The organism is Pectobacterium zantedeschiae (assembly GCF_004137795.1).
Taxonomy (GTDB): Bacteria; Pseudomonadota; Gammaproteobacteria; order Enterobacterales; family Enterobacteriaceae; genus Pectobacterium; species Pectobacterium zantedeschiae.
The window spans coordinates 115,343-173,013 of record NZ_NWTM01000001.1 but is presented as its reverse complement, the minus strand read 5'-3'; the positions used below and the strand labels follow the sequence as shown (position 1 = coordinate 173,013).

The following is a 57,671-nucleotide window of genomic DNA, read 5'->3' as shown; positions in this document are numbered from 1 at the left end:
TGTCTTTTTTGATGAGGTGAATGATTGGGGTATCGCCGCGTTAGAAAGAGCGATTGAAGGACTGAAATGTGAAACGGCAGTACATATCTGCTACGGATATGGCATCAAAGCCAATACAGATTGGAAAAAGACGCTGGGGTCAGAGTGGCGGCAATATGAAGAAGCGTTTCCTAAACTGCAAACATCTAACATCGATATCATCTCGCTGGAGTGCCATAACTCGCATGTTCCAATGGACCTGCTTGAACTGATTCGCGGTAAAAAAGTGATGGTCGGAGCCATTGACGTGGCAACCAATGCCATTGAGACACCAGAGGAAGTCGCCAGTACGCTACGCAAAGCACTTCAGTTTGTTGATGCCGACAAGCTCTACCCTTCTACCAACTGTGGTATGGCTCCTTTATCTCGTCGGGTAGCTACAGGCAAACTCAATGCGTTAAGTGCAGGCGCAGAAATCGTTCGAAGAGAACTCTTGGCTAAATAACGCCAGGAACACGGGTCTAGTATAAGACTCTAGCTTCCAAACCCTATAAAAAAGCCCCCAGATAAACCTATCTGGGGGCTTTAAATCGTGCAAAATCGTCACCGTTTCAGACTTAGCCGCGGTTCTCTTCAATATAACGAGCCAGATCCGCTGGAGTCTTCAAAACGGTAGCCACTTCGGTTGGCGGAATCACACAGCCATAAACGTCCTGCACTTCCAGTACCAGATCGACTGCCAGAATAGAGTCGAGAATATCGGACTCAATCAGCTCATCGTTAAAGCCCACTTTACGGGATAAGATCTTTTCAAACAGCGCGAGTATTTCTTGTTCCATAATTTTTCCTGAGATAATTAAATCGTGCGGGCATGGGTGTCCAGCAGTTTACGGTCAATCTTGCCGTTGGGATTCAGCGGCAACGCATCTTTGATAATGATTTGGGAAGGCACCATGTAAGGTGGGATCACTTTAGAGAGAGACGTTTTAATCGCTTCTGGCGCTAAGTTCGTCACACAGAATGCCGCGATACGCAGAACACCACCGCCCGATTTCATCAGCGGCAGAACAACCGCCTCACTGATGTCGGATATCGCCAGCAGGCGGTTTTCAATCTCGTTGATTTCAATACGGTAGCCATTGAGTTTGATTTGGCTGTCATTTCTACCCTGGCAGTAAAGGAGCCCGTCCTCGTAGCCCAGGTCGCCAGTTCTGTAGCCTCGGAATGCTTCACTTTCCCGATGCAGCAATTTCTCAGCGTTCTCCTGTGCTAAACCGAGGTATCCACGCATCACGTTTTTGCCCCAAATAATCAGCTCACCCTCGGCGGTAATTTCCATCCTGGAATCCGGCATCATCGCACCGACTGGCAGCAGATCGTTTTCGCTGTGCAGGATGTCATCCGTGATTTCGATGACGGTGGTAGCGATGGTCGCTTCCGTTGGGCCATAGGAGTTGAGAATTTTGGCGTGTGGGAAGCGGCGGCGTAACTGTTTGACCAGCGCTTTGTTTAGCACTTCACCAATGAACACGAAGACGTTGAGCTCAGGTAAATATTCACTGTTGAACTGAGTGGAGAGCAGTCTCTGGTAAGCGAAAGATGGTGTTGAAACCCAGACGGAAACCTCGTTGTCTTTTAGGCGTTCGAGCCAATTTTCTGCCGCAATATCCTCTTTCGCATTCAGAACGATGTGTCCCCCCGTTGCCAGATTCGCCAGCAGCGGGATCAGGGAGAGATCGAAGCTGAACACCGCATGGTTCATGAGCACCGGCGCGTCTGGCAGAGAGAAATCCTCACGCACCCATTTCATGAAATGCCACAGGCTTTCACGCCCGATCTGCACACCTTTAGGTTTTCCCGTGCTGCCGGAGGTGAACATGATATAGGCGAGATTCTGCTCGACCAATGCCTGACCAGCCTCACCGGTAGCAATGAACTGCCGGGTCGCGACATCATAGTAGTAAGGGGCGTTCGCCAGGTGGCAAATTTCCCTGAGCCGCTCCTGTGGATAGATGCAGTCCACTGGGATATACGGAATGTTATGCAGCAGGCAGCTATAGATCGCCACGGCGAACTCCGCCTGCTGATGGCCATATAACACAACCGGCCGACCGGCAGGCTGCTGGCATTGCTGATAGCGATGTGACCAGTCAGTAACGGCGACGGATAGCTGTTGCCACGTCATTGCCTCATCGCTGCCGCTAATCGCCAACTGATTTGGGTTAGAAGGGTCAAGTAATGCCGCACGAAGGAAATCTTGCAGTTCCTGAAGCTCTGAGTGAAGGTTCATAGAGGAGACATTCCGCTAAAGATGTAGAGGGAGGCCGCGGCGCTTGCCAGCGTCAAAATTCGACCGATGAACACAATAACCGGATGATGTAGACAATTGTTCAAAGCCGGACTGCGTTTGGCAGACCACTGCAACATGTTGTGAGCAACCGAAATAGCGCCAAACAGCGCGCCGCTAATGACATAGTGTCGTTCTAGCCCGTTCCATGCCCCCATACAAAACAGAGTGCAGAAGATGCCAATATTCTGCGCCAGCGTTTTGTTCTGTCGGAAAAAGTCGAGCTTCATCAAATTCATATAAATCGGCATAAAGACCACGTCTCTCAGCCATTCAGACAGGCTGATGTGGAAACGACGCCAGAAATCCTGCGGGTTTTTAGCCAGAATGGGCATATTGAAGTTCGCCGGGATATTCAGGCCGAATAAGCGCCCTGCTCCAATAGCCATATTGCTGTAACCAGCAAAATCAAAGTAAAGATAGGCGCTGTAGGCCAACGACATCACCACACCAACGCTTAGCGTAAACGGACGGTGGCTCCACGACTCAATAACCAGATTATTGATCAGCATGGCGAACAAGAACTTCTGAATAATACCGGTAAAAATTTGCTCAATGGCCACTAAAAACTGCTCGCGGGTCATTGTGAAGACCGGTTTATTAATGTCATTAAGCCATGTCCGCCAGCGATACATCGGACCAGCCAGGATAATGAACGGCATAAAGAGGTAGCAGAAGTAATGCAGGAAATTCTGACCATCTTTTTTGCTGCGATAAAGCAGAACGTCAATCGCGCGGAAGGTCATAAAAGACAGGCCAATCATGCCCCAGTGGTTGTTGAGGTGTAACTTCACCAAAAACAGCGGAAGCAATGTCAGGCTGACTGCCTGCCAGGTTTTTAACCAACCTTTCTCTTTTAAGGTGACGAGAATATAAAAACTCAGGAAAACCGCGACAGGAACAACGTAATCCCCCTGGAAAATATATCCCCAGCCCAACACCGCCAATACGGAAAAGGCGGATAAATACGTCAGTCGATAACTGAATACGCGATTAATCAGCGCAAACACTACTGCTGATGAAAACAGAAGGAAAAAAAACATTCCAGAGCTGTACATCATTCATCCCTCAGAATTTTTGATATTCAAAATGCACTTTTAAACTCATGCTTTCATCAACAGAGGTCCATGCGACGATGGTTACCGCCAGAAAGAGATAAAGGAAAAAAAGGCGAATGGCGGTTTTCATCATTTAAAACTCTCAGCAATAAATTTATCCATCACGACCCAGGCTGGCTCGGTTGGGTGCAGACGATCCCAATTCCAGCCGTTCTGATAAGGCTGCGCATACATATCAAAATAAGGAACCTTGTTTTCCTCCAGCATCGACCTGATCTGACTATCAATTGGCTGAAATTTCTGGGAGTTATTAATCGCCCACGGATTAATCGGATCGACAATGACGACAAACTGGGCGTTACGTGCTTTCAGAAGCTTAATCGTCGCCCGTAATGCTTCCATTTGCGCAGGAACAATCGGCGCATCGTCCCACTCTTCTGGTGTTTTATCGTCGGCAAAAACAGTCTTATCCATCCACAGAGTGGCAGCACTTTGCTGACGAGATTTATTCAGCTCATGCGCCTGAGCCAGTTCGCGATCCCAGTCAGGCGTAACGTTAGTCGTTGACGGGTGAGGCCACGGTTGCGTAGGCTGCGGGACAATACGTAGCAGAGCCAGCCAGTAGTTTTTTATCAGCTCACAGAAATTAGCAAATTGATAACTCACTTCCTGCCAGATAATTTGTGGATCCCAGCCGTAGACTTTCATTTGGCCGAAAGTTAAATGGCTTATATCTTCTTTATCGATATGTTGTAAATAATTGACCAGAAAAGAGCGCGTCTGCTCATCCTTCATCAGCGGATTAAAAATAGACGCTGGAAAATTGTTAGCAAAAATTGCCGGGGGAGTACCATCCGAATAAAAGCTATCGGGTGCCAGCAGCAAAACAATTTTACTGTTAGCGCTAAGATCATTCTTAAAACGCGAAAGCAGTAAAAAATGCGTGACGCTATCGACATAACTATCGCCATAGGCCACTACTGGACGATGTAACTGGTTATTAAAGTAATTATATACTGCGTATTGTTCGTCTTCAGATGTCGAAACCTCGGATGCCCCGAGAAAGAAAATCGCATTTCCCTGTAAAGCATGAGAAATAGTGGCTATTTTTTCCTTTTGTTCTTTTGCCGTTCCTTCCATTGTGTTAATCAATGGCCGGAATGTTAGCGCCGGATCAACGCTCGTCACCAGCGGAGGAACGCTAAGAAATAAGATAGCGAGGATAGCCATCAGGATATGTAGGCAGAGAGTATTTTTGATTTTCATTATAAAGTAAGACTACATGATATTTATTGTTTGAAATTTGTGAATTTTTATCTTCACGGTAAATCGATCCCTGTGTTTTTTGGATTATATACCAGGGTTATCTTCGATGATGAGTGTTGCTGTGTAACGGTATGTACAGTGCGTATGTCCGTCACAATAATCTGGCTGTAGACCACGTAAAGACACGGTTTTTCATCATATCTTCTCGCTTACGCAGCCTGAATATGACGGAGTAAAGGTTCGGTGTCAGTAGACTCGTGAGTAACTACTTTCTGGTAATGCAGGAAGATTGGATTCAGGGAACCCTGAGGTGATCAATAAGTACGGTATAAAGCAATCCTTGCCCCTCTTTTTGGTTAATCTAACAAAACGCTATCTTAAGGTTAATTTAATAAACTCGCCGTTTTACGCACTCGGTATGCCACCACATGTTTATGAGACTCTTGTTGCGCACGGTGGATTCGATTCAGGAAAGTGCAGGATGACAGGATGCACAAACGACAAGCTATTAGGTCGTGAGCTGTGCTATTTGCATCTACCATTTCCATACCCCATGGAATTAAATAGCGATGCAGGGTAATGTATACAAAAAGCTAAGAGGAGAATGCATGAAATACTATCAGGCTACTATCCATCAGATATTGATCGCCTCGATAACCCTATTTGTTATTGCCTGTTCATCTGGTACAGAAAAATCCCCTACTGATGAAACGCCAGAGTGTATGAAATATCGTTCTATGATGACAGCACCCTTGCCGCCAGCGGAAATGATGAAGCTAGAAAACCAGTGTGCGCAGTCAAGACATTAACGTAACTAAGTATTCATCTCAGGTTTCGTGAATATTCCCTATTCTTCTATAGATCCTACAATTAACGAAATCTAATTAGTAAAGTGAAAAAAAATAACGGCCATCATTACATGGCCGTTATTTACATCAATCACCTATCCGTTCCAAATCGCCATAGAAAGAATACGGATAACCATTTTCCAACCACTCTGCATCGTCAATAACGCAGATATCGTCTTCTACGTAAATATCTGATGCCATGATTTTTATTGCGAAACTATTGGTGTTGTATTCTGAACGATAATTGTCATAGGTAATCGAACCTCTGCCGAAATAGTCACCGAGTTCTTCCCGCCATAATAGCTCGATCTCTGCATTAAATGGGCCGCTACCCATTTTCCCTTTCAGATTGGCAATAATCTTTTTCTTCTCAACAAAAAACCACCGAACGGCATCAAGCGTCCAGGCATCGTCGCTCACGCTAAATTCACCAGAAAAAACGTCTAAAGACGCTTTATTATTATCAGAACACATTTTATTCCCTTGAGTATTCAACATGAGCCGTTCCGCAACGTTCCCCACCAAACGTACTTTTTCTTTCCCAAATTTACCACATCACACGCCGCGATTCATGAATGAGATCGATAACGGCATCCTGCCAGCGGCCCTTAATCAACAGGTTATCTCTGCGTTACGCTTTACCCATGACAAATCACACGATAAGTAAGAGGTAGACATGCAGAAACGTAGACTCGGTACATTGGAGGTTTCCACACTTGGCTTAGGTTGCATGGGACTCAGCTATGGTTACGGCCCTGCGACCGATAAAAAAGAGGCGATTGCACTGATTAGGGCCGCCGTCGAATGCGGCGTGACCTTTTTTGATACCGCGGAAGTCTATGGGCCATTCACTAATGAGGAACTGGTTGGAGAAGCGCTGGAGCCAATACGCGATCGAGTGGTGATTGCGACAAAATTTGGCTTTACCTTCGGCAATGACGGCAAGCAACAGATCCTGAACAGCCGACCAGAGCACATCAAAGCCGTTGCTGATGCCTCGCTGAAGCGCCTGAGAACAGACACCATCGATCTGTTCTATCAGCACCGCGTCGATCCCGATGTGCCCATTGAAGAGGTTGCGGGTGCAGTACAGGATCTCATCAAGGCAGGTAAGGTGAAACACTTCGGCCTATCCGAAGCCAGTGCGCAGACCATCCGCCGAGCTCATGCAGTCCAGTCCGTCACCGCGTTGCAAAGTGAATATTCACTGTGGTGGCGTGAACCAGAGGAAGAAGTCCTTCCAACATTGGAGGAGTTAGGTATCGGTTTTGTGCCTTTCAGCCCGCTCGGTAAAGGCTTTCTGACAGGAGCGATCACCGCAGATAGTACATTCGGCAGCGACGATTTTCGCAGTATCGTACCGCGCTTTGCGCCGGAAGCGATCAGGGCGAATCAGGCATTGGTTGATCTACTGCATCAGTTAGCCGCACAGAAACAGGCCACGCCCGCACAAATCGCTCTTTCCTGGCTGCTAGCGCAGAAACCGTGGATTGTCCCTATCCCAGGCACCACCAAACGCCATCGTCTTGAAGAGAACTGCCACGCCGCAGACGTCACGCTAACGCAAGCAGAGCAGCAAGCGATCGAGCAAGCGCTGGCGACTATTAAACTGCACGGCGATCGCTATCCGGCACATTTACAGGCGCGTACGGGGCGCTAAAAAAACAGGCGAAATAATCTATGCCGCCTGACTAAAAGTACAACATCTCAGCCGCTAACGCGGGTAACGCAGCGCCTCCACAAACAGTGAAAAGGCGGTGGTATGCTGTTTGCGGCTGGGATAATACAAATAGTAACCAGGGAACGGCGGACACCATTCCGTCAGCACCTGAATCAGGCGACCGCTGGCAATATCCTCACGCACTGAATCTTCCGGTACATAGGCAAGTCCCAGTCCGATTTGTGCGGCGTCGATCCGCTGGCGCAGACTATTCATCGTCAGCTGTCCTTCAACGCGCAACTTGATTTCCCGACCGTTTTTTTCAAACTCCCATGCATAGATACCGCCCATCGTCGGCAGGCGCATGTTAATACAGCGGTGATGCTGCAAATCCTGCGGCGTTGCAGGGACCGGATTGCGCACGAAATAGTTAGGGGAACCGACTACAGCCATACTCATTTCCGGTGCAATACGCATGGCGACCATGTCTTTTGCCACCTGTTCACCCAGACGAATACCCGCATCAAAACGGCCGACAACGATATCCGTTAAAGCATTATCCACCGTAATTTCGACGTTAATATCGGGGTAATTCGCTAAAAATCGCTTTAATACCGGCCATAATATTGAATCAACCGCGTGCTCCCCCGCCGTGATCCGAATATTCCCCGCAGGACGCTCGCGCATGTCACCCAACGCAACCAGTTCGCTTTCAATATCCGCGAAACGCGGACCGAGGCTATGTGCCAACTTATCCCCTGCTTCCGTCGGTGCAACACTACGCGTGGTTCGGGTCAGCAACCGAACGCCAAGGCGCTCTTCAAGGCCGCGAATCGAATGGCTTAGCGCCGACTGGGAAAGCCCGAGCTTCGCCGCTGCTTTGGTAAAACTTCGTTCTCTTGCCACCACAAGGAACGAGATGAGGTCATTAAAATTTTCTTTTAACATCAGAGTGCCCAAATAGTGGTGTCATCAATTTTTTACCAATTATACAAACTCATGAATGATATTGTTCTGCCCCAAAACAGCAAAGCCACTCAGCGTCAGGCTGAATGGCTTTTCATTTGCTCAGCAATACGGTTAGCGCATGTGCATATTAACGCCAGATACCTCTTTCCTGAGTTCAATAATCTCTTCAGCAAGTTCACGGCACAGCATCGCATTCATCAGGTGATCCTGTGCGTGCACCACGATAAGCTCGAGATTGGTTTTTTCTTTACTCTGATAGCCAATAAATCCGGTCTGGATCAATTGCGCCCGACTCAGCGCCACCGCAGCCATTTTTAATAGTTCATCGACGTGATCCCATTCGCCCCGGCGAGCGGATCTCAGTGCTTCCATTGCGCAGGAACGTGTTTCGCCAGATTTAACGATAAGCTCAATCATCCGCGTTTCTACATCCATTTTTCCATCCCCCGAATATCAGTTGCTGTGTCACCCTTTGCCGCCAATTAACCTCAAATCGCAGACAAGCGAACGTGACACCGAGAAATACGGTGCATTTGTTGTATCGCTACTCACAGCCTGCACATTAAATATAGATGATGAACCGAGATTTGTTTCTGTAAATCATGACGTTATATCTCATTTCCGATGAAATAAATTTCACAGGCACAACAGCCTGTTTTTCAACCGGCGAATTTATCCCCTTTCACACCGTGACATGTGCTGAAATAAAGTCATGACCAAAACGTTACACTCACCAGAACCTTAATTTAACCTTAAGAAAGCGAAATAATAATAACTATCATTATTATTATCGATATGTAGAATTCTTTTTCGACTGCCACTGCATCTCGGCCTGTGTCGCTAAATAGCCTGGCTATCGTGAGCGACACGGGGGAACCCATGTAGGTCAGCAATACACAAACACGACAGGTATTGATAAGGGTAAATAATATGAAGCTTGGTTTTGGATTACTGAGTTCTGCCGTTTTATTAGCTTCCGGCCTGACTCTCAGCGCATCGGCAAATGCAGCAGAAAACGATGAAGGGATTGTGATTTACAATGCCCAACATGAAAACCTTGTGAAATCCTGGGTTGACGGTTTTACCAAAGAAACCGGCATTAAGGTAACGTTGCGTAACGGCAGCGATACCGAATTGGGCAACCAGCTCGTGCAGGAAGGCAAATCTTCCCCTGCCGATGTGTTCCTGACCGAAAACTCACCGTCGATGGTGCTGGTCGATAACGCCGATCTTTTTGCTCCGCTGGATAAAGCTACCCTCGCTCAGGTCGCGCCTGACTATCGTCCGTCCCACGGACGCTGGGTAGGCATTGCCGCACGTTCCACCGTATTTGTCTATAACCCGACCAAATTTACCGACGCGCAGTTGCCGAAATCCCTATCCGACCTGGCGAAACCAGAATGGAAAGGCCGCTGGGCCGCGTCGCCATCAGGTGCGGATTTTCAGGCCATCGTCAGCGCCTATTTAGAGCAAAAAGGTGAGAAAGCCACGCAAGAATGGCTGAAAGGCATGAAAGAGAACTTCACCGCCTACAAAGGTAACAGCACGGTAATGAAAGCGGTGAACGCAGGTCAGATTGATAGCGGCGTGATCTATCACTATTACCGTTTTGTCGATCAGGCTAAAACCGGTGAAAACAGCAACAACACCAAGCTGTACTACTTCAAACATAAAGATCCAGGCGCATTCGTCAGCATTTCCGGCGGCGGCGTGCTGGCATCCAGCAAACATGCGAAAGATGCTCAGGCCTTTATCAAATGGATCACGGGCAAATCCGGTCAGGAAATCTTGCGCACCAATGATGCGTTTGAATATGCGGTTGGCGTCAATGCGCTCTCAAACGACAAACTGGTTCCGCTGAAAGATCTGGACGCACCGAAAGTTGATGCCGCCAAGCTCAACAGTAAGAAAGTCGTGGATCTGATGACGCAGGCAGGCCTGCTGTAGCGAATAGATTGTAGCGAATAGATTGCAACGGATAGATCGTGACACGTAGATTGTAATAACACCGTTTTCGTCAGGGCATTTTCGCCCTGACGAATTATCATAAGAATGGCCGCTCCACGCGGCTTCATCGTCTAAGAATATCGTTCTGACGGGGCAGCAACAGGCAGCATGACAAACGTTAGCTACAGCGAAACCACAACCTCCACCGCCTCCTCTACGCCATTACGCAAGCCTGTCGCGTTGCTTGCGATCGTTGCGCTGGTGTTGTCCCTGCTGGGCTTTGTCCCGCTGGGCTTTGTGATTGGCGTAAGTATTGATACCGGCTGGGAAACCGCTCGTGCCCTGTTATTCCGCCCGCGCGTAGGCGAGCTCCTGACAAATACGGTACTGCTGGTTGCCCTGACGCTGCCGATTTGTACGGTTCTGGGTGTACTGTTGGCCTGGCTGACGGAACGAACCACCCTGCCAGCTCGACGCCTGTGGTCACTGTTGCTCACCGCGCCGCTGGCAATCCCTGCATTTGTACAAAGCTACGCCTGGATCAGTACCGTCCCTAGCCTGCATGGCTTACCCGCTGGCGTATTTTTATCCGTCGTCGCCTATTTACCGTTTCTTTATTTACCGTGTGCCGCGGCGCTACGGCGCCTTAATCCTGCACTGGAAGATGTCGCAGCCACGCTGGGCGTGCCGCCCATTACCGTATTTTTCCGTGTGGTGCTGCCGCAACTAAAGCTGGCCATCGGCGGCGGGTTGCTACTGATTGCCCTGCATTTGCTGGCGGAGTATGGCCTATTCGCTATGATCCGCTTCGATACCTTTACCACCGCAATTTTCGATCAGTTTCAGTCAACATTTAATGGCCCAGCGGCCAACATGTTGGCTGGTGTGCTGGCGCTGCTGTGTCTGTTTTTGCTGTGTGCCGATGCACGTGTACGTGGCGTCACGCGCTACGCGCATGTCGGTTCCGGCGCACCGCAGGTTGTCACACCGATACGCTTATCACCATTTTCTCTCGTGCTGGCACTGCTGTTACTGACAACGCTGGTGCTGCTGACGCTCGGCGTACCGTTTATTACACTGTTTCGCTGGCTAGGTTTTGGCGGCTGGGACGTGTGGCAACGCCGCGAACTACTTGATGCCTTTAGGCAAACGATGATGCTGGCACTGAGCGGTGCCGCACTGACGACGCTGGCAGCGATCCCGATGGCCTGGCTGACCATCCGCCACCCCAATCGCCTGTATCGGTTTCTGGAAGGGTGCAATTACATCACCAGTTCCCTGCCGGGTATCGTCGTCGCGCTGGCGCTGGTGACCACCACGATTCACGTTATCAGACCCCTCTATCAGACTGAATTCACCGTGCTGCTGGCTTATCTGTTGATGTTCATGCCACGGGCGTTGGTTAATCTACGTGCGGGGATCGCACAGGCCCCCGTAGAACTAGAACAGGTGGCTGCCAGCCTGGGACGTTCCCCTTTGCAGACGTTAATGACCGTGACCATCAGGCTGGCGGCACCCGGCGTCGCCACGGGGGCAACACTCGTTTTTCTGGCGATCATCAATGAGCTAACCGCTACGCTGCTGCTGGCTCCCAACGGTACCCGCACGCTGGCGACCGGATTTTGGGCGCTCACCAGTGAGATCGACTATCCCGCAGCAGCACCCTACGCGCTTATTCTGGTCTTACTGTCGCTGCCGTGGACCTGGTTTCTCTACACGCAATCACAAAAAATGGCGGGGCTGTAATCATGTTGGAACTCCATCGCGTCAGTAAAAGCTTTAACGGGCGCACCGTGCTGTCTGACATTCGTTTAACGTTAGAAAACAGCCGTCGCACGGCGATTGTCGGCCCATCCGGTTCAGGAAAAACCACCCTACTGCGCCTGATTGCCGGGTTCGAAAAACCGGATACAGGCGTCATTACGCTAAATGGCCAAACGCTCTGCGATAACGGGCTCTCCGTACCCGCCCATCAGCGAGGAATCGGCTATGTCCCACAGGATGGCGCGCTGTTTCCGCATCTCTGCATCGCGGACAACATCGCTTTTGGGCTAAAAGGCTCGAAGACGGAGAAACAAAAACGCGTGGATGAGCTGATGGCGCTGGTTTCCCTTCCCGCGCATTTACAGAAGCACTCGCCGCATGAAATTTCTGGCGGTCAGCAGCAGCGTGTCGCACTGGCTCGCGCCCTGGCACAACGCCCTGAGTTGATGCTGCTGGATGAACCGTTTTCTGCTCTGGACACTGGCCTGCGTGCCGCCACCCGTAAAGCGGTAATGGACGTATTGCAACAGGCTAACGTAGCTTCGATTCTAGTGACACACGATCAGGGGGAAGCGCTGTCTTTTGCCGATCGCGTGGTCGTCATGCGTGATGGTCAACTGTCGCAATCGGGTTCTCCGTGGGCGCTCTACCATCAGCCCAAGAGTGAAGACATCGCCACCTTCCTCGGTGAAACGCTGGTTCTCAATGCGCAGATTGACGGCGGTCAAGCTGACTGCCTGCTTGGGCGCATCGCAGTGGATCGCTCAACGGCAAGCGGTCGGGCAAGAATCATGCTCAGGCCGGAGCAGATAACGATTCAGGATATCAAGATAACGAGCACGGCACACACTCGCGCAACCATCCGCAACGTTGAGTTTTCCGGCTTCGTCTCAACACTGACGCTATGCATCAACAACGCGGAAGCCGATGTCATTGAACTGAAAACCGTCAGTCACGCCGCTTTCAGCGTCGGCCAACAGGTTAGCCTAAGTGTGAACGGGGTCGCACACGTTTTCAGTCAATAATTTCTCTCGCAGACACAGCAAGCACAGGCAGTTTACTTCGTTGCCTGTGCGTTGCGACTCACCAGCCAGACCCCGATAAGAATAATCAAAACGCCGAGGTTTTTACGCAGGCTCATCGGTTCGTTCAGCCACGGTAGAAAAACCGCAGCAAGATAGACCACCGCATAGCTCAGACTAATCAGCGGATAGGCTCGGCTTAGCGGCAGATAGCGTAGCACCATGAACCAGCACACCATCGATAGACCGTAACAGATAATCCCAACGAGCACCGCGACAATGGGCCAGCCTGCCATCAACATGCTGAGCGATGGCCAATGCGTCATGGAAATGCTCGGCAGCGCCAGCATCCCACTTTTCATTAATACCTGTGCGGCGCTGGCTAGCACGATACTGGCAAGCGCCCAGACATAACCTCTTTTCGCCATCATCCCCCCTGCATCAAATAGATACCGGTGACAATCAGCACGATGCCCCACCAGTGATGCCTATCCACGCGCTCGCCAAACCCATAGTGCGCCAGCAGCGTAACCAGAACAAAATTGATGCTCAGCAACGGGTACGCCACGCCGAGCGGGAGATGCTGTAACACCAAAAGCCACAGCAGCAGCCCAACGCCGAGCAACAACATCGCCAACATCAGCCACCCGAGCGTCACCTGTCGACGTTGATCCTCGGGCAAACACCGCCAGCATTCCGCCGCCTGTTTCTGGCACAATTGCCCTAAACTGGTCAGTAGGCAGACGATAGCAACCAATAAATAACTCATGGCGCGACCTGTTTATAAAACAGCAACACGTAACGGTGCGATTTTTTCAACTGATTGGGAACAGGCAGATTGCGATACTCGTCCTCACTGTCTCTGTCGATCTTCAGCACCAGCGCGACATTTCCGCTACGCCGTTTATCGGCAAGCCAGTCTGGGAAAGTGCTCTCGTCCACAAAGCGGTCAGCAGCATCCGCATAGTTCAACCCATAGTTCAGCTCCCCACGCGCTTTGAATAAGGTGATATCACTGCGTTTCAGTTCCCACGCCAGTCCGGCAGCCAGCCCAACCTCGTCGCTAAGCACATAGCGGCTGTCTTCCAACAACGGCTGCTGGCTACGAATAAAGGTTTGAGGGTTCTTGGAATCAACCACGCTTGCTGGAATACTCCCTCCAACAAGTAGCGCCAGAAAGAGCGGACAACCCGCCACCAGATAGCCCCACGTCCGCGATTTTCTCAAGCTGACAGCGGCAAAGGCGATCCAGCCGATAAAACAGAGGCCCCCCGATACAATGGTCAGCTCTTCTCCCGGTTGATAGAAATGCGGCATAACGATGCCAAGGCCGAGTGTGGTAACTGCAAGTGCCAGCACGCTGCCAAAAGCAATATTGAGCCAGCTATTGATGCGCAATAGGCGTTCACGTACCGCAGGTGCCAGCCCGGAAATCCACGCCGCCATCAGCAACGCAAGCGGTGCGAAGCACGGCAGAATGTAGGTCAACAACTTGCCCTTGGCGATACTGAAAAACAGCAGCGGCATTACCATCCAACACAGCAAGAAAAACCGCTCTGGGTTCACTTTTCGTTCGGTCCAACCACTGCGTAACGCACCCGGTAGCAACGCCAGCCAGGGGAATGTCCCGATAATCAGAACTGGCAGGTAATACCAGAACGGTGCCCTATGTTGCGCATCGTCTTCAGCAAAACGCTGGATATGTTCAATCCAAAAAAAGTAATGCCAGTAGTCGGCCTCGCGTTCGTGCACCGCCAGCGCCCATGGCGCACTCAGCAATATCGCGACGACTATTGCCAACGGGCCGAACAGTAGCAGTTCCTTGATACGTTTTTGCGCCAGCGCTACAGGCAGCACGCTAATCACCGGCAACGCCAGCGCCAGAAAGCCTTTGGTCATGAATCCCATACCGCAGGCTAGCCCCATCAATCCCCAGGCCAACAGCCGTTCACGTGTCAGTTTTGCGCGCAGAATCAGCGCATGGCTGAACAGCGCCGCCGTCATCCAGAGCGTCACCATCGGATCGAGCACGCTGTAAGTACCGATGCCATACACAAGCAGTGACGTAAGATAGATCGTCGCTGCCAGCAGCGCAGTGCGCTGGTTTTTCCACAGCAGCATCGCTAGCCAAAATACCAGCAGCGCACTCAGCGCGGTAGAAAATGCCGAGGCAAAGCGCACGGCAAAATTGGTATGACCCAGTAACCACTGGCTCATGTTGTTCAGCCAGTAGCCCGCGACGGGTTTCTCAAAATAGCGAATACCCAGTAAATGCGGCACAATCCAATCGCCACGCTGGAGCATCTCACGGCTGATTTCGGCATAGCGTGTTTCATCTGGCGACCACAACCAGCGGCCGTTAAGCGGCAGCAGATAGAGCAAAGCAAACAACACCATTATCACGGTACTTTTCAGCTTGAACATGCCTTTTTCCATGCTGTCTCCTGCTTTATTTATTCTTCCGTTTGTACGCCAAGCCACCCTTCCCGTCCGGGAAACGGCGCGCGCTCAATCCGCCCGACGGGCAGCGCAGCCGGATCGTCAGGCAGTAACGAGGAAAGTGGACAAAACTCGATGTGCTGCTGACGGGCGCGAAGCAGTAGCTGACGGAACAGCGCCAATTTCGCACCACCTTCAACCTCTGCGTGAATGGTATACACCGGCACGCCACGATCTTGCTGAATTGCATCGAGAATAAAGTCGTTGAATTCGCCTTCGCTCACCCGCTCACCAATAACCTCATCATAGGTCGGCAGCGTGACGGGAATTTGCGTAGTACCGAGTTCACCGCTTTTCAGGCGAGGCCGAAAAGGCTGGGTGCCACGACAGTCGCTGTTATAGTCCAGATTCCAGCGCTGCTTCATCTCGACAACGCGCGGATCGGCTCGCCAACCCGCCACCGCAGAACAGCGCACAGGCGATGGCAGAATCTGCGTTAGCGCATCCATACCTTCACGGAACTGCGCTGCCAGCTGCGCATCCGACCAACGGGCGACATTCGCCTGCCAGCCGTGATGATCCCAGGCATGTAACCCCACTTCATGCCCAGCATCGTGGGTCTGGCGGATTAACGAACCAAACCGGGCGCCGATAGGACGCCCCGGCCACGCCGTGCCAGCCAGCAAGATGTCCCAGCCGTAGAGCGAGGCCGCGTTGGAGCGCAGCATCTTCCATAAGAAGCGTGGACGTAGCAGGCGCCACAGGTGACGCCCCATGTTGTCCGGCCCGACGCTAAAAAAGAAACTCGCCTGAATATCAAACTCAGCCAGCACCTTCAGCAGCGCGGGCACGCCGTCACGCGTACCACGCCAGGTATCGACATCAATTCGCAGGCCAACACGCGTCATCCCTGCGCATCCGTGGCATCAGCACGGTGCGGGACGTCAACGGTACGCAGAAAATAGTCCAGCGTTTCCGCAACAGTTTGCTCCATCTTCACCGTCGGTTCCCATTCCAGCAGGCGTTTGGCGTTACGAATGCTCGGGGTGCGGTGCGCCACATCCTGATAGCCTTTGCCGTAATAGCTGCTGCTTTCCACGTCAATAAATCCGGCGAACGGCGGGAATTGGTCACGCAGCGGATGAGCATTAAAGCTGGTGAGCAGCATTTCACCCAGTTCGCGGATACTGGCTTCATTATGCGGGTTGCCAATGTTGACGATCTGCCCATCACACTGGCCGTTGCGGTTTTCAATAATGCGGAACAGCGCTTCAATACCGTCGTGAATGTCGGTAAAGCAGCGCTTCTGCGCCCCGCCGTCCACCAGCTTGATCGGCGACCCTTCCACCAGATTGAGTATCAGTTGAGTAATGGCACGAGAGCTGCCGATTCGGGCGGCATCCAACGTGTCCAGACGCGGCCCCATCCAGTTAAACGGACGGAACAGCGTGAATTTCAGGCCATTTTTCGCCCCGTACGCCCAAATCACCCGATCCAGTAGCTGCTTGGATACGGAGTAGATCCAGCGCTGCTTGTTGATCGGTCCAACAATCAAGCGTGAGGTGTCTTCATCAAACTCTTTGTCATCACACATGCCGTACACTTCTGAGGTGGACGGGAAAACGATGCGTTTGTTGTAACGTACGCAGTCGCGCACAATCTTCAGGTTCTCTTCGAAATCCAGCTCAAACACGCGCAGCGGGTTACGGGTGTATTCGATAGGTGTTGCAATCGCCACCAGCGGCAGAATGACATCGCATTTCTTGATGTGGTATTCGATCCATTCGTTATGGATGCTGATATCGCCCTCTACAAAATGGAAACGCGGATCGTCAAGAAAACGAGCGATAGCATCCGAACTGATATCCAACCCGTAAATTTCATAGCGATCGTCGCGCAGCAGGCGTTCAGTCAGGTGGTTACCGATAAAACCGTTCACGCCGAGGATCAGCACTCGCGTGCGGCGTCGTTGAACACGGCTGGCGAGGTTACCCAGCCGCGCCTGTGGCACCATGCCCATTTCCGCCGCCAGTCGGCTGCCCGACATATACAGCCCGGCTTCACTCTGTCCGCTGACGATCTCAAGCGCGTCTTCACCACAGGACACTACCAGCGGCGCTGTCGAAATAATCGAGCCCGGCTCAGGCTTCACACCATTGATCTTCACACTATCGTTTTTCAGCACGCGAGCGCGCCAGATAACGACTTTACGCTCGCCGAGAAACGTAAATGCCCCTGGGTACGGTTCCGTCACAGCGCGAATCAGGTTGTTGATCTCACTGGCGCTTTTTTGCCAGTCGATCAGACCATCTGCCGCCGTGCGGCGACCGAAATAGCTAGCCTGACGGTCATCCTGTGGCTTCAGAACAATCTCACGCGAGCGAATCAGCGGTAACTGCTGCGCCAGCAAAGCGGCAGCGGCGGTACGACATTTTCCATGCAGCGTCAGCGCGGTATCTTCATCATCAATTTCCACCACCGACTGCGCGACGATATCACCCGCATCAGCACGGGAAACCATCTTGTGCAGCGTAACGCCTGTTTGCGTTTCGCCGTTCACCAACACCCAGTTGACCGGTGCCCGCCCACGGTAGCGCGGCAGCAGTGAACCGTGCAGATTGAATGCACCAAACGACGGTAGTTGAAGAATGTCATCGCTTAATAACGTGCGGTAATAGAAGGAAAAAATAACATCGGGTGCCAGTTCCCGAATTCGGCTTACCCAGAGCGGGTGGTTAATGTCTTCCGGCGCAAACACCGGCACATCCATCTCGGCTGCTGCTTTCGCCACCGACGCATAGAAGTGGTTCTCGCCCGGTGCATCACTGTGCGTGAACACCGCCTGAATCTCATAGCCAGCGAGCTTTAACGCCTCAAGGCCAACGCAGCCAATATCATGGTAGGCAAATACGATCGCTTTCATTCTTCTTCATCCCGTAAGCTGGTAGTCAGTGGCGTTGCCGCACTCACTGTTTTTTGCACAAAATAGCGTGGCCGGGCCCGCACATCGGTATAGATACGGCCAATGTATTCCCCCAATAGCCCCATTCCGACGAACTGCGCACCGATAAACATGAACAGCACGGCAAACAGCGTGAACACCCCCTCTGCCGCCCATTCCGCCCCGAAGAACAGGCGCAGACCGATCAACAACAGCGCCAGCAGGAAACCCGATAACGCGACGACGCTGCCAATCAGGCTGAGTATGCGCAGCGGCGTTGTCGTCAGGCAGGTCAGTAGGTCGTACATCAGGTTAATCAGCTTCAGAAAGCTGTATTTGGACGTGCCAAACTCCCGTTCGGCGTGTAATACGTCAATCTCGATAGTTTTTCGTGCGAATGTGTTGGCAAGGATAGGAATAAAGGTGCTGCGTTCGTGGCAGCGCAGCATCGCGCTGACAATATGGCGACGGTAGGCGCGCAACATGCAGCCGTAATCCGCCATCGATTTCCCGGTTGAACGCCGAATCATCATATTGATGGTCTTCGAGGCCAGTTTGCGAAACAGCGAATCCTGTCGATTGGCCCGCACGGTGCCAACCACGTCATACCCTTGCGATGCGTATTCAACCAGACGAGGGATTTCCTCCGGCGGGTTCTGCAAATCCGCATCCAGCGTGATCACCACGTCGCCCACTGCCTGCTGGAATCCAGCCATAATTGCCGAGTGCTGGCCATAGTTGCGGTTCAACAGCACGGCAATAATGTGCTTGTCCGGGTCGCTTGCCGCCTCGGTCAGCAATTCCGCAGAGCGATCGCTGCTGCCGTCATCAACCAGAATAATTTCCCAGGGTTTACCGATCTTCCGACAGGCCGCCAGCGTGCGTTCAATCAGCACCGGCAGGCTCTCTTCTTCGTTATAAACGGGAATCACAACGGAAACATTTTTAATGTCATCAATCACGAACAGACTCCAGAATCGAGGTTAACGCCGCGACAACGCGATCGACATCGCTGTCTTGCATATCGGGGAACAGCGGCAGCGTCATGAGTGACGCCGAATTCCACTCCGTTTCCGGCAGGTGCAACTGAGGATAACGCTCACGATAATATTTCTGCGTATGCACCGCTCTGAAATGCAGCCCGGTGCCAATGCCGTGCGTTTGTAGCGCCGCCATCAGATCATCGCGTGAAATACCGCACTGCGCTTCGTCTACGCGCACCATAAACAGGTGCCAGGCGTGCAGATGAGGATAGGCAGGAACGGCCAGCGGCTGAAGCGGCAACGAACGCAACAGTGTGAGATAACGTGCAGCAAGCTGCTGACGGCGGGCGTTGATCGCCGGGAGTTTATCCAGTTGGACCAGCGCAATAGCGGCATTGATATCCGCCAGATTGTATTTAAACCCCGGCGTCACCACTTCGGCCTGCGGCTTGCGTCCCTGTAACTGCCTGTCGAACGCATCCACACCCAGCCCGTGAAATTTTAGGCTGCGTATACGCTCGGCAAGCGCTTCATCATCCGTCACCACCATGCCGCCTTCCGCACAGGTGATATTTTTAATCGCGTGAAATGAGAAAATGGCGGTTCCACACGCGCCGATCCACTCACCACGATATTGCGTACCGACGGCGTGTGCCGCATCCTCAATCAACGGGATACCATAGCGTTCGCTGAGTGCGCGAAGTGCATCCAAGTCGACAGGTGCACCGGCGTAATGCACGGGAATAATCGCTTTGGTCTTCGGCGTAATGGCGGCCTCAATATCTTGCGGTTGCACCATCAACGTATGCCGATCCACGTCCACCATTATCGGCTCAGCCCCCAACAGCGTGATGATATTGACGGTTGAAACCCAGGTCTGAGACGGCGTAATGACCTCATCACCAGGGCCAATGCCGAGCGCCATCAGCGTAACGTGCATCCCCCCCGTCGCAGAGCTAACGGCTATCGCCTGTCGCGCGCCGACCTGCTGGCAAAAAGCCTGCTCTAACTGCTGACATTTCGGCCCCGTGGTTATCCAACCAGAACGTAATACTTCCGCCACGGCAGCAATTTCCTCGTCGCCCATGGTCGGGCGGGAAAAAGGCAAAAAATCCGTCATAACGTATTCCCAAAATAAATAATGGCGACAAATCATCATTCAGCAGTCTAAATAATGAAGCCTTAAGCCAACCTTAATTTATTACGATAATCATAAAATCATCGATAAGCTGCACGAAATGATAAAACGGTAAAAAATATAGTTAACCAAAAAGAAAAATTGAACTTTTCACGAATAGTCTAATACTGAATTAAAATGTCGATTTTTTGATTTACGTCAAAAATCAATCTTCACCAAATAAGTCTCGCGTATAGACTTTCCCTATCACATCTTTTAATTCATCGGCATAACGATTGGTAATAATAATGTCACATTGCTGTTTGAAACTATCGAGTTGATGAACGATCGGAAAATCTAAAAAATCATCATCATCAATACCCGGCTCATAAATCACTACATTGATTCCTTTCGCTTTTATCCTTTTCATAATGCCCTGAATGGAGGAAAAGCGAAAATTATCTGATCCCGCTTTCATGATAAGGCGATGGACACCAACGGTTTTAGGATGGCGACGGATAATCGTGTCGGCAATGAAGTCTTTCCGCGTATGGTTCGCATCCACAATAGCCTTAATCAGGTTATTCGGTACAGTACGATAGTTGGCCAGAAGCTGTCGGGTATCTTTCGGTAAGCAGTAGCCGCCGTAGCCGAAAGAAGGGTTGTTGTAGTAATTACCGATGCGAGGATCAAGACACACGCCTTCAATAATCTGCCGGGTGTTTAATCCCAACGATTCAGCATAGCTGTCCAACTCATTAAAGTAGGCCACCCGCATCGCCAGAAAGGTATTAGCAAACAACTTTATCGCTTCTGCCTCTGTCGACTCGGTAAACAGTACGCGGATATCTTTTTTTAATGCACAATCTATCAATAAGTTAGCGAATAACCGAGCCCTTTCTGACCGTTCACCTACTACAATCCGCGACGGATAAAGATTGTCGTGCAGCGCCTTTCCTTCACGTAAAAACTCAGGCGAAAAAATGACGTTATCCGTATCCAACTGCTGACTGATTTTCTCGGTGAAGCCAACAGGCACCGTCGATTTAATCACCATAATGGCCTGCGGATTAATCGCCAGTACGTCACGAATGACCGCTTCTACCGATGAGGTATTGAAATAGTTGGTTTGTGGATCGTAATCCGTCGGCGTAGCAATAATCACAAACTGCGCATCGGTATACGCCTCATGCTTATCCAGTGTAGCCGAGAAACTCAGCGTTTCATGTTGTAAAAAACGTTCAATTTCAGCGTCATTAATCGGCGACTTTCTTTGATTTAACAGCGCCACTTTTTCAGCCACAATATCCAACGCCACAACCTGATGCTGTTGTGCTAATAATAATCCATTAGATAAACCAACATATCCCGTTCCGCTAATCGCTATTTTCATGAAAGGCTCTTTATTTCATAATTGGCTAAAAACCCTATTCTTTCGCAGTATCATTTTTATTTTTCCATCTGAATAGCGGTGTTACATTTCAATTTATTTCCAACCCCTTCCCTTCGATTAATGATTTCACCATTCATGAAGGCACCTCTTACTCATCATCTTACTCGTCAGTCGAAACGTTAGAAACACAGTAGCATTATCATTAGCAAACTCGATTAAACGCCAATTAAACATAGCGTATTTAATGATAAATAAAAAAAATTTTACACCCTGTCACGCTTTCAAATAATTAGCGTGAAAACAGGTTACGTATAAGCATAAGGCTGTGCACGGAATAACGCGTTGTCATTTACTTTTACCGTTAGATAAAACCGATCCTGCTTTTCACATCGTCTTTCATAACAAAAATGACTATTCAGCAGCAGAACGAAAAGTAAGATACAGAAAAAACATAAGCCGTTCTCATCAATAGCGGCGCAAATTTCAGGAACGTCTACACTTATCATCAGTCATTTCTTTGGCTAAGGATGAGAAGGATAATGAAGGCCTGCACGCGCGAAAAAGCCAGCCAATACACAATGCCACTCCAAAAATTGATGATTATTTTTATGCTATTTATCATCACCACGGTAGTCGCACTGAATGGATGGGCAGTATTCAATTCTCACCAACAGCTTATCGATTCCACAGAGCGAAACGCCAAAAATCTGTCGCTATCGCTGGCGCGTCATGCCGAAGATACTTTTTTACAAGTTGATATATTGTTGCAAGATTTACAAGAACGTATCGAGCAAGATGGTCAGTCGCCCGCACAGTTAAATCGATTGGGTGATATTTTAAGGAGCCGTAAAGCAACGCTGCCACAGTTACATGGCATCTTCATTTATGACGATAAAGGCGAATGGCTGGTAAACTCAGGGATAGCAAAACCGGCAAATGCGAATAACGCCGACAGAGAGTACTTCAAGTACCACCAGAACAACGTCAGCCAGACCATGCATATCGGCAGCGTGATTCAGAGCCGTTCTACTGGCGATCTGATCATTCCCGTTTCTATGCGTATCAATAAACCAGACGGCAGCTTTCATGGCGTGCTGCTTGCCACGCTCTCGTTGAACTATTTCAAACAGTATTATGGCTACTACTCCATGGGAAATATGGACGTGCTCGCCATTCTGCTTTCCGACGGACGGATTCTGTACGGCCGCCCTTACGACGACTCTTATATCAACCGAAATGTGTCAAGCGGCCCACTCTTTTCGGAACACCTGAAACAGTCGGAAAGCGGAACGGCAACGTTTGTCTCTACGCTCGATCACATCGAACGCATCTACGGCTACACAAAATTAAAGCGTTACCCCATCGTCATCGCCGCGGGTTTTGATCTTGGATTGGTTCTCGGTAAATGGAAATCTGACAGCCTGGTTTACGGTGTCATTACCTTAATTCTGCTGTTCACAATTATCCTGCTTGGCCTCATCGTGCTGAGGCAGATCCGTATGAATTTAAAAAATCAGGTCGATTTAACCATCGTGCGTGACGAACTCACGTCGGTTAACCACACTTTGCAAACGCTGGCGCTGTTTGATGGCCTGACAGGCTTAGCTAACCGCCGCCAGTTTGATATTTTCCTGCAACAAACCCTATTACGGGTTGCAGAAACGCGACAGTGTATAGCTCTGATCATGATCGACGTCGATGCCTTCAAAAAATATAACGATCATTATGGACATGTCGCTGGCGATGAATGCCTGAGAAAAATTGGTAACATCCTGAGCAGAATGCCGAAGCGTAAAGAAGACTTGGTCGCCCGCTACGGCGGTGAGGAGTTCGCCATCATCATCACGGATACCGATAAGCAAGGTGCCTCCACGCTCGCTCAGCGGGCGCTGGATTCAGTTCGTGAGGAAAAGATCGCGCATGAAATGACGCTGTTTCCAGAGAAAATCGTCACCATCAGCGCCGGTGTCTATGTGTTCTGCGTCGATACCCCACTACCCACAGCAGCATCCATTATTGATATTGCCGATGCCGCGCTATATCGCGCCAAAAATAGTGGTAAAAATCGGTTCGAGGTCAGCGAATAGCGAGATCAATTGGAATTAATGTTGATGCAATGCCTGACAGCACGCGCAGCTTCTGACAAAATAGCGGCCATCTCCCCCCTATTTCAAATTGATGGGTCTCATCTCAGATGGCAGCAAAGATTATTGATGGTAAAACGATTGCGCAGCAGGTCAAAGACGAAGTTGTCGCACGAGTCACGCAGCGTTTAGCTGAAGGAAAACGCGCGCCAGGTCTGGCTGTTGTGCTGGTCGGCGAGAATCCAGCGTCACAGATTTATGTCGCCAGCAAGCGCAAGGTATGTGAAGAAGTTGGCTTTATCTCCCGTTCTTATGATTTACCCATCACGACGACGGAATCAGAGCTATTGGCGCTTATCGACCAACTCAACGCCGACCAGACGATTGACGGTATTCTGGTTCAACTTCCGCTGCCGGAAGGCATTGATAACACCAAAGTGATCGAACGTATCGCCCCAGATAAAGATGTTGATGGCTTCCACCCTTATAACGTGGGTCGCCTGTGCCAACGTGCTCCACTGCTGCGCGCTTGTACACCACGTGGCATCATCACGCTGTTGGAACGTTATAATATCGGCACCTTCGGACTGAATGCCGTTGTTGTCGGCGCATCCAATATTGTTGGCCGCCCGATGAGTCTGGAACTGCTGCTGGCTGGCTGTACCACCACCGTCACGCACCGCTTCACCAAAAATCTGCGTCACCATGTTGAAAACGCTGACCTGCTGGTTGTCGCGGTAGGTAAGCCGGGCTTTATTCCTGGCGAATGGATTAAACCGGGTGCAATCGTGCTGGACGTGGGGATCAACCGTCTGGAAAGCGGCAAAGTTGTCGGTGATGTGGAATTTGAAACCGCGCAGGAAAGAGCGTCTTACATCAGCCCTGTGCCGGGCGGCGTCGGCCCAATGACCGTTGCCACACTGATTCAAAACACGCTGCAGGCGTGCGAAGAGTACCACGACCACGCCGAATAATTGGCGATACACGTCATACTTCAAGTTGCTTGTACGTTGACTGCCCTTACTCACCCCAGTCACTTACTTATGTAAGCTTCTGGGGACTCGTGCGGTTGTCGCGTTACAAGGCCATAAATGGGCCTTGCCCTAAAGGGTCAACGCAGAGCGTTGTTCAAAACGTTAACGTTTTGTCACGCAACTCGAATTATTCAGGATATATTAGGTCAAACACCGATAAGCAGGAATTTATGGCAACTTTTAATCTTGAAAAACATCCGCACGTTGAACTGTGCGATCTCTTGAAATTGCTGGGCTGGAGTGAAAGCGGCGCGACGGCTAAACTGGCTATCGCCGCAGGCGACGTAACCGTTGACGGCCAGACGGAAACGCGCAAGCGCTGCAAGATCGTCGCGGGGCAAACCGTTCAGTTCAACGGCGAGACGGTAAAAATCGCCGAGTAATCCTTACAGCATCGATAATGCCGAAAAAAAGCCCGCAATGATTCTTGCGGGCTTTTTATTAGCTGAAAATCTGTTTACTGAAAGAAACGAGTCTTAACTACTTACGACGCCAGATCGTTCCCTGTGGGCCATCTTCCAGCACGATCCCCATTTCATTCAGCCGATCGCGAGCCTGATCCGCCAACGCCCAGTCTTTCGAGGCTCGCGCATCTTTACGTTGCTGGATTAACGCTTCGATTTCTTTCACTTCGTCGTTATCCACCTGTGCACCATTTTGCAGGAACTGCTCAGGATCCTGTTCCAGCAGGCCGAGCACGCCGGACAATTTACGCAGTGCTGATGCTAGCTGATTCGCCGCCTGCCCATCTTCCGCCTTCAGGCGATTGACCTCACGCGCCATATCAAACAGCACAGAATAGGCTTCCGGCGTGTTGAAATCGTCATCCATCGCTTCACGGAAACGGGCTTCAAACTCACCACCGCCGTGCGCCTCAACGTTGAGATCCGTTCCGCGCAGTGCGGTATACAGACGTTCTAACGCTGCACGCGCCTGTTTCAGATTATCTTCACTGTAGTTCAACTGGCTACGGTAGTGGCCAGACATCAGGAAATAGCGCACAGTTTCAGGGTCGTAATACGCCAGCACGTCACGCACGGTGAAAAAATTGTTGAGCGATTTTGACATCTTTTCGCGGTCAACCATCACCATGCCGGAATGCATCCAGTAATTCACATACGGGCCATCGTGCGCACAGCTGGACTGCGCGATCTCATTTTCGTGGTGCGGGAACATCAAATCTGAACCGCCACCGTGAATATCAAAGTGTTCGCCCAGCTGTTTGCAGTTCATAGCAGAACATTCGATATGCCAACCGGGGCGCCCTTCACCCCACGGAGAAGACCAGTGTGGCTCACCCGGTTTAGACATTTTCCACAGCACGAAGTCCATCGGGTTACGCTTCACTTCTGTAATTTCAACGCGCGCACCGGCTTGCAGCTGATCCAGATCCTGACGAGACAGCACACCATAGCCGGGTGCGGTATCTACGGAGAACATCACATCGCCATTGCTCGCCACATAAGCGTGGCGACGGGCAATCAGCGCTTCCACCATTTCGATGATGTCAGCAATATGGTGCGTCGCACGCGGTTCGGCATCCGGGCGCAGAATATTCAAGGCATCAAAATCAGCATGCATCTCTGCAATCATACGGGTTGTCAGTTGGTCACTGGTTTCCCCATTTTCGTTCGCACGTTTAATAATTTTGTCGTCAATATCGGTGACATTGCGCACATATTTCAGTGAATATCCCAGATACCGCAAATACCGCGCCACCACATCAAACGCCACGAAAGTACGTCCGTGACCGATATGACACAGGTCATAAACGGTGATGCCACACACATACATTCCCACCTGACCGGCGTGGATGGGTTTAAATTCCTCTTTTTGGCGACTCAGCGTATTAAAAATCTTTAGCATCAGGGCGTTCCAGTGTTTTTATAAAAAATGGTTTTCACAAAAAAATGGTTTTCACAAAAGCACAGTGTTCAAAAAGCACCGTGTGTTCAAAAACAGAATGTGTTCAAAGACAGAGTGTTCAAAGAAACAGCGTGTTCACACGATAGGTCACTTACTGTCGCAGTTAGCGTCAGTAACATCAATACATTCAGGGTTTATACCCTAACGGCGTATTGAAACCTGAACCCTATTGTATTGCAAGGTTAAGAAGAGGGAATAAGCGAGAAAGGATAAAAATGAAATGGCCCGGATTTTCCGGGCCATTTCACTCAATCAGCGTGAGTGATGAAAAAACAATCTGCTGACAAAAACAATCAGCGCCAGCGTGGATTCGACATCACTGAATATTTTCCGCTACCGAGTAACGCGATGGCGATACCCGCAAAGAAGAACACCGCCGTGCCTTCAACGCCCCAGGCACCCGTTTTTTCCAACGTGATGAATCCTCCTGGGTGAACCAGTAACGTCGCGACAACCATAGTGAAGGAGAAAATCAGCGCGGAAGGACGTGTAAAAATCCCGAGAATCATCAGAATCGGAGTGATAACCTCTCCGACATAAACACCGTAACCAATAAAAGCAGGAAGTCCTGCCGAGGTCAGCATGCCTTCAATCGCGCCAATTCCGCCATGCACCTTGTGCCAGCCATGAAACAGCATCAAAACACTGAAAGACACACGCAGAAACAGCTTGCCAAAGTCCGGTTTGTCTAACAGACGATTAACACCATCCAGAATACCCAGCATAGATCACCTATCTCTTTAGAGTTATTTAAGAAGAATAAGAATTACTCTCAGATTAATCTGAGCGAAAAAAAAAGAACACGCTGATTACGCAAAACATTGATCTGGGGCAACAAAAATCTTATTCAAATTAATTAACTATAATTTAAATAATTAATCAATTTATTTGTTTTTAAAAGTCCACATTGCGTGATCAAGGTCTTATCAATACATATTTGACCGCAGCACTCTCTTCCCACGATTACCTAAATCAGAGTAGTAAACCTTTTTATACGACGTATCCATCATTCCAGTAGCCAACAAACGCACGGCAAGACCGAAATACTGACTCAATCGGCCAGTTATGCTATAACAGCGCTCTTGTTGTTCACCGTATTTTGTGAACTGCACTCTTATCACTAAGGCTATCTAGGGTTCATTATTATGATTACGCTTCATACCAACCACGGCGATATCGTTATTAACACGTTTGCAGACAAGGCGCCGGTTACTGTAGAAAACTTCCTGAACTACTGCCGCAGCGGTTTTTATGACAACACGATTTTTCACCGCGTGATTAATGGTTTTATGATTCAGGGCGGTGGCTTCGCACCAGGCATGGATCAAAAAGACACCAATGCGACAATCAAAAATGAAGCCAACAACGGCCTGAAAAACACTCGTGGCACACTGGCGATGGCTCGTACCAACGATCCGCATTCTGCTACTGCCCAGTTCTTTATCAACCTCGTTGATAACGATTTCCTGAACTTCCGTTCAGAGCGTGCCGACGGTTGGGGCTACTGCGTATTCGCTGAAGTAACCGAAGGCATGGACGTCGTTGATAAAATCAAAGGCGTAGCCACTGGCCGCAGCGGCATGCACCAGGACGTACCGAAAGAAGACGTGGTGATCACCCACGTAACAGTCAGCGAATAATCCGACCTGCATGGCAACGCTGTTTATTGCCGATCTGCATTTAAGTCTTCATGAACCGGCGATTACCGCCGGTTTTCTGCGTTTTTTACGCCATGAGGCAATTCATGCCGATGCGCTTTACATTCTTGGTGATCTATTCGATGCCTGGATTGGTGATGACGACCCGCAACCGCTGCATGCGACCATCGGCGCTGAACTGTATGCATTACATCAGCGCGGTATTCCCTGCTATTTCGTGCACGGAAACCGTGATTTCCTGATCGGTAAGCGTTTCGCCAGACAAAGCGGTATGACGCTGCTACCAACGGAAAGTGTCGTTGACCTCTACGGTCAAAAAATCCTCATTCTGCATGGCGACACCTTGTGTACTGACGATCTCGCCTATCAGAAATTTCGCCGTCGCGTGCACAACCCATTAACTCAACGGCTCTTCCTGCTATTACCTTTACCGCTGCGCCTGAAGATTGCCGCTAAGATGCGTGCCAGCAGCCAGAGGGCCAATCAGCAAAAATCACAGCTGATTATGGATGTGAATCCTGAGCAGGTGGTTGAGCGCTTACGGCATTATCAGGTAAAGGCGATGATCCACGGCCACACACACCGCCCGGCTATCCACCAAGTTGATCTCGGCGACTCTCATGGCCGTCGTGCTGTTCTCGGAGCCTGGCACGAAGAAGGGTCGATGATTAAGGTCACACCACAAAATATCGAACTGATTTCCTTCCCCTTTTAATGCGTTTCCTGCCATTGACTTAACAATCCCTCATCTAATGTCCCCAGTATTTCCGCATACGCAACCGTTTTCCTCGCCATAATGGCGTGATATGCTCTACGCCCTCAACGCCAGCCCCCCTCGTCTGGCCGACGCAAAATCGTCACGAACACGTACAATTACAGGAGTGTCATAGGCATGTCATCCAACGTTGCCCCGGCTAAAATTGCCATCGTCATGGGTTCAAAGAGTGACTGGGCCACTATGCAGTTTGCTGCGGAAATCCTCACCACGCTGAACATTCCTTTTCATACCGAAGTTGTTTCCGCACACCGAACGCCAGATAAGCTGTTCAGCTTCGCTGAGCAAGCGGCGCAAAATGGTTTTGATGTGATTATCGCTGGCGCAGGCGGCGCAGCACACCTGCCGGGTATGCTGGCAGCAAAAACGCTGGTTCCTGTGCTCGGTGTACCGGTACAAAGCTCGACGCTGAGCGGTGTAGACAGCCTGTATTCTATCGTTCAAATGCCTCGCGGTATCCCAGTCGGCACGTTGGCAATCGGCAAAGCAGGCGCAGCAAATGCGGCGCTGCTGGCCGCACAAATTCTCGCCCTGCATGATAATGGCATCTCTGCTCGACTGGCCGACTGGCGTCAGGCGCAAACTGATGATGTGCTGTCTCACCCCGATCCACGGGAGGAGGCATGAAACCGGTCTGCGTATTAGGCAATGGTCAGTTAGGCAGAATGCTCCGTCAGGCAGGCGAACCGTTAGGGATTGCGGTTTATCCCGTTGGGCTGGATGCCGAACCGGAGTCGGTTCCGTTTCATAACAGTGTGATTACCGCCGAGATCGAACGTTGGCCAGAAACCGCACTCACCCGCGAGCTGGCTGAACACACGGCATTTGCGAACCGGGATATTTTCCCACGTCTGGCCGATCGCCTGACGCAAAAGCAGCTGCTGGACTCACTGAATCTGGCAACCGCCCCCTGGCAATTACTGGCCAGCGCCGATGAATGGCCACACGTCTTCTCCTCATTAGGCGAACTCGCTATCGTTAAACGCCGCGTCGGCGGTTATGACGGCCGTGGGCAGTGGCGCTTACGTGACGGCGAGCAGCAGACGTTGCCTACTGACTGCTACGGCGAATGTATCGTTGAGCAAGGGATTAATTTTTCTGGCGAAGTTTCTCTGGTTGGCGCTCGCAATACGCACGGTAAATGTGTGTTCTACCCGCTAACCCACAATCTGCATCAAGATGGCATTTTGCGTACCAGCGTAGCTTTTCCTCAGCCTGATCCACAGTTGCAAAAGCAGGCAGAGCATATGCTGTCCGCAATTATGAATGCGCTGGGCTATGTTGGCGTGATGGCGATGGAATGCTTTATTGTCGGTGACCATCTGCTTATTAACGAGCTGGCTCCACGTGTACACAATAGCGGGCACTGGACGCAAAATGGCGCGTCGATCAGCCAGTTTGAACTTCACCTGCGGGCTATTCTGGATCTGCCACTGCCCGTACCCGTCGTCGAGACACCGTCGGTGATGGTTAACTTGATCGGAACCGATGTGAACATCGACTGGCTGGCGCTGCCGCTGGTGCATCTGCACTGGTACGAGAAAGAAGTTCGTCCTGGCCGCAAAGTTGGACACCTTAATCTGCCGTCGTCGGACACCGCACAGTTGCAACATACGCTGCAATCGCTGGCACCTCTATTACCAGAGGAATACCACAGCGGTTTAGCGTGGGCGGAAGAAAAACTCACGGCCTGACAGGTCACTGCTGTTACCCGGCAGGTTGTGCTCTGCCGGGTTCGTTAGATCACGACGCATCGGATCACAACGTGCTTGGGTGCAGCAGTAGGAACAACACCACCAATACGTCCCCTAAAAGAGAAAAACCATCATTACGCGTGACATCAGAAAAATTGCGTTTATTATTTCAGCTACCGTTTATTTTATTTATTGTTCACTTTTTATCACTCGAAAATAAAATAAAGTATCAATAACGAGCCGTTAAAAATATTTAAAATAAAGTATCAATATTGATATTTTAATTTGCACTGAAATTTATTAAAATATTTCCCGTCAATTCATTTCTGTGATCGCCTCAATATTATTCGCTGACCACCACGATATAGAATGCCGCCACAAAACAGTATTGACCTGTTGACATAATTAGCAATATGTCTTGTTCATTTTTCAAACTCTGTAACGGCAAGTTGCCGGTACTGTAATTTTTATACCCCAGCATGACGGGTATTAATGTGTTCACCGAGGAGAAACCAGTAAATGAGCACAATTCAAGATAGCAGCCACGTGTTAGAACAGGCTTCAGGATGGCGTAAAAGCGATACCGTCTGGATGCTGGGCCTCTATGGCACGGCCATCGGCGCTGGCGTGTTATTTTTACCTATCAACGCCGGTATTGGTGGTTTAATCCCGTTAATTATCATGGCACTGATTGCTTTTCCAATGACGTATTATTCTCACCGTGCACTATGCCGTTTTGTATTATCCGGCAAGAAAGGTGGTGAAGATATTACCGAAGTCGTTGAGGAACATTTCGGCGTTGGCGCAGGTAAATTAATCACATTGCTTTATTTTTTCGCTATTTATCCGATCCTATTAGTTTATAGCGTCGCTATCACCAATACGGTAGATAGCTTTATTACTCACCAATTGCATTTACCTTCTCCACCGCGTGCCGTGCTGTCATTAATATTGATCCTCGGATTGATGTTTATTGTTCGTTTCGGTGAAGCTATGATCGTTAAGGCAATGAGTGTTCTGGTTTACCCTTTTGTTGCCGTACTGATGTTGCTGGCGCTTTATTTAATTCCTAACTGGAATACCTCTGTTTTTGAAAACATTTCTCTGAGTTCCAGCGTAACGGGCAACGGTCTGTTGGCGACATTATGGCTGGCTATTCCGGTGATGGTTTTCTCCTTCAACCACTCGCCGATCATCTCCTCTTTTGCTGTTGCCAAACGCAAAGAATACGGTGATGACGCAGAGAAAAAATGCTCACGCATTCTGTCTTACAGCCATATCATGATGGTAATGACCGTCATGTTCTTCGTCTTCAGCTGCGTACTGAGCCTTTCTCCGGTTGAGTTGATGGAAGCGAAATCACAGAACATTTCCATTCTGTCCTATCTGGCGAATCACTTTAACAACCCGGTAATCGGCTATCTGGCTCCGGTCATTGCTACCATCGCGATCTCTAAATCCTTTCTGGGTCACTATCTCGGTGCGGGTGAAGGCTTTAACGGCATGATCGTAAAATCTCTGCGCAGCAGAGGCAAAACAATCTCCAACGCTAAACTGAACCGCATCACTGCGCTGTTCATGCTGATCACCACCTGGATCGTTGCGACACTGAACCCTAGCATTCTGGGCATGATCGAAACATTAGGCGGCCCGATTATCGCATGCCTGCTGTTCCTGATGCCGATGTACGCTATCCAGAAAGTCCCAGCGATGAAAAAATACAGCGGCCACATCAGCAACGTCTTTGTTACCCTGATGGGACTGATCGCTATTTCCGCCATTGTTTACAGCCTGCGCGATCTGCTGTAAGCACCACACTCTAATTTAACGCCGGCACGTTGTTTAACGACCGGCGTTTTTTTTCAAGGAAATCGCTATGGTCAGCGTATTTGATATCTTCAAAATCGGCATCGGCCCGTCCAGTTCTCATACTGTCGGCCCGATGAAAGCGGGCAAAATGTTCACCGACGATCTGGTGAATCGCGCCCTTATCTCATCGGTGACACGCATTGTCGTTGATATTTACGGCTCGCTTTCCCTGACGGGAAAAGGACACCATACCGATATCGCTATCATTATGGGGCTCGCGGGTAACCTGCCAGATAGCGTGAACATCGATAGCATCCCAGCCTTTATTCAACAGGTGAAAGATACCCAACGGCTACCGATACTTAACGGCCAATATGAGGTCAGCTTCCCGCTGGAGTCCTCCCTGCGTTTCCAGCCGGAGAACCTGCCTCTGCATGAAAACGGCATGACTATCCGCGCCTATAACGGACAAGAGTTGGTCTATAGCAAAACGTATTACTCTATCGGGGGCGGATTCGTCGTCGATCAGGAAAACTTCGGCAAACCCAATCTGGCAGAAGAAAGCGCGCCCTACCCGTTCTTCTCTGCCCAAAAGCTGCTGCAACATTGTCACGATCACTGCCTATCTTTATCCGCCATCGTCCTGAAAAACGAGATCGCGATGCATGGGCGGGAAGCGCTTGAACACTATTTTGCCGACGTGTGGAAAACCATGCAGGACTGTATGCATCGCGGTATGAATACCGAAGGTGTGTTGCCCGGCCCACTGCGCGTTCCTCGCCGTGCATCGGCACTACATCGCCTGCTGTTCATCAACGATCGTTTCTCTAACGACCCGATGGATGCCATGGACTGGGTTAACATGTTCGCAATGGCTGTATCAGAAGAGAATGCGGCAGGCGGACGTGTTGTCACCGCACCGACTAACGGCGCGTGCGGCATTATTCCCGCCGTGTTGGCCTATTACGATCGCTACGTTCAACCAGTCACCCCGGAATCTTATCTGCGTTATTTCCTGGCATCCGGTGCTATCGGTATGCTCTACAAAATGAATGCGTCTATTTCCGGGGCTGAAGTTGGCTGTCAGGGAGAAGTCGGCGTTGCCTGTTCGATGGCCGCAGCCGGTCTGGCTGAGCTACTTGGTGCTAACCCGGAACAAGTGTGCATCGCCGCAGAAATTGGTATGGAGCATAATTTGGGGCTGACGTGCGATCCGGTAGCGGGTCAGGTTCAGGTGCCGTGTATTGAACGCAATGCCATCGCCTCTGTGAAGGCGATCAACGCCGCAAGAATGGCAATGCGCCGTACCAGTGAACCACGCGTATCACTGGATAAGGTCATTGAAACCATGTATGAAACAGGCAAAGACATGAACGCCAAGTACCGTGAAACCTCTCGCGGCGGGTTGGCGATTAAAGTCGTGCTGTGCGAATGATCAAACTGGCCTTGTCGCGTTAAATGCCTGGCAGATTAACGCGGCAGTCGGGGGGGTTAATGCGAGTGATGTAGCATTAACCCTTTATTTTTTATCGCTTTCAGGCAGCGACCAGACAATATTGTTCTCAGCCGCGGCGATGTACCAATCAACGGTGCTGTTAGCTGGCTTCTTGATGTTTTCATGCTTGGTGAGCGCTTTAGCAGGAAACGTTGCGGCTTTCTTTCTGATACGCAGCGGTGTCTGTTTTTTCTCGCCGCTGATCTGCGCATGAAAGGACTCTACTTCGGCATCGAAGAGTACGCCTTCAATCTGATGAAGACGATTCAACCCACGCAGAATAGAAAGCAGGCTACTGAGCGTAATGGATTCGCCCATTTCAGCACGCTTGATCGTCGCAATCCCCAGCCCCGCCCGTTCGGCAAGATCGACCTGCGATAAACGCTGCTGGATTCTGGCGTCTTTTATTCTCCGACATAGCTCGGTAATAATTTCGCCTTCGTTCATGGTACTGAATTTCATCTTACCCGCCACTTGCCAGAGTCAAAAATTTGCGCGCATTTTATCATCAATTTTTCAAATGGCACGGATAATTGATGAACGGTATCCATAATTTTTCTGGGTCATTTGATGCGATGGGTTGATGAAAATTCACCCAAAACGTCCGGTGATATAGTCTTCTGTACGGCGCTGAGTTGGGGAGGTAAACAGATCGTCCGTGCGGTTGTACTCAATCAATTTACCCTGATTGATGAATGCAGTGTAATCAGACACACGAGCTGCCTGCTGCATGTTGTGCGTCACCAGCACCAGCGTAAAATGCTGCTTTAGCGTTCCCATCAATTCCTCAACAATCAGCGTCGAAATCGGATCGAGTGCAGAGGTCGGCTCATCCAACAGCAACACTTCTGGCTCAATGGCGATCGCTCGGGCAATCACCAAACGCTGCTGCTGCCCGCTAGATAGCGTGAGCGCATTATCGCTCAGCCTGTCCTTTACCTCATGCCACAGCGCCGCCGCTCGTAGCGCACGCTCAACGGCATCATCCAGTAAGCGACGATCGCGTAGCCCCTGCAATCTCAGGCCATAGATCACGTTTTCATAGATCGACTTGGGAAACGGATTCGGGCGTTGAAAAACCATACCAACCCGACGGCGTAACACAGCAACATCCAACTGCGGATCGTTAATTGGCATACCGTTCAGCCTGATATCACCTTCGGTACGACAGTCATCCACCAGATCGTTCATGCGATTAAAGCAGCGTAACAGCGTAGATTTGCCACAGCCTGACGGACCGATTAGCGCCGTGACCTGATTCCTCGGAATGCGAATCGAAATATCGTTCAAGGCCTGTTTATTGCCATAGTAAAGATTCAGATGTTCCACGGTTAACGTCGTCTGCTCATCACTCAGTTGATGAACATCAGGCAGCGGTGCCATCTCCTTTTGTGTCCTAAATCCCATAACTTCATCCTACTTTCAGAGTGATAACGAACGGTATTTCTCACGCAGAACATGGCGAATCCCAATCGCCGCAAGATTCAATCCGACAACAATCAACACCAACAGCAGCGCGGTGATGTAGACCAGCGGCCTTGCCGCTTCAACATCCGGGCTTTGGAATGCCAGATCGTAGATTTGGAACCCCAGATGCATAAATTTTCGTTCAAGATGCAGATAAGGGAAAATGTCATCAACCGGTAAGACCGGCACCGACTTCACCACGCCGACCAACATCAACGGTGCGGTTTCCCCAGCGGCACGCGCCACGGCAAGGATTAAACCGGTCATCATCGCGGGAACCGCCATCGGCAACACGACGTGCCACAGCGTTTCGGCTTTGGTGGCTCCCAGCGCCAGTGAACCGTGGCGAACAGACATCGGAATACGTGACAGTCCTTCCTCCGTCGCCACAATCACCACCGGCAGCGTCAGTAATGCCAGCGTCAGCGATGCCCACAGCAACCCCGGTGTGCCAAACGTCGGGTTCGGTAACGCTTCAGAATAGAACAGTTGATCCAGCGTGCCACCGATGAGATAAACAAAAAAACCTAACCCAAACACGCCGTAAACAATTGATGGCACCCCCGCCAGATTGACTACAGCAATCCGTACCCAGCGCGTTAAACTGTTTTTCCCCGCATATTCATGTAGATAAACCGCAGCGATTACTCCTAGCGGCATCACTACGATGGACATCAGCACCACCATCAGTACCGTGCCAAAAATGGCGGGAAAAAGATGACCAGCACTGTTGCTGTCCGGCGAATAGTGCACCAGCATGTATTTCGCCTGCTCGCCCCAGTGGCTGACTTTTTCCCACAGGTTCATCGCATTCGGATACCAGGCCTGTTCAATGTCCCGAAGCGGGATGAGATGGACACTGCCGTTCGCATCCCGTAGCTGTACGGTATCGCGATTAATGTCCAGATTGAGTGCAGTTAGCTGGCGAGACAATTCATCGAAACGACGTTGCAACTCAATACGTTCAGCCTGAAGTCGTGCAAGCGCCTGATTATCCAACGTCTTGGCCTGCTGCCGCTTTTTCTCTTCCAGTCGCAGTGCCTCGAACTGCTGGTTGATCTTCGCCATCTCTCCCATGCGGATAGCCTGCGTCCTCGCCAGCAGCCCCTGCACCTGCTCGATGCGATGCTGTAAGGTTGCGGGGAGATCCGTCGCCACCAGCGGCTGTTCGCCTTCCAGCATGCCAGCCAGATAGCCATAGGCCGTACCATTATTCGTCCGCTTCAACACCAGAATATCGGCGGGCTTATCAAAACGGGAAATGTCACGCGACAGCAGCGTGCGAAAGCTCTGCCCATAGATTTCACGCTGACCAATCTTAATCAAATAGCGTGTTTCAGCCCCTCCAGATGGAGAAGGTAAACTGGCCTGTTCCAACTGCTGAGGCGAAAGCGTCTGCTCTGCATAAATTTCCCCGATTAGCGCACGCTGCACACCCTGTTCAGGCTGCAACGTCAGTAGCCAGACGGGCTGCGGCCACAGATAACGCATACCCTGCCCGGCCAGCAGCACGATAATTGCCAACATCGCCAGCAGACTAATAGAAATAGACGATGCCGTCAGCCATACCCAGGGCCTTCCCGAACGGAACCAGCGCTTCACGCGTTTTCTCCTTCATCACGGTAACGCTGGCGCAAGCGCTGCCGGATAGTTTCAGCTAGCGTATTCACAATAAACGTGAAAACAAACAGCGTGAGTGCCGTTAAAAACAGTACACGGTAGTGGCCGCTGTTCGTTACGGCTTCCGGCATTTCAATGGCGATATTCGCCGCCAGCGAGCGTAATCCCTGAAGCAGGCCTTCATCCATAATCGGCGTATTGCCCGTCGCCATAAGCACGATCATGGTTTCTCCCACGGCGCGGCCAAAACTCAGCATCAGCGCGGCGAAAATCCCTGCGCTGGCAGACGGCAGAACAACGCGCCACAGGGTTTGCCATGCCGTCGCCCCCAGTGCCAACGATCCCTGACTTAAGCGAGCAGGCACACTGAACAGAGCATCCTCCGCTAGCGAGAAAATCAGCGGGATCAGCGCGAAGCCAAGGGCAACCCCCGCCACCAGCGTATTACGTTGCACGAAATCATCACCCAACCACTGATACAGCGGCTGACCCAATACCGCAATTTCGATAAACGGCGCAATCCAACAGCCAGCCACGAATGTCAGCAAAATGGCAGGAATGAGAAATAGCGCATCCCACCCGGCAGGGAAACGGACGCGCCAGCGCGTCGGCAGGCATTCAATCAGCCAGCCGCAGCCGATCACAGACAGCATCCATAAAATTGGCATGACCAAAATAGCGGATAGATATGTCGCAAAATGCGGTGCCAGCCAAATGGCCGCAATCAGGCCTACGACTACCGTCGGCAGCGCCCCCATGATTTCCAGCGTAGGTTTAATCCAGCGTCGCAGCGTAGGTGACATAAAGCAGGCGGTATAAATCGCGGCGGACAGCGCCAGCGGCGTGGCAAATAGCATGGCGTAAATCGCCGCTTTCATCGTGCCCAACATCAGCGGCATCATGCTGAATTTGGCTTGATAGCTGTCATCTGCAGACGTGGATTGCCAAATATAGGCAGGCTCTGGGTAGTTCTCATACCACAGTTTTTGCCACAGCCCACGCCAGCCAATATCGGGATAGGGGTTATCCACCTGATAACGATGCCAGCCCTGCGCTGTTTCAACCAACATGGCAGAACCATGCGGCGAAAACGCCAGCCCCAGCGCATGAGCGGGCAAGGTCTGCATCAGAAGCGCATGGGACTGCTTGCTGGCAAACAACGACAGTTCACCCTGTGCATTCAACGTAGCAAACACCCGCCGCTGCGCCTCCGTTGCCAGCAACACCGATTCTCCTGCGACGTGTGGAAACTGACGCGTTTCCGTCAGCCTGGCGCCTTTTTCGCTCGGAACCTCAAACCATTGGCTAATACGCCCATCAGCGGTCTGTACCAGCAACGATCGTCCACCCGACAACAGCGCCAGATGCAGGGGTTCTGCTAATTGCAATGGTCGGTCTTCCCGCAGCGTCAGCGTATCAGCGCCTACTTGCCACAGCGTTAATGTCTTGCCGCTAAGCAAATACACTTGCTGCCCGTCTGGCGTCAGCAGCAATTGGTTAATCTCCCCCACCGGAAGCGTAACGGCTGCCCGTTGTCGTACGTCATTCTCATCAATGTCGGCAACAATCAGGGTATTTTCCTGCCCGATCGCAGCGACAACAACACGTTTTTCACCCACGACGGCGACCGCCAGATGACGCAGCGGCTGCGCGGGCAACCCAAGCGAATAGGCCTGTTCACCTAGCGGATAATCCCAGAGAGGGGGGCGATTTTCGGTACGCGACAGTACAGGTTGAACGAAAAGCAGACGACCGTCAGGTTGGCTCAAGGCATAAACCTGTCGCTCTCCCTGACTTTGCGCCAGTAAGCTCAGTGCAGGAACCAATTGAATACGCGACATGGGCTGATTTTCCGCAAACGGAATAAACTCCCCATAGCCCTGAGCGTCGATGCGAAACCCTATTTGCCCATTGTCGCTAAGCCCCAGCGCCAGCGACGGCTCTGCACTGTGGCGTTGAACCGTTTTTTGCCCGTTAACGGTGGGAGAAAGGAACAGTGGCGTCACGACATACAGCAGATAGAAGAAAATTAACAACAGCATAGCCAGTACCAGCAGCCCGCTGCCCGCAACAATGCGGTGAGTCAATCGATCGACCCACGCTCGTCGACGATCTCGATACTGTAATGTATTGACTGTTTTTACCATTGTTCTCGCCGTTAAAGTGAAGCCGCCAAAGTCGTGTTGCTAACGTATTACGGGTAGCATATGTTGCCTTTACGCCCATAATATGACAATGGTAAGTCTGTCTATGAATTAGATTTTATACCCTAAATAGTTCGAGTTGTATGAAGGCGGCAACCGAGGGAGTCCCCAAGAGCTTACTCGAGTAAGTGACTGGGGTAAGTGAGGGTCGCCAACGCACTGACTACTCGAAATATGACGGGTATCGTCATCAACACGCCATAATGTTGTTGTACCCTATCTCCACAGCGGAAGGGTATGAATATTGGATGAACCTTCAGTACATGAGTTGAGCGGAGTGACAATGGGTCAGGACAAACTCTACATAGAGAAAGAATTAAGTTGGTTATCCTTTAATGAACGAGTACTTCAGGAAGCAGCAGATAAAAGCAATCCGTTAATCGAACGCATGCGCTTTCTTGGCATTTACTCCAGCAACCTTGATGAATTTTATAAAGTCCGTTTTGCCGATTTGAAAAGACGTATTCTGATTAACGAAGAACAAGGTCTGGACGGCAATCTGCGGCACCTGTTAGGCAAGATTCAGGCGCGCGTACTCAAAACCGATCAAATTTTTGACAGTCTTTACAACGAATTGCTGCTAGAGATGGCGCGTAACCAGATTTTTTTGGTCAATGAGCGTCAGGTTTCGCCTAATCAGCAAGAGTGGCTGAGGGACTATTTCCGGCAGTATCTTCGCCCGCACATCACACCGATACTCATTTTTAACGAAACCAATCTGGTGGAGTTCCTAAAGGATAACTACACCTATCTTGCCGTCGAAATTATTCGTGGCGATGAGATCAGCTACGCTCTGCTGGAAATCCCTTCGGATAAAATACCGCGTTTCGTCAACCTGCCTGCGGAAGCGCCACGCCGTCGTAAAACCATGATCCTCATCGATAACATTCTGCGTTACTGTCTGGATGATATCTTCAAGGGTTTCTTTGATTATGATGCGCTGAACGCGTATTCCATGAAGATGACGCGCGATGCGGAATACGATCTGGTGACGGAAATGGAATCCAGCTTGCTGGAACTCATGTCTTCCAGCCTGAAACAGCGCTTAACTGCCGAACCGGTGAGATTTGTATATCAGCGCGATATGCCGGATGCGATGGTTGCGATGCTACAAGAAAAACTGGGGATCTCTTCTTTTGACTCCGTTATCCCCGGTGGGCGTTATCATAACTTCAAAGACTTTATTTCTTTCCCGAACGTCGGGCGTGCCAATCTGGTCAACAAACCGTTGCCCCGCCTGCGGCACACCGGATTCAATCATTTTCGCAATGGGTTTGATGCAATCCGTGAGCGCGATGTTCTGCTCTATTACCCGTATCACACCTTCGAACACGTATTGGAACTGCTGCGACAAGCCTCGTTCGACCCCAATGTATTATCCATAAAAATCAATATTTACCGCGTAGCCAAAGACTCACGCATTATTAACTCGATGATCCATGCGGCGCACAACGGCAAGAAAGTCACGGTCGTTGTGGAGTTACAGGCGCGCTTTGACGAAGAAGCGAATATTCACTGGGCCAAGCGTCTAACCGAAGCTGGCGTACACGTCATTTTCTCGGTACCCGGACTGAAGATTCACGCCAAGCTGTTCCTGATTTCCCGTCGCGAAGGGGAAAATATCGTGCGCTACGCGCACATCGGTACGGGTAACTTCAACGAGAAAACCGCCCGCTTGTATACCGATTACTCTCTGCTGACCGCCGACGAACGCATTACCAACGAAGTCCGTCGCGTCTTCAACTTCATTGAAAACCCCTACCGCCCAGTCAGTTTTGAGCACCTGCTGGTGTCACCGCAAAACTCACGCGACAAACTTTACCAACTGATCGATACCGAGATCGAAAACGCGCTGGCGGATCGTGATGCAGGCATTACGCTTAAGGTAAATAATCTGGTGGATAAAGGGCTGGCGGAAAGGCTCTATAAGGCTTCCTCTGCGGGCGTGAAAATTAATCTGCTGGTACGCGGTATGTGCTCACTGATCCCCAATCTGCCTGGGATCAGTGAAAATATTCAGGTCATCAGTATTCTTGACCGCTATCTGGAACACGATCGGGTGTATGTCTTCAACAACGGCGGGGATAAGAAAGTCTACCTCTCTTCCGCCGACTGGATGACACGTAACATTGATTATCGTATTGAAGTCGCAGTGGAAATTCTTGATCCCATTTTGAAAAACCGCGTACTGGAAACGCTCGATATTCTGTTCAGCGATACGGTGAAAGCCCGCGTCATTGATAAAGAGTCGAGCAACCGCTATGTATCACGCGGTAACAAGCGTAAAGTACGCGCGCAAAATGCCATTTACGACTACATCAAGGCGTTGGAGCAACCTGGAGATAAGCCTGAATAATGCCGTTAACGAACAATGAAAAAATCGAGATGAAACCGCAAGAATTCGCGGCTATCGACCTGGGTTCCAATAGTTTTCACATGGTGATCGCACGCGTGGTCAACGGTGCGCTTCAGGTATTGGGGCGTTTAAAACAGCGGGTACATCTGGCTGACGGGCTGGACAACAAAAATATGCTCAGCGAAGAAGCCATTCAACGCGGCCTGAGCTGTCTGGCGCTGTTTGCTGAACGTCTGCAAGGTTTTCCGGCAATGAACGTCTCCATCGTCGGAACACACGCGCTGCGTCAGGCCGTCAACGCGCAGGAATTTTTGCGCCGCGCAGCGGATATTATTCCCTATCCGATAGAGATCATTTCCGGCCATGAAGAAGCCCGTCTGATTTTTATGGGTGTGGAGCACACGCAGCCAGAAAAGGGCCGTAAGTTGGTCATCGATATCGGCGGTGGTTCAACGGAACTGGTTATCGGTGAAGATTTCGAGCCGATGCTGGTAGAAAGCCGTCGTATGGGGTGCGTCAGTTTCGCCCAGCAGTTTTTCCCAAATGGGGAAATTAGCGAAGCCAACTTCAAGCGCGCCCGACTGGCCGCGGCACAAAAGCTGGAGACGCTGTCCTGGGAATATCGCATCTATGGTTGGAAATTTGCCCTCGGTGCATCAGGAACGATCAAAGCCACGCATGAAATTCTGGTGGAAATGGGAGAAAAGGACGGCCTGATTACCCCCGAGCGTCTGGAAATGCTACGCACGCAGGTATTGCAGTTTAAGCACTTCAAATCGCTGAGCCTACCGGGGCTATCCGAGGATCGTCAGTCGGTGCTGGTGCCCGGCCTGGCTATTCTGTGTGGTATTTTCGATGCGCTGGCGATCAAAGAGCTACGACTGTCCGATGGTGCGCTGCGTGAAGGCGTGCTGTACGAAATGGAAGGCCGTTTCCGCCATCAGGATATTCGTATCCGTACCGCGCAAAGCCTGGCGACCCATTACAATATCGACCGTGAGCAAGCGCGACGCGTGCGAGAAACCACGCAACAACTTTATGCGCAGTGGGCAGAGCAAAACCCCAGTCTGGTACATCCACAGCTTGAGGCCATCTTAAATTGGGCTTCCATGCTGCATGAGGTCGGATTGGGCATTAATCATAGCGGTATGCATCGCCATTCCGCCTATATCTTGCAAAATACCAACCTGCCCGGCTTCAATCAGGAACAGCAGCTTGTGCTGTCAATGATCGTGCGATTGCACCGTAAAGCGATCAAACTGGAAGAGTTGCCACGGCTAAACCTGTTCAAAAAGAAACAATATTTGCCCATGGTGCAACTCTTGCGCCTTGCCGCGCTGTTGAACAACCAGCGTCAGGCAACGACAACGCCAGAATCGTTGCAGTTGCATACTGATGACAATTATTGGACGCTGACGTTCCCACACGATTTCTTTACCAACAACACGCTGGTACAGCTGGATTTGGAACGGGAACAGGAATATTGGCAAGACGTCACCGGCTGGAAGCTGATGATTGAAGAAGAAAAAGCCTGATTGATAAAAGCATTACGTGGTAATCCGAGCCTGCGCCAGACGGTACAGTGACGCAAAATCATGCAACTGTGCCAGTCGGTGAGGGGCTGGTTAGCGTAAAGTTTACAGGGATGGGGCCGATACCAAAACGATGGCTGGCGAGAATTTTCGCCAACATCGTGCAACCTCGGTGGAAAGGTGCGCTTCCTTTCCATACCCTAAATAATTCGAGTTTCAGGACAAAACGTTAGCGTTTTTAACAACGTACATGCAACTTGAAGCATGACGGGTATATACCGGATATCAATCCAACTCAGTATTAAGGAGAGTAAGATGGATGTATCACAGATTGCATCATTCGCGACCGACCTCAGCAACATGCGTACCAGCAGTGAGGCCAGCGCGCTTGTGATGAAAAAAGCGCTCGATAATCAAGAGTCCCTTGCCTTAGGTATTTTACAGGCCTTACCACCTCTGCCAGCAAATCCGGCGATTGGGCGTAACGTCAATACCACCGCGTAATACTCTTGTACCACACAACCCGCTTATTTGGTTTTGAGCGGGTTTTTTGTCGCCATCCCAGCCTCTTTGTGGTTTCCGCGCTTCACATTTGTTCCTGACACGGCTTTCCTTGCACCGAACGTGCGAAAACGGGATCGGCCATCATCTTTTTCATGTCGGCAGATTGACCTCTCCTACTGCTTGTGCCTAAATAAACAACAGCGAATGTTCGCTTTCATAGAGGATTAACTGGTAATGTCCACGCTTACCCACAAACGACGATTATCGATACGCCCGCGACGAAGTAGTTCTCGAATCGCTCGTGCCGTTTTGCTCATCAGCTTCATCATTCTTTTAGGCCGCTTTGCTTACTCCACCGTTACCGCGTTTGGTCACCATCAAGACAAACAGCAACAGCGTGCTGAACAATTACTGCTTCCTACCACCGTACTCATCAAACAAAAAGAGTAGCACTTACTCCATCTGCCCTTAATATGCGTTTTTTCCTCATCAGGTTTGCCACCTTCGTATTTCCGTGCCCGTTATTCACATCAATTGCGATGACCCATTCAGGGTATGCCGTAGAAATAAAAAAACGGCAGTGCGAATCATCGCCACCACCGTTTTACTGCTCGTTAATACGCTTGCTTCACGCCGGATTTAGACGATAGTCAGGGTCACGTCGATATTGCCACGCGTTGCATTGGAGTATGGGCAAACGATATGGGCTTTCTGCACCAGATCTTCAGCCACTGCGCGATCCAAGCCTGGCAGGGAAATCTTCAATTCGACTTCGATACCAAATCCGGTTGGGATGGCACCGATACCTACGCTACCGTTTACCGTGGTATCAGCAGGTACGGCGATTTTCTCACGTGCACCAACAAACTTCATCGCCCCCAGGAAACAGGCAGAGTAGCCAGCGGCGAACAGTTGCTCAGGGTTTGTTCCTTCACCACCTGCACCACCCAGTTCACGTGGGGTCGTCAATTTAATATCAACCGCTTTATCGGAAGACACTGCACGACCATCACGACCACCGGTAGCTTGAGCATGAGCAACGTATAATACTTTTTCAATAGACATAATGTGACTCCAGATTGTTAGGGGATGGCCTAAAACAATAGCGATACTGCTCAGGCTGCATTTACATAGCGAATAATTAAATCGCACACTACTTAATTAGTTGAAATCAATCATTACTTAAATGTAAGAGACTATCTAACAGACTTATCAGTACACAGGGCAACCGCTAAAATCGTCAAAGATGCCCGATAAGACTTTTACGCAGAGCCTCTAAATCTTTTTTGATCGTCTGCAACTGTTCAAGATGACATTCCGTCGCACAAAACACGCTTTCAGGGATTGCTCGTGCCTGTTGCTGAAGGGCGCGTCCTGCTTCGGTTAACCCAATCAGCACTTGACGTTCATCTTCTGTTCCCCGGTTCCGCACCACTAACCCTGCGCTTTGTAACCGCTTGAGCAGTGGTGTCAGCGTGGCAGAATCCAGATATAACCGCTCGCCCAGTTCAGATACGGTTAACCCATCACGTTCCCACAGTATCAGCATCACCAGATATTGGGGGTAAGTCAGATTCAACTCAGACAGCAAACGACGATACAGCTTATTCATTGCCAGATTGGCTGAATACAGTGCAAAGCACAGCTGACCATCCAGTTTGTAAGCGTTGTCGTTCATCGTCTCTGCCATCGGTGTCTGTTACGTTTCTAAGACTGAATATATATCGCTAAAAACTAAATAGCAAACGATTTAGTTTTACATTAGATAAAAGTCACCATAAAAGCACGCCAGAACAACCTCGCTATTTTTTTCAGACTGCAATTCGCCGGTAATCCTATTCTTAATCTACTGATTTTGCGCTACGTTTAATCAAACACGGATAAAAAACAGATCGAGCACAAAACGTTATGTCGAGTGTAAAAAAACTTACCGACCTCCGGCGCCGTATCTCTCTTCTGCTGTTGGAAAACAAAGAACTGGTTGAAGACATTATCAACCGACAACCGCGTACAACAGAACGCGATGACGCTGCGTTAAGCGACAAAGCAGTATTAAGTAACAAAATCGGGCTGCGTGACAAAAGCATCCTGCTCGACCAAACCGCAGAAATCAGCGAGCTTATCATTGGGCTACATGCCGCTGACCTGGCCGACTTGCTGGAATCTTTACCACAGGATGAACGTTTAGCGCTCTGGCGACTCATTCCCATAGCGAAACGTGGTCGTGTATTGATTGAGGCCTCCGACAGCATTTCCGACGATCTGATCGGTGACATGCAGGATAAAGAAATTCTGAGGGCGGTTCGGGTACTGGATGTGGATGAACAGGCTCAGCTTTCTCGCCTCGTCCCCCGCCATCTGCTCGGGCGAATACTCACCTCGCTTGAACCAAAGCAACGTGCGCAGCTACGTGCTGCCATCAATTATGATGAAGATTGCCTCGGCCACATGATGGATTTCAAACTCATCACCGTGCGCGCCGATGTCACTCTCGCAGCAGTACAGCGCTATCTGCGCTACCGTAAAACCATCCCCGAATCCACCGACAAACTGTTCGTGACCGATCGTAAAAATACGCTGATCGGTGAGCTGTCGCTGGCCAGTATCCTGCTCCACTCGCCTCAGGCTTTAGTTACCGACGTTATGGATACTCAACCGCTGAGATTTCAGCCTGAAGATAAAGTCGAAGAGGCCGCAGGGGCTTTCGAACGCTACAACTTAATCTCCAGTGCCGTCGTGGACAGTAAAGGGAAACTCATGGGGCGTCTGACGATCGAAGATATCGTCGACGTGGTGAATCGGGAAAGCGACAGTAATCTACGGCGATCCGGGGGGTTAACGCCTTCTGAAGATGTCTACGCACCCGTGTATAAATCGTTCCGCAATCGCTGGGCGTGGCTGGCCGTAAACCTTTGTACCGCACTCATTGCTTCGCGGGTTATCGGCCTGTTTGAGAATACGTTATCCCATTTGGTGGCACTGGCGACGCTCATGCCGATTGTCGCGGGTATCGGCGGGAATACCGGCAACCAAACCATCACGATGATTGTACGCGCCCTGGCTCTGCATCAACTTGAACACGGTAAAAAATCGTATCTTCTGCTCAAAGAATTAGGCGTTGCGCTGGTAAACGGAGTGATATGGGGCACAATAATGGGCGTAGTCACCTTCCTGCTCTATGGCGACCCCGCAATGGGGGGCGTGATGATGCTGGCTATTCTGCTGAATTTACTGCTCGCGGCGCTAATGGGAGTCGCCATCCCACTGGTGATGATGAAACTCGGTCGCGACCCAGCCATCGGTTCCAGCGTGATGATTACGGCAATCACTGATACCGGTGGTTTCTTTATCTTCCTTGGGTTGGCAACCGTGTTCCTGTTGCCTTGAGCATAGGTCATGTAAAACACAAACAATGTAAAAAGGGCTTTAATCAAAGCCCTTTTCGCTTGCTATTATTGCCCGATACTTAATTCAAGCGACCGGCACCGTCGGATGCGTGACACAGATAAATTGACGGCTGAAGCCCGGTACGCGCCGGATATTCACGCTCGATCACCTGTTTGACTTCATCAGTCAACGCTGAAGGAATAAGCGCAACAATACAGCCGCCGAAACCGCCACCGGTCATACGCACACCGCCCCGTTCACCGACATAATCCTGAATCAGCTCCACCAGCGTATCGATCGGCGGCACGGTAATTTCAAAATCATCACGCATGGAAACATGCGATTCCGCCATCAGCGTAAACAAGCGGTGAGCATCCTGACGCGCCAGCGCATCGGCCGCTTCCAGCGTGCGGCGATTCTCAGTGATAACATGTCGCGCACGGCGAACGGCTATCGGATCCAACCCCTCAATTCCCGCCTCAAACTGCGACAGTGATACATCACGCAGTGCTTTAACGTTAAAGTGACGTGCCGCTGCTTCACACTGCTGGCGGCGCGTGTTGTATTCGCTATCCACCAGCCCACGGCGCACATTGGAGTTCACGATGAGGACGTCTACGCCGTCAAGCATACGCACTGAGCGCCCTTCCAGCGAGCGACAGTCGATCAACATCGCCTGACCGGCGCGTCCCTGAGCGGAAATAAACTGATCCATAATGCCGCAGCTACAGCCAACAAAATGGTTTTCTGCCTGCTGGCCGTTTAACGCCACATCCAACTGGCTAATGTCCAAATTATTCAGTTCTTTGAACGTCTGCCCGATCGCCACTTCCAGCGAAGCTGATGAACTCAGCCCCGCACCAGAAGGTACGTTACCGGAGACAACCATATCCATACCGCTAAGCAACAGGCCACGCGCCAGTAAAAACTTCACCGTTCCACGGATATAGTTCGCCCAGACGTATTCAGAATGAGGCTCGATCTCTTTGGCAAGATCAAACTCATCCTGCTGGTTGTCATAGTCCACCGCCACGACCCGCACGATGCCATCCTGGCGCACCGCCGCACTGACGACTGTCTGGTAATCGATAGCACACGGCAAGACAAAACCATCGTTATAGTCGGTATGCTCACCAATCAGGTTGACCCGGCCGGGTGCCTGAATCGCAGCGTACGGTGCATAGCCAAATAATCGAACAAAAACAGACTCGGTTAACTGACGTAGAGAATCAATACGGCTCATAAAATGACCTCAAATTTGCTCACGGAAATGGATATCACTCACGCTGCGTAAACGTTCAGCGGCCTGTTCAGCAGTCAGATCTCGCTGTGCTTCAGCCAGCATTTCATAGCCGACCATAAACTTGCGTACACTGGCGGAACGTAACAATGGGGGATAAAAATGGGCATGTAGTTGCCAGTGCGTGATGTCTCCACCCTTAAACGGAGCACCGTGCCACCCCATCGAATAGGGGAATGAACACTGGAACAAATTGTCGTAACGGCTGGTCAGCTTTTTCAGCATCAGCGCCAGATCGTCACGCTGAATGTCATTCAACTGTGGTAATCTCTGCACGGCAAACTTGGGCAGTACTAGCGTTTCAAACGGCCACGATGCCCAGTAAGGGACAACGGCTAACCAATGCTCGGTTTCCACTACGATACGCGAACCGTCAGCCTGTTCCCGCTGCACATAGTCAAGCAGTAACGGTGAACCATGGCGGGAAAAATACCCCCGCTGCTGTTCATCCTCACGCTGTACTTCGTTCGGTAGAAAATCATTTGCCCAAACTTGACCGTGTGGATGGGGATTAGAACACCCCATCATCGTTCCTTTATTCTCAAACACCTGAACCCACGGATAGCGCCTTCCCAATTCCTCGGTTTGATCGCTCCACGTGTCAATCACGGTTTTCAACGCTGGCAAAGAAAGCTGTGGCAGGCTTTTGCTGTGATCGGGAGAAAAACAGATCACACGACTTACTCCACGAGCTTGCTGCACGCGGAACAGCTCGTCGTCATCCGACGGTGCATCCGGCGTATCTTCCATCAGTGCCGAAAAATCATTGGTAAAAACAAAAGTGCCTTGATAGTGCGGGTTGATATCGCCGGTAATACGTTTATTGCCCGCACACAGATAACAGGTTGGATCGTAAGACGGTGGCATGGCGCGATCTGGCTCATCCTGCTGACCTTGCCAGGGGCGTTTTGCACGATGTGGAGAAACCAGAATCCACTCGCCTTTCAGCGGGTTAAAACGGCGATGCGGATGTTCAGTTGGCTCAAACTGCATAAGCTATTCCTCAATACAAAATACGAATTCGGTAAAGCGCTGGTAGCCATCCGCAGCCAATTGTAGGGCGCTAACAGCCTGTCAGCCGTCTGGAAAAAGCGTTTAAAAAGACAGTAAACCTAACCAGAAAACCCCGTTAATGTAATCAGTTTCACCATAAGCCATGGATAAAATAGCTGTAATAATGCTGAATACAGATAGACTGCTATCGTTTAGCCACCGAATGAGTGTAATCGATTACCCTAAATTTAAACCTCAGAATGGTATTTTGGAAGAGAGAAATAGCCGATGATTGTTGATAGCGATCACATAAGTACGGTCTGGATCAAAAAGGAAAGGAGGTCGGGTAGGTAACATCCCGCAAAAACCTGTACATTTATAAATATAAGTAATCGATTTTTTCTTTTAACTTGCTTGTGCGTTAGGCTGCGGTCCGCCTCACCACGCATTTGACCGTTCAGGAATGCCAATGGCCACAATAAAGGATGTTGCTCGTCTATCAGGTGTATCAGTCGCTACGGTTTCGCGCGTAATCAATAATTCGCCCAAAGCCAGTACCGCCTCAAGGGAAGCCGTACACAAGGCCATGGCGGAGCTGCAATATCATCCGAATGCCAATGCCAGAGCGCTTGCGCACCAAAGTGCCGAGACAATGGGGCTGGTCGTTGCGGATGTGTCCGATCCCTTTTTTGGGACAATGGTCAAATCTGTCGAACAAATTGCACAGGCAACGGGCAACTTCCTGCTGATTGGTAACGGCTACCACAATGCAGAACAGGAAAAGAAAGCCATTGAGCAGCTTATTCGCCATCGCTGCGCGGGGCTGATCGTGCATGCAAAAATGCTTTCAGATGAGGAGCTAGCAGCCCTGATGAGCCACATTCCTGATATGGTGCTCATCAACCGCACCTTACCGGGTTATGAAAACCGCTGCGTTGCGCTCGACGATCGCTATGGTTCCTGGCTGGCAACACGCCATTTGATTCAGGAAGGTCATCAGAAGATCGGTTTTCTCTGCTCTAACCACCAAATTTCCGACTCCGTCGACCGTCTGCAAGGCTATATGGATGCACTGCAAGAACACGGTATCGCGCGGGATGAGCGCCTCATTGCACGCGCCTCACCAGACGAAGTCGGTGGCGAGTCTGCCATGACGGAGCTTTTGAGTCGGGGCGGCAATATGACGGCAGTAGTGTGCTACAACGATTCCATGGCGGCAGGTGCCCTTTCCGTCCTGAGTGATAACAGCATCAGCGTGCCGCAGGATATGTCGGTGATAGGGTTTGATGACGTATTGATCGCTCGTTACCTCCGCCCTCGCCTGACCACCGTGCACTATCCCGTTTCCGCCATGGCCATTCAGGCGGCAGAGTTAGCTATCGCGTTATCCCACGGTAAACAGCTCAGTGAAACCACGAATATGTTTAGCCCGACGCTGGTACGTCGCCATTCTGTCAGTCCCCCTGCCCGTAAGAAATAACCGTTTTTATCACTCTGTTTGCCTGATGCAATACACCCGCACATCAGGCAAGCAGTGGCATCATTTCCCTTCTCAGCTCACACATCTTGTTCTCTATTTCTCTTGCGCAGACACCCTTTCACTGTTTTTCAGAAACGTTTTCGATTCTGGCATAAAAAAATTTTATGCTGCATTTGAGGCTAACATACGAAACGTGTAACCAGTTACACGCCATTACACAGCGAATAACATCATATAAACACTGATGAGTCGCCTAAAAACAGCCTATAGCATCGTTAAATCAGTGTAAATTTTGGTGTAACTCTTTTGTATTTTGTGAGAACAATCATGTCACGCATTATTTTATTCCCCCATAATCCTTCGCCATGAGTGGAAACGTTTTACCTCCGTTCACGTCATGTTATTTGGAACATCCACATTCTTACCCGAATAAGCGAAAGGTATATTATGAAAAGAAAACTGCTGACGACATCCATTGCTCTGAGTTTGGCAATGCTGGCAACCCCTTCTTATTCTGTCGATTTTTCAGGATACTTCCGTTCTGGCGTGGGTGTTTCAAACCACGGAAAACAACAGACAGCCGATAAGAACTATGTGGGAAGATTAGGTAACGAAGATGACACCTACGGCGAAATCCAGTTAGGGCAGCAGCTGTATAACGAAAATGGGAAAACGTTTTACTTCGACAGCATGATTTCCATGTTCTCTAACGGCTCGAACGATAATGAAACCACAAAAGATGACGATGCCGAGTTTGGGTTACGCCAATTAAATCTTCAGGCAAAAGGCTTTGTACCCGGCCTGCCGGATGCTACCGTCTGGGCGGGGAAACGCTACTATCAGCGCCATGATTTACACATCATTGATACCAAATACTGGAATATTTCCGGTGCAGGTGCCGGGATCGAAAACGTCAAAGCGGGCGAAGGCGCGTTCTCTTTTGCCTGGATTCGTGCCGATGCCGAAAACATGAACGTCGACTGTAGCAACAGCTTGAACAGTCAGGAATGTACGTCCAGACAAGATACCTACAACGATCTAAACATCAACTATCTGGACGCGCGCTATGCAGGCTGGAAGCCGTGGGACGGCGCATGGACAGAGTTCGGCATCTCCTATGCAATGCCAAATGAAGCGGATACCCAGAAAAACATTTTCCTCGCGGAAGGACAGAAATTCGATCCTAAAAACTCGATGATGATCACCGGCGAATTCAGCCAATACTTCTCAGGCCTCAAATCCAACCAGAAACTGGTGCTGCAATATGCCGACAAAGGGCTGGCGCACAACATGGTCGATCAGGGCGGCGGCTGGTATGACGTCTGGAGCATCAACGACAGCGCCAAGGGCTATCGTGTCATTCAGGCAGGTGATCTGCCGATCACCGATAATATTTCCCTTAGCCATGTCCTGACCTACGGTAAAGCAGATGAAATCAGCCGCTGGCGCGACAGTACGGAATTATTGTCTGCGGTAGGTCGCGGCCAATATGCCTGGACCAAGAACCAAAAAACCTATCTGGAAGCGGGCGCATATCAGAAAAAAGACAGTTGGACGAGCGGTACGGAAACCAAATACAGCGGCCAAAAATACACGCTGGCGCACGCTTTCAGCGCTGATATTCCGATGCTGACCCGCCCGGAACTGCGCTTCTTCGTTTCTTATCTGAACGGTGGCAATGAGAATAAAAACCGCTTCAACGACGATCGCAACAATGCAGTGAACTTCGGTATTCAGGCGGAAGCCTGGTGGTAATACAGCACTAACCCTCAGCTCGACGGGCTCATCATTCCCGTCGGGTATTTCCCAAAAGGCTTTCTACCGAAGGCCTTTTTCCGTTATAGCTAACGTCTGCATCATCCAAGCCACTCAATATTTGTCTTACATCGGCGTAAAAAATCGCGCTGAGGTATACATGATCGCCGGATGAGCGGCATGGACGCCGCGAAAGTCTGCGCCGCGCCGGGAGCGCGTCGCAGACGGTCCGAATAGCGAGCATGAACACCGAAGGCATCGCGAAGCGGCGCGAATCACGCCAAAAAGCCAGTGGTCAAGGCGCTGCGGCGATTGAGCGCGCCTTGTCGGGCGTGTGACGATGTTACAGAGAAATAAGATGCCTAACACGCACGCAACACTTACACCGCGTCAGCATAAAGAAAAACAGTTTCTACAATAGGCCGTAGACAGCGGAAGTAAAGTCAGCGCCCGCTAAGGGCGCTGTTTATGTTTAGTAGGGGATTTTGACTATTTAGATTCAGCGACTTAACTACGCACTGATACGCAAGCCATCGGCGTTGAACACCAGACAATTAGTGGGGGAGAAGAACACCTCAATGTGTTCATAGGGTTTGAAAGCGCTGTCACCCGCCAGAAGAAGTTTGAAATTATCAATGCCGCAGCATTGGCCGAACAGGTAGGTGCTGTTACCTAAACGCTCGACGACCTCACAGCCGAATGACAGGTGAATCCCCTCACCTTCCGGTGAAACGTGTTCCGGCCGCAGCCCCAGGGTTATCGTGCTGCCCGTGCTCAGCTCGCTGGTACGAATCGGCAGCTCAAGCTGTAGCTGATCGGCGACATTGACCGTCAAGCTATCCGGCGTCCAGTCGATAACCTGCGCAGGCAGGAAGTTCATTTTTGGCGAGCCGATGAACCCCGCGACAAACTGGTTAACAGGATGATAATAAAGCTCCATCGGCGATCCAACCTGCTCAACTTTACCGTAATTCATCACCACAATTTTGTCGGCCAGCGTCATCGCCTCGACCTGATCGTGCGTGACATAGATCATGGTCGTTTTCAATTCCTGATGCAGCTTGGCGATATGCAATCGCATGTCCACACGCAGCTCCGCATCAAGATTAGATAACGGTTCATCAAACAGGAACACTTTCGGGTTACGCACGATGGCACGCCCTATCGCCACGCGCTGGCGCTGGCCGCCAGACAGCTCTTTCGGCTTGCGCTCCAGCAAATGAGACAGTTGCAGCGTCTTCGCCACCATTTCGATCTGGTGCTTAATCTGGTCTTTCGGCACGCCATTAACGCGCAGGCCGTAGCCCATATTCTCGGCGACGGTCATGTGCGGGTACAGCGCATAAGATTGAAACACCATGGCAACGCCACGATGCGCGGGAGCAACATCATTCACTACGACATCATCTATCATGATTTCACCGCCCGTGACATCTTCCAGTCCGGCAATCATTCTCAGCAGCGTCGACTTACCGCAGCCAGACGGCCCAACAAAAACGGCGAACTCTCCATCCGCGATCGTCAGATTCACATCGTGAAGCGTAATCGTTTTGCCAAAATGCTTACTCACTTTATCCAACTGGATCGACGCCATAACAGTAACCTCTTGATAATTTTGCTTTTCAGAATATAAGCGCTGAGTCACAACGGCCCAGTGGTCGTCTGCTCAAAATGGCTCGGCAGCCCTTCCAGACGTATCAGTATCCGGCCAGACTTACCTGCACGCTGGTCATAATCGCAATATAACAGCATGGTGTAACCGTTTGCACAAACAGGGGGTTACTTTTGTGCATAAGATCACAGCCTTTACATGTTTCACTGGCAGACGTGGCGCACTCTGCTTAATGTAATCGCCACTGGTGTAACCGTTACCCTACTTTGTGGAAAACGCGTAATAAAGCATCAAGCGCCACACAGCGACGATCACCACACTACGCGTACTGTTAGATGCTTCATTCTCTGCTGTGTACTGCCGTGTGATGTAACGTTACACCAACATCGCACAAGGACGGCGAAAGCAGAAAGTACGCGACGATTTCCGACCATGATTGGCCCACCAGGGCTTTGAGGACTAATGATGAAAATGAAAACACTGACCACCGTCATTATGATTTCACTGGGTATCACCGGCGTGCTCAGCAAATCAGCGCTGGCAGCCGACAAAGAACTTCTGGTATGGGAAGATATCAAGAAATCCGATGGCATTGCTGATGCGATAAAAGCCTTTGAAAAACAGAACAATGTCAAAATCAAAGTACTGGAAACGCCTTACGCTCAACAGATTGAGAAACTCCGTCTGGATGGCCCAGCTGGTATTGGCCCGGACGTGATAGTTATGCCACACGACCAGGTTGGCACCGCCGTGGTTCAGGGGTTGATTAGCGAATTGAAGTTGGATCAGACGTTCCTGTCGAGTTTCACCAAACCGGCACTGGAAGCGCAAACCTATAACGGTAAGCTGTATGGCGTACCAAAAGCGGTTGAAACCACCGTGCTGGTGTACAACAAAGACCTGATGCCACAGCCGCCGGAAAAATTCGACGACCTGTTCGCCTTCTCCAAACAGCAACGTGCCGAAGGCCGCTATGGTCTGCTGGCGAAATTTGATGAGATTTATTACGCCTATGGCGTCATCGCCGGAATGGGCGGCTACATTTTCGGCCAAAACAGCAACGGTTCACCGAATGTAAAAGACATCGGCCTGGATAAAAAAGCCACTATCGATGCCGTCAACTACATCAAGAAATTCTACGCTGATGGTCTGTTCCCGCCCGGCATCGTCGGTGAAACCGGCGCTAACGCGATCGATTCCCTGTTTACCGAGAAAAAAGCCGCTGCCGTGATTACCGGTCCGTGGGCGTTCCAACCGTACAAAAATGCGGGCGTAAACTATGGTGTAGCGCCACTGCCGCTGCTGCCAAACGGCGAACACCCACGTTCACTGCTGGGCGTGAAAGGCTACAGCATCTCCACTTATTCCAAAAACAAAGAGCTGGCGCAGAAATTCATTGAGTTCATCAATCAGCCGGAATACGCCAAAGTTCGCTTCCAGTTGACCGGTGAAATCCCGCCGATCGCCGCATTAGTTGACGATCCACTGATTAAAGATGACGAAAAATCTCGTGCAGTCGCGATCCAGTCTGGTTATGCCGTCCCTATGCCAAGCGTACCGGAAATGCAGGAAGTCTGGACGCCAGCCAACAGCGCGCTGCAACTGAGCGTAACGGGCAAGCAGGACACCAAAGCGGCGCTGGAATCCGCCGTGAAGGTAATAAAAATGCAGATCGAAGCTAACCACAGTAACCAGTAAACCACTGCACCATCGTGGGTCAACATGGGTTCCCCTTGTTTATCCCCACTAGATTTCGGGATGTGGGGATACCCATGTTTTTAAGAAAATGGAGGTAGATGTGACCGTCAACGCCAGCGGCCTTACGCCACAAGAAAGAGGACATCGTCACGCCAGAACGGCTGTATTACTGGCGCTCGTCCCCGGACTCGGACAGATTTATAATCGCCAGTTCGTCAAAGGCGCGCTTTTCTTTATCGTCATGGCCTGCTTCATCGGCATATTCCATGATTTCCTGCGAAACGGTGCCTGGGGGCTTATCACATTAGGCACCGAGTTGCCGCGCGATCACTCTATTTTCCTGCTGGCAAAAGGCATTATCAGTGTGATCGTCGCCGCCTTTGGCGTCGGCGTCTACTATTGTAGCCTGCGCGATGCCTACGTGTGCGGTGCCAGACGAGATAAAGGCCTGCCGCTGAACAGCGTGAAGAAGCAATATCAGATGCTGCTGAGCGAAGGCTTCCCTTATCTGATGATCACACCAGGCTTTATCCTGCTGGTATTTGTCGTGGTTTTCCCGATTATTTTCGGCTTCTCCATTGCCTTTACCAACTACAACCTCTACCACACGCCGCCCGCCAAGCTGGTCGACTGGGTTGGGATGACGAATTTCATCAATATCTTCCGGCTCGATCTCTGGCGTTCCACGTTCTTTGACGTGCTGCAATGGACGGTCATTTGGACGCTGATTGCGACCACACTTCAGTGTGCTGTGGGCATCCTGCTAGCGATTCTGGTGAACCAGAAAGGCCTGCGTTTCAAACCGCTGATCCGCACCATCCTGATCCTGCCGTGGGCCGTGCCAGGCTTCGTCACCATTCTGGTCTTCGCGGGCATGTTTAACGAAACATTTGGCGTGATTAATAACGGTATTCTGGCCGCATTGGGGATTGAACCCAAAGCGTGGATGACCGATCCGTTCTGGACCAAGACCGCACTGATTCTGATGCAGACCTGGTTAGGCTTCCCGTTTGTGTTCGCCATGACCACGGGCGTATTGCAGGCTATCCCTGACGATTTGTACGAAGCAGCAACCATTGACGGTGCCAGCAGTTGGTACAAGCTGACCACCATCACGCTGCCGCTGGTGCTCTATTCCATTGCCCCGATCATCATCACGCAGTACACGTTCAACTTTAATAATTTCAATATCATTTATCTGTTCAACAACGGTGGCCCGGCGGTGATCGGTTCCAACGCCGGTGGGACGGATATTCTGGTGTCCTGGATTTATAAGCTGACCATGTCTTCGTCACAATATGCGATCGCAGCCAGCATCACTATTCTGCTATCGATTTTTGTCGTGGGAATCGCGCTGTGGCAGTTCCGCGCCACCAATTCCTTCAAACAAGACAACATGGCATAGGAAAGCGCGCAGATGAAAAAACACAGCGTAAAACGCCAGAATTTTATCAAACTCGGCCTGACCTACCTGCTGCTGATGATTGTGGCCGTCATCATTATTTATCCGCTGATCTGGACGGTAGGCGCGTCGCTTAATCCCGGCAGCAGCCTG

General features: G+C 50.6%; 52 protein-coding genes (2 of these 52 running past the window's edge). 26 read left to right on the top strand and 26 right to left on the bottom strand.

Features of this window, described 5'->3' with window-relative positions:
- Positions 1 to 484, top strand: partial view of a methionine synthase gene (locus tag CLR69_RS00790; protein WP_129705220.1) — the 3' portion only. Its footprint begins 548 nt before the window's first position; only the last 484 of its 1,032 coding nucleotides appear in the window; the start codon falls outside the window, past its left edge; the stop codon is at positions 482 to 484.
- Positions 485 to 596: 112 nt separating this feature from the next.
- Here the strand turns inward: CLR69_RS00790 and CLR69_RS00785 are convergent, their stop codons facing one another.
- The 4 genes from CLR69_RS00785 to CLR69_RS00770 all read right to left on the bottom strand — a co-directional run bounded on the left by CLR69_RS00785 (position 597) and on the right by CLR69_RS00770 (position 4,650).
- The gene (locus CLR69_RS00785; protein ID WP_010300175.1) at positions 597 to 818 is read right to left on the bottom strand and encodes an acyl carrier protein; all 222 of its coding nucleotides are present in this window, start codon (positions 816 to 818) and stop codon (positions 597 to 599) included.
- 17 nt (positions 819 to 835) lie between these two features.
- Positions 836 to 2,269 carry an AMP-binding protein gene (locus tag CLR69_RS00780; protein ID WP_129705218.1) on the bottom strand — a complete coding sequence of 478 codons (1,434 nt, stop codon included), beginning with the start codon at positions 2,267 to 2,269 and terminating at the stop codon, positions 836 to 838.
- Positions 2,266 to 3,384, bottom strand: a complete 1,119-nt coding sequence (locus CLR69_RS00775) for a membrane-bound O-acyltransferase family protein (protein ID WP_129706274.1) — start codon at positions 3,382 to 3,384, stop codon at positions 2,266 to 2,268. The genes CLR69_RS00780 and CLR69_RS00775 overlap by 4 nt, the downstream gene beginning before the upstream one ends.
- A 129-nt stretch (positions 3,385 to 3,513) precedes the next feature.
- Positions 3,514 to 4,650: a D-alanyl-lipoteichoic acid biosynthesis protein DltD gene (locus CLR69_RS00770; RefSeq protein WP_129711926.1), complete on the bottom strand. Its 1,137-nt coding sequence runs from the start codon at positions 4,648 to 4,650 to the stop codon at positions 3,514 to 3,516.
- A 608-nt stretch (positions 4,651 to 5,258) separates the two neighbouring features.
- Here CLR69_RS00770 and CLR69_RS00760 point away from each other — a divergent pair.
- Complete coding sequence (locus CLR69_RS00760; RefSeq protein WP_129705212.1) at positions 5,259 to 5,459, top strand: hypothetical protein; 201 nt, start codon at positions 5,259 to 5,261, stop codon at positions 5,457 to 5,459.
- A gap of 126 nt (positions 5,460 to 5,585) precedes the next feature.
- Here CLR69_RS00760 and CLR69_RS00755 read toward each other — a convergent pair whose 3' ends face one another.
- Positions 5,586 to 5,996 (bottom strand): hypothetical protein, encoded by a 411-nt coding sequence (locus tag CLR69_RS00755; protein WP_242451511.1) that lies wholly within the window; start codon positions 5,994 to 5,996, stop codon positions 5,586 to 5,588.
- Between CLR69_RS00755 and CLR69_RS22805 the strand changes: the two genes are divergently transcribed.
- A complete protein-coding gene (locus CLR69_RS22805) occupies positions 5,995 to 6,165 on the top strand; it encodes a hypothetical protein (protein WP_165345967.1) in 171 nt (56 codons plus the stop codon). The two genes, CLR69_RS00755 and CLR69_RS22805, sit on opposite strands and share 2 nt — an antisense overlap.
- A gap of 9 nt (positions 6,166 to 6,174) precedes the next feature.
- The gene (locus CLR69_RS00750) at positions 6,175 to 7,158 is read left to right on the top strand and encodes an aldo/keto reductase (RefSeq protein WP_129711928.1); all 984 of its coding nucleotides are present in this window, start codon (positions 6,175 to 6,177) and stop codon (positions 7,156 to 7,158) included.
- Positions 7,159 to 7,212: 54 nt separating this feature from the next.
- Here CLR69_RS00750 and CLR69_RS00745 read toward each other — a convergent pair whose 3' ends face one another.
- On the bottom strand, positions 7,213 to 8,106 hold the full coding sequence (locus tag CLR69_RS00745) for a LysR family transcriptional regulator (protein WP_129705207.1): 894 nt from the start codon (positions 8,104 to 8,106) through the stop codon (positions 7,213 to 7,215).
- Between the two features lie 132 nt (positions 8,107 to 8,238).
- On the bottom strand, positions 8,239 to 8,562 hold the full coding sequence (locus tag CLR69_RS00740) for a PTS lactose/cellobiose transporter subunit IIA (protein ID WP_129705206.1): 324 nt from the start codon (positions 8,560 to 8,562) through the stop codon (positions 8,239 to 8,241).
- A 495-nt stretch (positions 8,563 to 9,057) separates the two neighbouring features.
- Between CLR69_RS00740 and CLR69_RS00735 the strand changes: the two genes are divergently transcribed.
- From CLR69_RS00735 to CLR69_RS00725, 3 genes are all read left to right on the top strand, one after another.
- Positions 9,058 to 10,074, top strand: a complete 1,017-nt coding sequence (locus tag CLR69_RS00735; RefSeq protein ID WP_129705205.1) for an iron ABC transporter substrate-binding protein — start codon at positions 9,058 to 9,060, stop codon at positions 10,072 to 10,074.
- A 168-nt stretch (positions 10,075 to 10,242) separates the two neighbouring features.
- Entirely contained in the window at positions 10,243 to 11,820 is a 1,578-nt protein-coding gene (locus CLR69_RS00730) for an ABC transporter permease (protein WP_129711929.1), read from the top strand.
- Between the two features lie 2 nt (positions 11,821 to 11,822).
- On the top strand, positions 11,823 to 12,863 hold the full coding sequence (locus tag CLR69_RS00725) for an ABC transporter ATP-binding protein (RefSeq protein WP_129711930.1): 1,041 nt from the start codon (positions 11,823 to 11,825) through the stop codon (positions 12,861 to 12,863).
- Between the two features lie 32 nt (positions 12,864 to 12,895).
- On the opposite strand, the gene arnF is transcribed toward CLR69_RS00725, so the two are convergent.
- The 8 genes from arnF to CLR69_RS00685 all read right to left on the bottom strand — a co-directional run bounded on the left by arnF (position 12,896) and on the right by CLR69_RS00685 (position 21,733).
- Positions 12,896 to 13,288: a 4-amino-4-deoxy-L-arabinose-phosphoundecaprenol flippase subunit ArnF gene (gene arnF, locus CLR69_RS00720; protein ID WP_129711931.1), complete on the bottom strand. Its 393-nt coding sequence runs from the start codon at positions 13,286 to 13,288 to the stop codon at positions 12,896 to 12,898.
- The gene (arnE, locus tag CLR69_RS00715; protein ID WP_129711932.1) at positions 13,288 to 13,629 is read right to left on the bottom strand and encodes a 4-amino-4-deoxy-L-arabinose-phosphoundecaprenol flippase subunit ArnE; all 342 of its coding nucleotides are present in this window, start codon (positions 13,627 to 13,629) and stop codon (positions 13,288 to 13,290) included. Before arnE ends, arnF begins: the two co-directional genes overlap by 1 nt.
- On the bottom strand, positions 13,626 to 15,296 hold the full coding sequence (arnT, locus tag CLR69_RS00710) for a lipid IV(A) 4-amino-4-deoxy-L-arabinosyltransferase (protein ID WP_129711933.1): 1,671 nt from the start codon (positions 15,294 to 15,296) through the stop codon (positions 13,626 to 13,628). Before arnT ends, arnE begins: the two co-directional genes overlap by 4 nt.
- Positions 15,297 to 15,313: 17 nt before the next feature.
- On the bottom strand, positions 15,314 to 16,207 hold the full coding sequence (arnD, locus tag CLR69_RS00705) for a 4-deoxy-4-formamido-L-arabinose-phosphoundecaprenol deformylase (RefSeq protein ID WP_129711934.1): 894 nt from the start codon (positions 16,205 to 16,207) through the stop codon (positions 15,314 to 15,316).
- A complete protein-coding gene (arnA, locus tag CLR69_RS00700) occupies positions 16,204 to 18,222 on the bottom strand; it encodes a bifunctional UDP-4-amino-4-deoxy-L-arabinose formyltransferase/UDP-glucuronic acid oxidase ArnA (protein WP_129711935.1) in 2,019 nt (672 codons plus the stop codon). Before arnA ends, arnD begins: the two co-directional genes overlap by 4 nt.
- Entirely contained in the window at positions 18,219 to 19,202 is a 984-nt protein-coding gene (gene arnC / locus CLR69_RS00695; protein ID WP_197730522.1) for an undecaprenyl-phosphate 4-deoxy-4-formamido-L-arabinose transferase, read from the bottom strand. The genes arnA and arnC overlap by 4 nt, the downstream gene beginning before the upstream one ends.
- Entirely contained in the window at positions 19,195 to 20,343 is a 1,149-nt protein-coding gene (gene arnB, locus CLR69_RS00690) for a UDP-4-amino-4-deoxy-L-arabinose aminotransferase (RefSeq protein ID WP_129711937.1), read from the bottom strand. The genes arnC and arnB overlap by 8 nt, the downstream gene beginning before the upstream one ends.
- Before the next feature lie 223 nt (positions 20,344 to 20,566).
- Positions 20,567 to 21,733: a nucleotide sugar dehydrogenase gene (locus tag CLR69_RS00685; RefSeq protein WP_129705190.1), complete on the bottom strand. Its 1,167-nt coding sequence runs from the start codon at positions 21,731 to 21,733 to the stop codon at positions 20,567 to 20,569.
- A 539-nt stretch (positions 21,734 to 22,272) separates the two neighbouring features.
- Between CLR69_RS00685 and CLR69_RS00680 the strand changes: the two genes are divergently transcribed.
- From CLR69_RS00680 to ybcJ, 3 genes are all read left to right on the top strand, one after another.
- A complete protein-coding gene (locus tag CLR69_RS00680) occupies positions 22,273 to 23,820 on the top strand; it encodes a sensor domain-containing diguanylate cyclase (RefSeq protein ID WP_129711938.1) in 1,548 nt (515 codons plus the stop codon).
- A 107-nt stretch (positions 23,821 to 23,927) separates the two neighbouring features.
- Positions 23,928 to 24,791: a bifunctional methylenetetrahydrofolate dehydrogenase/methenyltetrahydrofolate cyclohydrolase FolD gene (folD, locus tag CLR69_RS00675; protein WP_129711939.1), complete on the top strand. Its 864-nt coding sequence runs from the start codon at positions 23,928 to 23,930 to the stop codon at positions 24,789 to 24,791.
- A 230-nt stretch (positions 24,792 to 25,021) separates the two neighbouring features.
- On the top strand, positions 25,022 to 25,234 hold the full coding sequence (gene ybcJ, locus CLR69_RS00670; RefSeq protein ID WP_129705184.1) for a ribosome-associated protein YbcJ: 213 nt from the start codon (positions 25,022 to 25,024) through the stop codon (positions 25,232 to 25,234).
- A 97-nt stretch (positions 25,235 to 25,331) separates the two neighbouring features.
- Here ybcJ and cysS read toward each other — a convergent pair whose 3' ends face one another.
- Positions 25,332 to 26,717: a cysteine--tRNA ligase gene (cysS, locus tag CLR69_RS00665; RefSeq protein WP_129711940.1), complete on the bottom strand. Its 1,386-nt coding sequence runs from the start codon at positions 26,715 to 26,717 to the stop codon at positions 25,332 to 25,334.
- Positions 26,718 to 27,070: 353 nt separating this feature from the next.
- Positions 27,071 to 27,502 (bottom strand): DoxX family protein, encoded by a 432-nt coding sequence (locus CLR69_RS00660; RefSeq protein WP_129705180.1) that lies wholly within the window; start codon positions 27,500 to 27,502, stop codon positions 27,071 to 27,073.
- A 420-nt stretch (positions 27,503 to 27,922) separates the two neighbouring features.
- On the opposite strand from CLR69_RS00660, the gene ppiB reads away from it, so the two are divergent.
- The 6 genes from ppiB to CLR69_RS00630 all read left to right on the top strand — a co-directional run bounded on the left by ppiB (position 27,923) and on the right by CLR69_RS00630 (position 34,148).
- Entirely contained in the window at positions 27,923 to 28,417 is a 495-nt protein-coding gene (gene ppiB, locus CLR69_RS00655; protein WP_129705178.1) for a peptidylprolyl isomerase B, read from the top strand.
- Between the two features lie 10 nt (positions 28,418 to 28,427).
- The gene (lpxH, locus tag CLR69_RS00650; RefSeq protein WP_129711941.1) at positions 28,428 to 29,150 is read left to right on the top strand and encodes a UDP-2,3-diacylglucosamine diphosphatase; all 723 of its coding nucleotides are present in this window, start codon (positions 28,428 to 28,430) and stop codon (positions 29,148 to 29,150) included.
- Positions 29,151 to 29,327: 177 nt separating this feature from the next.
- Positions 29,328 to 29,837 (top strand): 5-(carboxyamino)imidazole ribonucleotide mutase, encoded by a 510-nt coding sequence (gene purE / locus CLR69_RS00645; RefSeq protein ID WP_129705174.1) that lies wholly within the window; start codon positions 29,328 to 29,330, stop codon positions 29,835 to 29,837.
- A complete protein-coding gene (gene purK, locus CLR69_RS00640; RefSeq protein WP_129711942.1) occupies positions 29,834 to 30,904 on the top strand; it encodes a 5-(carboxyamino)imidazole ribonucleotide synthase in 1,071 nt (356 codons plus the stop codon). The genes purE and purK overlap by 4 nt, the downstream gene beginning before the upstream one ends.
- A 519-nt stretch (positions 30,905 to 31,423) precedes the next feature.
- On the top strand, positions 31,424 to 32,713 hold the full coding sequence (locus CLR69_RS00635) for an HAAAP family serine/threonine permease (RefSeq protein WP_129705171.1): 1,290 nt from the start codon (positions 31,424 to 31,426) through the stop codon (positions 32,711 to 32,713).
- A 67-nt stretch (positions 32,714 to 32,780) separates the two neighbouring features.
- Positions 32,781 to 34,148 carry an L-serine ammonia-lyase gene (locus CLR69_RS00630; RefSeq protein ID WP_129705169.1) on the top strand — a complete coding sequence of 456 codons (1,368 nt, stop codon included), beginning with the start codon at positions 32,781 to 32,783 and terminating at the stop codon, positions 34,146 to 34,148.
- Positions 34,149 to 34,232: 84 nt separating this feature from the next.
- Here CLR69_RS00630 and CLR69_RS00625 read toward each other — a convergent pair whose 3' ends face one another.
- The 4 genes from CLR69_RS00625 to CLR69_RS00610 all read right to left on the bottom strand — a co-directional run bounded on the left by CLR69_RS00625 (position 34,233) and on the right by CLR69_RS00610 (position 39,442).
- Positions 34,233 to 34,670 carry a helix-turn-helix domain-containing protein gene (locus tag CLR69_RS00625; protein WP_039471098.1) on the bottom strand — a complete coding sequence of 146 codons (438 nt, stop codon included), beginning with the start codon at positions 34,668 to 34,670 and terminating at the stop codon, positions 34,233 to 34,235.
- A 129-nt stretch (positions 34,671 to 34,799) separates the two neighbouring features.
- Positions 34,800 to 35,615: a phosphate ABC transporter ATP-binding protein PstB gene (pstB, locus tag CLR69_RS00620; RefSeq protein ID WP_129711943.1), complete on the bottom strand. Its 816-nt coding sequence runs from the start codon at positions 35,613 to 35,615 to the stop codon at positions 34,800 to 34,802.
- Between the two features lie 15 nt (positions 35,616 to 35,630).
- Complete coding sequence (pstA, locus tag CLR69_RS00615; RefSeq protein ID WP_129711944.1) at positions 35,631 to 37,277, bottom strand: phosphate ABC transporter permease PstA; 1,647 nt, start codon at positions 37,275 to 37,277, stop codon at positions 35,631 to 35,633.
- Entirely contained in the window at positions 37,274 to 39,442 is a 2,169-nt protein-coding gene (locus CLR69_RS00610; protein WP_129711945.1) for an ABC transporter permease subunit, read from the bottom strand. The genes pstA and CLR69_RS00610 overlap by 4 nt, the downstream gene beginning before the upstream one ends.
- A 340-nt stretch (positions 39,443 to 39,782) precedes the next feature.
- On the opposite strand from CLR69_RS00610, the gene ppk1 reads away from it, so the two are divergent.
- From ppk1 to CLR69_RS00590, 4 genes are all read left to right on the top strand, one after another.
- Positions 39,783 to 41,855: a polyphosphate kinase 1 gene (gene ppk1 / locus CLR69_RS00605; protein ID WP_129706270.1), complete on the top strand. Its 2,073-nt coding sequence runs from the start codon at positions 39,783 to 39,785 to the stop codon at positions 41,853 to 41,855.
- Positions 41,855 to 43,390, top strand: coding sequence for an exopolyphosphatase (gene ppx, locus CLR69_RS00600; RefSeq protein ID WP_129705163.1), 1,536 nt, complete (start codon positions 41,855 to 41,857; stop codon positions 43,388 to 43,390). The genes ppk1 and ppx overlap by 1 nt, the downstream gene beginning before the upstream one ends.
- 312 nt (positions 43,391 to 43,702) lie before the next feature.
- A complete protein-coding gene (locus CLR69_RS00595; RefSeq protein ID WP_129705162.1) occupies positions 43,703 to 43,891 on the top strand; it encodes a YjfB family protein in 189 nt (62 codons plus the stop codon).
- Between the two features lie 234 nt (positions 43,892 to 44,125).
- Positions 44,126 to 44,341: a YfgG family protein gene (locus CLR69_RS00590; RefSeq protein ID WP_129705160.1), complete on the top strand. Its 216-nt coding sequence runs from the start codon at positions 44,126 to 44,128 to the stop codon at positions 44,339 to 44,341.
- A 189-nt stretch (positions 44,342 to 44,530) separates the two neighbouring features.
- Here the strand turns inward: CLR69_RS00590 and CLR69_RS00585 are convergent, their stop codons facing one another.
- The gene (locus CLR69_RS00585) at positions 44,531 to 44,956 is read right to left on the bottom strand and encodes an organic hydroperoxide resistance protein (protein WP_010285606.1); all 426 of its coding nucleotides are present in this window, start codon (positions 44,954 to 44,956) and stop codon (positions 44,531 to 44,533) included.
- Positions 44,957 to 45,131: 175 nt separating this feature from the next.
- Positions 45,132 to 45,581, bottom strand: a complete 450-nt coding sequence (locus tag CLR69_RS00580; protein WP_129705158.1) for a MarR family winged helix-turn-helix transcriptional regulator — start codon at positions 45,579 to 45,581, stop codon at positions 45,132 to 45,134.
- 218 nt (positions 45,582 to 45,799) lie between these two features.
- Here CLR69_RS00580 and mgtE point away from each other — a divergent pair, with 218 nt between their 5' ends.
- Positions 45,800 to 47,278, top strand: coding sequence for a magnesium transporter (mgtE, locus tag CLR69_RS00575; protein ID WP_129711946.1), 1,479 nt, complete (start codon positions 45,800 to 45,802; stop codon positions 47,276 to 47,278).
- A gap of 79 nt (positions 47,279 to 47,357) precedes the next feature.
- Here mgtE and galK read toward each other — a convergent pair whose 3' ends face one another.
- Both galK and galT read right to left on the bottom strand, forming a co-directional pair.
- Positions 47,358 to 48,521 carry a galactokinase gene (galK, locus tag CLR69_RS00570; RefSeq protein ID WP_129711947.1) on the bottom strand — a complete coding sequence of 388 codons (1,164 nt, stop codon included), beginning with the start codon at positions 48,519 to 48,521 and terminating at the stop codon, positions 47,358 to 47,360.
- Between the two features lie 9 nt (positions 48,522 to 48,530).
- Positions 48,531 to 49,571 (bottom strand): galactose-1-phosphate uridylyltransferase, encoded by a 1,041-nt coding sequence (gene galT, locus CLR69_RS00565; protein ID WP_129711948.1) that lies wholly within the window; start codon positions 49,569 to 49,571, stop codon positions 48,531 to 48,533.
- A 469-nt stretch (positions 49,572 to 50,040) separates the two neighbouring features.
- Between galT and galR the strand changes: the two genes are divergently transcribed.
- Both galR and CLR69_RS00555 read left to right on the top strand, forming a co-directional pair.
- A complete protein-coding gene (galR, locus tag CLR69_RS00560; protein WP_129705150.1) occupies positions 50,041 to 51,051 on the top strand; it encodes an HTH-type transcriptional regulator GalR in 1,011 nt (336 codons plus the stop codon).
- Positions 51,052 to 51,498: 447 nt separating this feature from the next.
- The gene (locus tag CLR69_RS00555) at positions 51,499 to 52,806 is read left to right on the top strand and encodes a maltoporin (RefSeq protein ID WP_129711949.1); all 1,308 of its coding nucleotides are present in this window, start codon (positions 51,499 to 51,501) and stop codon (positions 52,804 to 52,806) included.
- Positions 52,807 to 53,317: 511 nt separating this feature from the next.
- Here the strand turns inward: CLR69_RS00555 and CLR69_RS00550 are convergent.
- Positions 53,318 to 54,400: an ABC transporter ATP-binding protein gene (locus tag CLR69_RS00550; protein WP_129711950.1), complete on the bottom strand. Its 1,083-nt coding sequence runs from the start codon at positions 54,398 to 54,400 to the stop codon at positions 53,318 to 53,320.
- 483 nt (positions 54,401 to 54,883) lie between these two features.
- Here CLR69_RS00550 and CLR69_RS00545 point away from each other — a divergent pair, with 483 nt between their 5' ends.
- The 3 genes from CLR69_RS00545 to CLR69_RS00535 all read left to right on the top strand — a co-directional run.
- On the top strand, positions 54,884 to 56,116 hold the full coding sequence (locus tag CLR69_RS00545; RefSeq protein ID WP_129705144.1) for an extracellular solute-binding protein: 1,233 nt from the start codon (positions 54,884 to 54,886) through the stop codon (positions 56,114 to 56,116).
- Between the two features lie 88 nt (positions 56,117 to 56,204).
- Positions 56,205 to 57,521: a carbohydrate ABC transporter permease gene (locus tag CLR69_RS00540; protein WP_129705142.1), complete on the top strand. Its 1,317-nt coding sequence runs from the start codon at positions 56,205 to 56,207 to the stop codon at positions 57,519 to 57,521.
- Between the two features lie 12 nt (positions 57,522 to 57,533).
- Positions 57,534 to 57,671 carry the 5' portion of a sugar ABC transporter permease gene (locus tag CLR69_RS00535; RefSeq protein ID WP_129705139.1) on the top strand. It continues 711 nt past the right edge of the window, so only the first 138 of its 849 coding nucleotides appear in the window; the start codon lies at positions 57,534 to 57,536; its stop codon lies off the right edge, out of view.

Excerpts from the sequence above, each read along its gene's own strand:
- CLR69_RS00580 (WP_129705158.1), bottom strand. The coding sequence starts at position 45,581 with ATGGCAGAGACGATGAACGACAACGCTTACAAACTGGATGGTCAGCTG.
- lpxH (WP_129711941.1), top strand. The coding sequence starts at position 28,428 with ATGGCAACGCTGTTTATTGCCGATCTGCATTTAAGTCTTCATGAACCG.
- arnT (WP_129711933.1), bottom strand. The coding sequence starts at position 15,296 with ATGGAAAAAGGCATGTTCAAGCTGAAAAGTACCGTGATAATGGTGTTG.
- CLR69_RS00625 (WP_039471098.1), bottom strand. The coding sequence starts at position 34,670 with ATGAAATTCAGTACCATGAACGAAGGCGAAATTATTACCGAGCTATGT.
- CLR69_RS00725 (WP_129711930.1), top strand. The coding sequence starts at position 11,823 with ATGTTGGAACTCCATCGCGTCAGTAAAAGCTTTAACGGGCGCACCGTG.
- CLR69_RS00635 (WP_129705171.1), top strand. The coding sequence starts at position 31,424 with ATGAGCACAATTCAAGATAGCAGCCACGTGTTAGAACAGGCTTCAGGA.
- CLR69_RS00760 (WP_129705212.1), top strand. The coding sequence starts at position 5,259 with ATGAAATACTATCAGGCTACTATCCATCAGATATTGATCGCCTCGATA.
- CLR69_RS00755 (WP_242451511.1), bottom strand. The coding sequence starts at position 5,996 with ATGTTGAATACTCAAGGGAATAAAATGTGTTCTGATAATAATAAAGCG.
- CLR69_RS00630 (WP_129705169.1), top strand. The coding sequence starts at position 32,781 with ATGGTCAGCGTATTTGATATCTTCAAAATCGGCATCGGCCCGTCCAGT.
- ybcJ (WP_129705184.1), top strand. The coding sequence starts at position 25,022 with ATGGCAACTTTTAATCTTGAAAAACATCCGCACGTTGAACTGTGCGAT.
- CLR69_RS00770 (WP_129711926.1), bottom strand. The coding sequence starts at position 4,650 with ATGAAAATCAAAAATACTCTCTGCCTACATATCCTGATGGCTATCCTC.
- CLR69_RS22805 (WP_165345967.1), top strand. The coding sequence starts at position 5,995 with ATGAGCCGTTCCGCAACGTTCCCCACCAAACGTACTTTTTCTTTCCCA.
- CLR69_RS00745 (WP_129705207.1), bottom strand. The coding sequence starts at position 8,106 with ATGTTAAAAGAAAATTTTAATGACCTCATCTCGTTCCTTGTGGTGGCA.
- ppiB (WP_129705178.1), top strand. The coding sequence starts at position 27,923 with ATGATTACGCTTCATACCAACCACGGCGATATCGTTATTAACACGTTT.
- CLR69_RS00590 (WP_129705160.1), top strand. The coding sequence starts at position 44,126 with ATGTCCACGCTTACCCACAAACGACGATTATCGATACGCCCGCGACGA.
- CLR69_RS00775 (WP_129706274.1), bottom strand. The coding sequence starts at position 3,384 with ATGTACAGCTCTGGAATGTTTTTTTTCCTTCTGTTTTCATCAGCAGTA.
- arnE (WP_129711932.1), bottom strand. The coding sequence starts at position 13,629 with ATGAGTTATTTATTGGTTGCTATCGTCTGCCTACTGACCAGTTTAGGG.
- CLR69_RS00550 (WP_129711950.1), bottom strand. The coding sequence starts at position 54,400 with ATGGCGTCGATCCAGTTGGATAAAGTGAGTAAGCATTTTGGCAAAACG.
- CLR69_RS00540 (WP_129705142.1), top strand. The coding sequence starts at position 56,205 with ATGGAGGTAGATGTGACCGTCAACGCCAGCGGCCTTACGCCACAAGAA.
- CLR69_RS00740 (WP_129705206.1), bottom strand. The coding sequence starts at position 8,562 with ATGGATGTAGAAACGCGGATGATTGAGCTTATCGTTAAATCTGGCGAA.
- ppx (WP_129705163.1), top strand. The coding sequence starts at position 41,855 with ATGCCGTTAACGAACAATGAAAAAATCGAGATGAAACCGCAAGAATTC.
- arnA (WP_129711935.1), bottom strand. The coding sequence starts at position 18,222 with ATGAAAGCGATCGTATTTGCCTACCATGATATTGGCTGCGTTGGCCTT.
- CLR69_RS00750 (WP_129711928.1), top strand. The coding sequence starts at position 6,175 with ATGCAGAAACGTAGACTCGGTACATTGGAGGTTTCCACACTTGGCTTA.
- galK (WP_129711947.1), bottom strand. The coding sequence starts at position 48,521 with ATGAGCCGTATTGATTCTCTACGTCAGTTAACCGAGTCTGTTTTTGTT.
- CLR69_RS00555 (WP_129711949.1), top strand. The coding sequence starts at position 51,499 with ATGAAAAGAAAACTGCTGACGACATCCATTGCTCTGAGTTTGGCAATG.
- ppk1 (WP_129706270.1), top strand. The coding sequence starts at position 39,783 with ATGGGTCAGGACAAACTCTACATAGAGAAAGAATTAAGTTGGTTATCC.
- purK (WP_129711942.1), top strand. The coding sequence starts at position 29,834 with ATGAAACCGGTCTGCGTATTAGGCAATGGTCAGTTAGGCAGAATGCTC.
- CLR69_RS00595 (WP_129705162.1), top strand. The coding sequence starts at position 43,703 with ATGGATGTATCACAGATTGCATCATTCGCGACCGACCTCAGCAACATG.
- CLR69_RS00730 (WP_129711929.1), top strand. The coding sequence starts at position 10,243 with ATGACAAACGTTAGCTACAGCGAAACCACAACCTCCACCGCCTCCTCT.
- folD (WP_129711939.1), top strand. The coding sequence starts at position 23,928 with ATGGCAGCAAAGATTATTGATGGTAAAACGATTGCGCAGCAGGTCAAA.
- CLR69_RS00545 (WP_129705144.1), top strand. The coding sequence starts at position 54,884 with ATGAAAATGAAAACACTGACCACCGTCATTATGATTTCACTGGGTATC.
- arnB (WP_129711937.1), bottom strand. The coding sequence starts at position 20,343 with ATGACGGATTTTTTGCCTTTTTCCCGCCCGACCATGGGCGACGAGGAA.
- galT (WP_129711948.1), bottom strand. The coding sequence starts at position 49,571 with ATGCAGTTTGAGCCAACTGAACATCCGCATCGCCGTTTTAACCCGCTG.
- CLR69_RS00660 (WP_129705180.1), bottom strand. The coding sequence starts at position 27,502 with ATGCTGGGTATTCTGGATGGTGTTAATCGTCTGTTAGACAAACCGGAC.
- arnF (WP_129711931.1), bottom strand. The coding sequence starts at position 13,288 with ATGGCGAAAAGAGGTTATGTCTGGGCGCTTGCCAGTATCGTGCTAGCC.
- galR (WP_129705150.1), top strand. The coding sequence starts at position 50,041 with ATGGCCACAATAAAGGATGTTGCTCGTCTATCAGGTGTATCAGTCGCT.
- arnD (WP_129711934.1), bottom strand. The coding sequence starts at position 16,207 with ATGACGCGTGTTGGCCTGCGAATTGATGTCGATACCTGGCGTGGTACG.
- mgtE (WP_129711946.1), top strand. The coding sequence starts at position 45,800 with ATGTCGAGTGTAAAAAAACTTACCGACCTCCGGCGCCGTATCTCTCTT.
- CLR69_RS00685 (WP_129705190.1), bottom strand. The coding sequence starts at position 21,733 with ATGAAAATAGCGATTAGCGGAACGGGATATGTTGGTTTATCTAATGGA.
- CLR69_RS00785 (WP_010300175.1), bottom strand. The coding sequence starts at position 818 with ATGGAACAAGAAATACTCGCGCTGTTTGAAAAGATCTTATCCCGTAAA.
- pstB (WP_129711943.1), bottom strand. The coding sequence starts at position 35,615 with ATGGGATTTAGGACACAAAAGGAGATGGCACCGCTGCCTGATGTTCAT.
- CLR69_RS00585 (WP_010285606.1), bottom strand. The coding sequence starts at position 44,956 with ATGTCTATTGAAAAAGTATTATACGTTGCTCATGCTCAAGCTACCGGT.
- CLR69_RS00735 (WP_129705205.1), top strand. The coding sequence starts at position 9,058 with ATGAAGCTTGGTTTTGGATTACTGAGTTCTGCCGTTTTATTAGCTTCC.
- CLR69_RS00680 (WP_129711938.1), top strand. The coding sequence starts at position 22,273 with ATGAAGGCCTGCACGCGCGAAAAAGCCAGCCAATACACAATGCCACTC.
- purE (WP_129705174.1), top strand. The coding sequence starts at position 29,328 with ATGTCATCCAACGTTGCCCCGGCTAAAATTGCCATCGTCATGGGTTCA.
- cysS (WP_129711940.1), bottom strand. The coding sequence starts at position 26,717 with ATGCTAAAGATTTTTAATACGCTGAGTCGCCAAAAAGAGGAATTTAAA.
- CLR69_RS00780 (WP_129705218.1), bottom strand. The coding sequence starts at position 2,269 with ATGAACCTTCACTCAGAGCTTCAGGAACTGCAAGATTTCCTTCGTGCG.
- CLR69_RS00610 (WP_129711945.1), bottom strand. The coding sequence starts at position 39,442 with ATGGTAAAAACAGTCAATACATTACAGTATCGAGATCGTCGACGAGCG.